Source organism: Nocardiopsis prasina DSM 43845, assembly GCF_000341265.1.
Lineage (GTDB): Bacteria > Actinomycetota > Actinomycetes > Streptosporangiales > Streptosporangiaceae > Nocardiopsis > Nocardiopsis prasina.
The window spans coordinates 1-56,054 of record NZ_ANAE01000082.1; the positions used below are offsets into that span (position 1 = coordinate 1).

A 56,054-nucleotide genomic window follows, 5' to 3' on the forward strand; every position below is an offset into this window, starting at 1 on the left:
CTGAGCAGGCTCCCGGCGCGGGCCGCCCCGTCTGAGCCCTGGCCCTCTACCTGTCTCAGCACCCTTGACCTTTCCTGTCTCAGGCCCCTGCCCCCGGGGTCTGCCGCGACCTTTCCCTGATCCCCCTGGAGTGGTGTTCGGTGCCCCCCGAAGAAGTCAGACCGATCGACTGTGAAGGCAAGATCGATCCCAGCTTGTTCCCGGTCCCCGAGACCGAGACACCCATGCTGGAGTGGCACGCCAGCAGGCTGCGCACGGCCGGTCAGCAGATGGAGGAGACCGGGGGCGACATCGTCCAGGCCTGGGAAGGTCTGACCAGCTGCTATTCGGCGCCCGAGGCCCAGACCCTGCACGAGGCCCTGGACCCGGTCGCCCCCCAGGGGGTCGAGGTCAACACCGCCACCGAGCGAGCGGCCGGGGCCTTGGAGGACTTCGCGGAGACCGTTCGGGAGATCTAGGGCAAGTGGCGGACCCTGACCGTGGACTCCTACTCCTTTCGCGCTGAGATCGCGGAGGAGGGGCAGGACTGGAACAAGGGCGAGGGCCTGTTCGGGACCGGGGACAGCGCCAACGCCGACAGGAACGAAGCGTTGTTGCTGCGGGCGGCCAACCTGGTCGGTGACTTCGAGCGGGCCGAGATCACCTGCGCGAACGCGATCAACGTCGGGCTCGCCGGGCGCACCGACTTCGTGAGTGAGAAGGATCTGGATGGTGCGGCACCCGACCCGGACCAGTTCGTGCACGGGTACGGTGCCGATCTGACCGAGCTCCCGACGTCCTGGGGTGAGGCCGCCGCGGGCACCGACTACGGGTGGGTTCGGGACGTGGGCTCGGCGGTGTGGGACTTCGGTGTGGGCGCGGTCGAGGGGGTGGGTGCGGCCGTGGGCGCCCATTCCTCCCAGGGGTGGTTCGCGCAGTCGTGGGGGGACTCGCTCAAGGAGTACCACTGGGGCAACCTGACCTCGGCTGCTTCGTTGGTGGGGATGTATGACGCGGAGTCGGACTCGTTGGGCTGGGCGGGGCTGTCTTCGGCGGGCCAGGCGTGGAAGGACCTGGCGCACTCGGTGGTGCCGTGGGAGGAGTGGGGCGAGCGTCCCGGGTACGTGATCGGGACCGCTCTGCTCAACATCGGCGCGACCGTGGGCGGCGCCGTGCTGACCGCCACGGGTGTGGGCGCGGTGGTGGGAGTGCCGTTGATGGCCTGGCGCGGCGCGGCGATCCTGGATGGCATGGGCAGCTCCAACCGCGGCGGCGGCGGTGGCGGGGTGGATCTGCCGACCCTTTCCACAAACGCTTCGGTCACCTCCCACGTCAGCCCCGGCCAGATGGAAGTCATCAAGGCCTACATGGACCAACTGGTCAACCCCGTCTATTCGGATACCGGTGATCTGGCGGGAGGTCCCTCCAGTGGTGGCGTCGAGGGCGCGGGGTCCGGCCGTGTCGGCACCACGAACTCGGCGCAGGGAGATGGCTCCGCCACGCCCGCTTCGCATAGGGGCAGCGGTGAAAAGCGTGCGGCGACCGCTGAGGAACTGCGGGTCTTCGACGAGATCATCGAGAACGACCCGCAGTTGAAGGCGCAACTCGAAGAGTACGGACCCGCTTTCAGAGAGCACGACGCGGCTCCAGGAGATCTCGGTGACGGTTCTTGGACCGGAGGAGCTGGCAACGCCCGTCAACCAAGTGACGGCCCAGTCGGTGAGCAGTCCAGGTCAGCGGACCCCGATGTCGATCCGTCGCACGCACAGCGGATTGATCTGACCGAATCCGGCGAAGCGGGGACGGGCTTGCGTTCCGAAGGTCAGGCACCGGCCAACGAGAGCAGCCGCGCGCCGGTGGCGGTTCTGGACCGAGACGGTGGGGCGACCGGTGACGGTGCGGGCGGCCCCAACGATGACAACGGTGCCCAAAGGACATCGGAGGATGGGCACCGGCGTACCAGCTCCGCTGGCGGTACGCTCCTGGGCGGCGGCTCTTCCTCAGGTGGTCCCGGAGAGCCTGGCCACGGTTCCGGTCCGGGCCATGATCGCAGCGATTCTCAGGAGCAGGGCGGTCCTCACGGCGACGGCTCGAACTCGGACAGATCTCAGGGGAGTGGTCACCAGGGCAACCCCTGGGACAAGGAATGGAACAACGACAAACTCAACGAGCGCTACCGGGTACCGGTGGTACCGGAAGAGCGAAGGCACAAGCTCGAGGTTGGTGACAGTGGCCCGCCCTCTTTCCCGGAGGAGGGTGCGCGGTTCGCTGACAATCAGAGATTGGAGCCAAACTCAGTATGGGATGTCAAGGGTAGAGGAAGATTCTACAGTGATGGCGATGGGAGGATCTCCCACATTGACACCCATCCCGGAAACAAGGTTGATGCAAATCCGGAGCTCAGGGAAGAAATATCATTACGAGACCGATTCAAGAACCAGAACATCACACGCCCATGGTGAGCTACAAAGACTCAAGGCGAGTACTGATGAAGGCGGCATGAGCCTGAAGTAAAAGAATGAATTCTACCGGACGAGCGACCAGGGCGCCGCCGGAAGAAGGGGCGGGGAGCAGTACACAGAGGGCGATCCGATCTACCACACGGCCCAGTGGGATGGCGGACACTTCTTTGGCACCGGCTTTGGCGGAAGCGGTCATCACTTGAATCTCTATGCACAGCTCCGGGAGGTGAACCAAAATAGAGTCAAGTCCAACGAGGCGAACAGCTTCTTCAAAATCGAGAGCAAGTGGCGGGAGCTGCTTGACAATAACCATAAGGTGGAAGTGACATTCGATGCAGAATATTCGGGTGACAGCAAGGTTCCATCCAGGGTTTCTGTTGTGTTTAGCATCGACGGAAACCCCCCCAAGAAAGTAGACTTCGAAAACACCCCAGACACCAGGGTGGAAGGTCAGCCTAAGCGCAAGTACTATGATCGATACCCGACAGGCGCGGGATCTGGCGCCGGCTCTGTAGTCGCCGGATCGGTCCTTGTTCAGGCGGGCGGCCCTGGAGAGGTTCCGCCACCAGAAGACGAGATTCGACCTCCGGAAACTGTGAGGTAGCAATTAACGAAAGCGCGGTAATGGTTCATGACCATGAGTCCTGAAGAGCAGGGGAATAAACTTCAAGAAGTCGGGTCTATCATTTTGGATAACATCCCTTCCGCATGGGGAGATATCTCTGTTGACTTCTGCTCCTGTCACCGGGTCAGTGGATCTACCGTCATTGTGACGGGCGTTGATGGCGAGCTCTCCTATCCGAGCCTCCCTGGGGATGCGGTCACTGCCCTGAGGGACCTTCGGGAGGGCATGTTCCGTGAAGGGACGGGGACTTGGTTCAGCCTCCGCTATGTCATCACAAGTGATCTTCGGTATCACGTGGACTACGATTACGATGCGGAACCCGACTTCGGATTCGAGATCGCTTTTAGCGACTTTCAGAGGGACTTGGACAGATTCCCTCGCGACGAGGAGCATATTCCTGACTGGCTTCGGGAGAAACTGAGTCGGGCCGCGGCAGGGGAGGACTGAGCGGGTTGCGGGCCTGTTGTCCGCTCCACGCCGGCACCTGGGCATGCCGAGAATCGAGGGGTAGTCTCGCTTGGTTTGTAGGTGCCACCCCGGACGATCCTGGCATCCGCATCGGAGTAGCTCCGTTTCGAGGGAGTGCCCCCGGCCCGAACAGCGGCTGGGCACCGAGGTCGTAGCCATCGGTGAGGGCGCGCTCCCCGGGGGCGCTTCTCCAGGAGGCCGTTGACGGCATGTTGCCCTCGGCCGGAACGATCCGCTGCTCGCCGCCCCCGGGCTGCTCGAAGCGCGGGGCGATCGAGCCGACCCACGCGGTGGTCGTACTCGCGAGTGCTGCGCCCATATGACCGGCCGGGATGACCCGCGCGTGCCAGGAGAAGGTGGTGCAGCATCCAGCCCGAGGCCAGCCCTTGGAACTGCTTCATCGACGGCCAAGGAACCCCACGGGGGACAGTCAGCCGAACCGGTCACACGCCTCGGACAGGGTTCCCACGAGGCCGTCCTGAGGCAGCTCGAACGGGTCCAGACTGGTGTCGCCGCACAGGTAGCGCTCGTAGTTCTTCGCACTGGGCGGCGGGGACAGCACCGGAAAGTCCGAGGAGTCGGCTGGGTGGAGGCGGTGGCTGGCCCGGCGGTGATCAGCCACCGCGCTGGTTGATCAACGTGCTTGGACGGACGATCACCTGGTCCAGCCCCCTGGCGACCAGGTGGGCGTCGGCCTCCTCCTCCACCGCGGCGATGCAGGATCGTCCGCCTCATGAGAATTTAACCGAAAAACTACTGAGGTCGAATCAGTGAGTAGTCCGAATATCACCCCTGACGACTCTCTGGATCCGATACAACAGCAGGAGCTGACCAATGGAGTGGCGAGGGCTCTCGTCAACTCAGCGCCTCCCGGGTGGTCCGAGATAACGCTAGATGTCATTTCTTTGGCAAGATTGACGACCATCGGAAATTGGGTCAGCAGGAATAACAATCCCCCCGAAAGGGAATTCTTTCCACATAGCGTAAACAATGATGTGATCAGACTTCGCCTTGGGATGTACAGAGAGGGAACTGGAACCTGGTTTTCCATGCGCATGCATATTATTCCCCCCGGCAGATTCAAAGTCGAATTCAACTATGATGAGAAGCCCACGTATTTCATGCCCCCAGACCCACAGGAGTTCGCGACTGACTTCGAGAAGTTCCCGAGAAGCCCGGAAAATATTCCATCGTGGCTTCAAGAGGAACTCGATCACGCCTCCCGCGAAGAGTGAAAGCACGCAATAGTTCAGGCACGACATTGCCTCTGCGCGGACAGTCATCCCTCTCCCGAAGAGGACACTCCTTTCATTGACCCCAAAAGGGACACTTGGAGCTTCAGGAGGAAGTTGCGACGATCTCGCGCATCGCTTTTGAAGTCAGGACACTGCTCCTACGACAAAAAGTGCGCCTGAGTGGTTCCAGTTGGGGATCGACAGGCCCACAGGGGACTCTGAGGAGCGTCACCGCAGTTCACTGGCGGAACATCGAACCTTCTGGTCCGAGGGACAGCGATCAGTGATTCCTAGTCGTCCGCCCAAGTGGTCAGGCCGTGGCGGTACGCGTAGACGGCCGCCTGCACCCGGCTCTCCACCCCCAGTTTGGTGAGGATCCGGGCCACGTGGACCTTGGCCGTGCCGAGGGTGATCCCCAGCTCCCCGGCGATTGCGGCGTTGCTGTGCCCCCTGGCCACCAGCACCAACACCTCCCGTTCACGGGAGGTCAGGTCATCGACCAACCGTGGCGGCGTGCGCGGCGAGGTCCTCGCGAACCGGTCCACCAGCCGCGGCGTGACCTTCGGGTCGATCACCCCCTGGCCGGAGGCCGCCGCCCGCACCGCTTCCACGTACAGCTCCGGATCACTCTCCTTGAGCAGGAACCCCACCGCCCCCGCCTGGAGTGCCCCGAACAGGTACTCGTCGGTGTCGAAGGTGGTCAGCATGACCGTCGGCGGCGCGGGCGAGAGCCCGGACAGCTCCCGGGCCGCCGAGACACCGTCCGTTCCGGGCATCCGGATGTCGGTGAGCACCACGTCCGGTCCCAGGCGTCGCGCCATGGACACCAGCTCCCGACCGTTCGCCGCCGCTCCCACCACCTCCACGTCCCCCACCGGACGGAACAGCAGCCGCAGCCCCTCGCGTGCGGCTGGCTGGTCGTCGGCGATCAACAGCCGGATCATCCCGTCCCCTCCCCGACCTGGGTCTCCTCCACCGCTCCGGCACCGCCCGACGCGCCCCCCACAGGAAGCACGGCCCGCACCCGCCAGCCCCGGCCCGGCAGCCTCCCCGCCTCCAGGACGCCGCCCAGCTCCTCGGCGCGCTGCCGCATCCCCGCCAGGCCGATCCCGCCGTCACCTTCCGCTCCCACCGGCACGCGCCGACCGTCGTCCTCCACCGTGACCGTCAGCGCGTCCGCTGAGCGCGTCAGCCGCACCCGTACCCGCCGCGCCGAAGCGTGCCGCAGCACGTTGCCCAAGGACTCCTGGACGATCCGGTACACGTCCGCCCCCACCCGATCGGGCACCCCCTCCCCCACTCCCTCGGGCATCACCAACTCCACCAGCACCCCCGTGCCCTCCAACGCAGCCGTCAGGGACGGAAGGTCCGCGAGCCCGGTACCCGGCACCGCCTCAGACAGCCGGTCCTCCCGCAACGCGTCCAACAGTTCGCGCACCTCCCGCACCGCGCGTCCGGACAGCTCCGCGACCAACCCGAGCACGGCCTCGGCCTCCGGGTCCCGCCCCTCCAGGGCCTGCCGACCACCGACCGCCAGCAACCGGATGGCGCTCAGGTGGTGCCCGGCGATGTCGTGCACCTCGCGGGCCAACCTGTCCCGCTCACGCAGTCGTTCGCGCTCGAAGGAGTCGCGCACCGCGCGCCGCAACCCCTCGGCGCGGTCGGCCCGTAGCCGCCACACGTACCCGCCCAGCAGGGGCACGAAGGCGGGCAGCGCCCACAGGACGAAGTCCAGCCCGTCACCGATCACGGACGCGGCCGGTGCGGACGGATCCCCCGACCACTCGACCAACGTGTTGGTTTCGGGGAAGAGGACCACCTGATAGGCGAACCACCACACCACCGACGCCACGGCAAGCAGCGGCGCCGCCCCGGGACGCCGATGGGCGGCCGACGCGACGGCGACCATGGCGGCGAGCAGGGAGCCGTCGTGGCCCACGGCCGCGTACGAGACGAACACGAGGGCCCCCGCGACCAGCGCGACGGCCACCGGGAACCGTCGTCGCAGGACCAGCGGGGCGCAGGCGAGCAGCACGACCACCTGGGGAAGCCACCCCGTGTCGGCGTCGAGATCGACCGGAGGTATCTGGAGCGCCAGCAGCCCCACCAGGACCGCCACCACGGTGTCGGGCACCGGGACGGAAAGCCATCGCCACCGCTGCTGGCGCCCGACTGCTTCGCCCATCCTCGCCGCACTCATCCGTCCATGGTGCGGCACGGCGCGTGGGCCCCGCGTCCGCCGAAAGGCGTACGGGGAAGGGGGACCGGGCCTATGCCCTTCGGCAGATGCCGTGGCGGTCCCCTCCTCGGCACCATGCGTTCATGGACACCACCAGAACCCCCGGAACCGAGCGAATACCGCTCCTGGACGTGCTGCGCGGGATCGCCATCCTCGGCACACTCAGCATGAACATCTGGCTCTTCGGCCACCCCGGATCGGTTGGCTACGGACCCGTCGCCGAGGGGCTGCGGACCCTGTTCCTCAGCGGCAAGTTCTTCGCCATGCTCACCCTGCTGTTCGGCGTGGGCCTGGCCATCCAGCACCGGGCGGCGATGGCCCGTGGCCGCACCTGGCCCGGCAAGCAGCCCTGGCGGGCACTCCTCCTGCTGGTGGAGGGCGCCCTGCACGTCGTCCTCCTCTTCGCCTGGGACGTGCTCATGGGCTACGCGGTGACGGCGCTGCTGGTCGTCTACCTCCTGGGCCTGTCCGAGCGAACGCGCACGGTGGTCATGTGGACCGCCCTGGGCATCCACCTCACCTTCATCGGAGGCGTGACGGTGATCATGAGCCTGGTCTTCTCCATCGAAAGCCATACTCGACTGACCCCGGCACAGGTCGAGTGGGACCAGCTGTACCGGGAGGGCAGCTACTCCGACCAGGTCCTGGATCGCGCGACGAGCTTCCTGTCCACCCGGTTGGAGATGGTCATCGCCTTCCCCATGATGGTGTTCCTCTTTCTGTTGGGGGTGCGCCTGTACCGTGCCGGAGCGTTCGGGGACGACCCGGTCGGCCGGGCCCTGCGGACCCGAATGGCGGTCTGGGGCCTGGGACTGGGCCTGCCGCTCAACGCACTGGCCGCCGCCTTCCCCGACGACCTGGGCATGGCCGGGCGCAACGCCTTCGCCTTGGTTCTGATGCTGGGGTACGTGGGCCTGGTGGGAATTCTGATGGACCGGGTGCGGCGCCCCGGGCAGGTGACGGCCTCCCTGACCGCAGTGGGGAGGACGGCGCTCAGCAACTACATCCTCCAGAACCTGCTGGCCTCGCTGATCTTCTACTCATGGGGGCTCGGCCTGGGCCAGCTCGCGGACCACGCGGGCCTGATGGCGGCGGCCTGGGCCGTGATCAGCCTGGTGCTGCTGGCGGGTTCGCGTCTGTGGCTGTCCCGATTTCCACGGGGCCCCATGGAGATGTTCCAGGCCCGGGTCCTGGCCCTGGTCCCCGAGCGGGATCGCGCTCCCGACCCGCCCCAGGTCGAGGAGAGGAACGCGGACCCACGCGGCTGACATCCGACGAAGCCGCGTCGGAGGCCCGCTCCCCCCGAGGACGGCGCGCCCCAGCCACCGCGCTCTCGCCAGCGGGTCCGTCCGGGCTTCCCGGCCACGTTGGGGGTGGAAGGAGCCGACCCCGCACACCAAGGTCGGCCCACGAACCGCCCGCGCATGGGAGGACGGTCGGAGCAGTCCGGACCGCCGCCACTCACACTCGCCGGTGCTGCCCTTCGGCCCGGGGCGACGCGGCCAGGGGCGGGGCTCGCGAGGCGTCGACCGCGCGGAAGCGCCGTCGCGACCCACCACGGGCGCGGCCGGGTACCACCACAGGACGGCGCGGACAGCCCCGAATCCGAGCCAGGGCCGCGACCGCACCGCACCGAGGCCGTAGGTCGCAACTAGCCGAGGTACTCGGCGCGCACCGCGTAGATGGCGGCCTCCGTGCGGGAGTGCACCTGGAGCTTCTCCAGGATGTTGCGCACGTGGTTCTTCACGGTGTTCTCGGTGATGAAGAGGCGCTCACCGATCTCCCGGTTGTTCAGGGAGCGCGCCAGCAGCTTGAGCACCTCGGTCTCACGCGGGGTGAGCTCGGGGAGCGTGGGCGCGGCCTTGGGCGTGCGCTCCTGCTTGGCCAGCCCCGCGAACTCCCCGATGAGCTTGACGGCCATCGACGGATTGATGAAGGACCGCCCCTCCGCGATGGCCCGGACGGCGCGCGCGATGTCGGTGACGGCGATCTCCTTGAGCAGGTAGCCGGTGGCCCCCGCCTTGAGCGCCTCGAACAGGTCCGCCTCGTCCTCGCTCATGGTGAGCATGACGAACTTGACCTCGGGCACCGCCGCGCGAATCCTCGGGCAGGCCTCGATGCCCGTGGAGTTGGGCATCATCACGTCCATCAGCACCACGTCGGGCCGGAGTTCGGTGGCGAGCACGACCGCCTCGTCGCCGTCGGCGGCCTCACTGACCACATCGATATCGGCCTCGTCGTTGAGGACCGAAACCAGGCCCCTCCGGAAGAGCGCGTGGTCGTCCACCACGAGCACCCGGATGGGGGCCGCAGGTGCCGTCACCTCCTCCGAGGCATAGTTGAGCCGAGCGGGTGACAGGGAGTGGGGACTCACCAGAACTCCTATTACGCATAACCGAAATACCGGGCTTCCGGATCGGCTCGCTGACGGCGGTTCCGAGAATCCGGACAAAGGGGGAGTTCACTAGCGAATCCTCCCTCAGCGAGGCTCTCTCCACTGTCCCATAAGTGCTCAGAGAACGGTATGTGCTTGGAATTCTCCGCCGCCTTCCGGCATCAGTGAAGATCGGCGCCCATCGGCGACGTGCGCCCCCTCCACCCCGTCCCTCTACCCGGCTCCCGCCGCCTCCGCTCCCTCCCCCGCGTGCTCCAGGGCGGCCAGCGCGGTGACCGCCCCCAACTCCCAGCACGCCTCCCGGGCCTCGGAGCCCGGACGCCCCGTGACGGCCACCGGAGGCCGGTGTCGGTGCCATCCCATACCCTTGGCCACCGACTCCACCGAGCGGACCGCTCCGGAGGTGTCGTTGTCGCCGTGGACGTACAGTGCGTACGGAAGCCCCTGTGTGTCGACCTGCACGGGGTAGTAGACGGTGTCGAAGAAGTGCTTGAGGGCACCGGACATGTAGCCGATGTTGGCGGGGGTGCCGAGTACCACCGCGTCGGCTTCGAGCAGGTCCGCGGCGTTCGCGGAGAGTGCCGCCTTGACCTGCACTCGTACGCCTTCGATATCGTCTGTTCGGGCGCCGTCGAGCACCGCGTCCAGCAGTTCCCTCGTGGCGGGTGAGACCGTGTGGTGAACGATGAGCAGTCGTGCCATGCCCCCCACAGTAGGCAGATCCCCCTCGCGTGGCCCGGTCACACGCTCCCGCTCACCGTGAGCTCCGCGCAAGGAAAGCCAAGGACCCCATGAATCAGCCTCCTCCCCACGGACAGGACCCGAACCAGGGTCCGCCCTACGGAACACCCAGCGGCGGACAGCCGCCCATGGATCCGCACAGTGGCGGCCAGCCCCCGATGGGCCCGCCTCCCGGCGGAATGCCTCCGGGCGGAATGCCCCCGGGCGGGATGCCCCCCGGCGGCCAGCCGCCCATGGGACCGCCTCCCGGGGGAATGCCCCCCGGTGGCCCGGGCGGCCCCTACGGCGGCGGCCCGTACGGCGGCGACCCCTACGGCGGGGCACCCGGCCCCGGCTACGGCGGCGACCCGTACGGGGGCCAGTACGCGGGAGGCCAGTACGGCCCGCCCACTCCTCCCCCGTCCAAGGGCGGCGGCCCATGGCTGTGGATCAGCCTCGGCTGCGGCGGCCTCTTCGTCATCGGCGTGGCCCTGGTCGTGCTCCTCGTCTTCTTCCTCTCCGACGACGGCGACAACGGCTCGGACGACACCTCGGGCGACACCGGCGGCAGCTCGGAGTCCGAGGGCTCCAGCGAGACCGCCGGCAGCACCAGCACCGGCCTCGGCACCGAGGAACGCTCCAACCCGGACATGCCGGGGGTCGGTGAGGAGGTCAGCCACAACGGCATGGTCTTCAGCATCGTGGAGATCGAGGTCGGCGCCGAGGTCCCGGGGTACACCCCCTACGGCGAGTACGTGGTGGTGTACGTCCAGGTCAGCCCGGACGGCAACGACGACATCGAGTTCTGGCGCGACGAGCAGCACCTGTACGACTCCAGCGGCACGGCCATCCCGGAGGACTACGTCGCCACGGAGGACTTCGACGACGACTTCCGGATGGACGTCCCCGTCTCTCCGGGTGACTCCGAGACCGTGCCGATCGTCTTCGACGTCGAGGACCCCTCGGACATCTCGCACATGGGCCTGAGCGCCGAATTCCTGGGCGGCGACGAGGTCGAGGTGGACGTCACCGGCTGACCCGCTCCCGCCGACTGAGGGCGGCCGGGCACCGCGCCCGGTCGCCCTCAGTCATGTGTGCGAAGGCATGAAATCAGCAGCCACAGCACGGTGAAACCTGTCACTTCCTCTGAATTGATTTCGCCACACAAAGGACATAGGTGAACTGTGGCCACGGGGGTGAATAAGGTTCACCCGTTTCTTTCCAAGTACCTCGGATGTCGGACGTTGACCGGCCATTCTCCTCTTACCTAAGGTGCGACCTCTACAACGCGCCGTCCCACTCGCAGGCGGTCTCCCCCGAAAAGCGGGAACCGGTGCGAAAGGGCCGTACGCGGTTGTACCAGGCGTTCTGAGCCGCCCGTGTTCCGGGCGGCGCTCGAAGAGGAGCGAGGGACCATGCCGAACACCGTCCGGGCCGCACTCGTACAGACCGAGTGGACCGGTGACGCCGAATCGATGATGGCCGCCCACGAGAAGTACGCGCGGGACGCCGCCGCCCAGGGAGCCGGGGTGATCGGCTTCCAGGAGGTCTTCAACGCCCCCTACTTCTGCCAGGTGCAGGAACCCGAACACCACCGCTGGGCCGAGCCCGTCCCCGACGGTCCCACCGTCACCCGGTTCAGCGCCCTGGCCAGGGAACTGAACATGGTCATGGTGCTGCCGGTCTTCGAGGTCGAGAAGCCCGGCTTCTACTACAACACCGCCGCCGTCATCGACGCGGACGGCACGTACCTCGGCAAGTACCGCAAGCACCACATCCCGCAGGTCAAGGGCTTCTGGGAGAAGTACTACTTCCGCCCCGGCAACCTCGGCTGGCCCGTGTTCGACACGGCGGTCGGCAGGATCGGCGTGTACATCTGCTACGACCGGCACTTCCCCGAGGGGTGGCGCGCGCTCGGCCTGGCCGGGGCCCAGCTGGTCTACAACCCCTCCGCCACCAGCCGGGGCCTGTCCGCCTACCTGTGGAAACTGGAGCAGCCCGCCGCAGCCGTGGCCAACGAGTACTTCGTGGCGGCCATCAACCGGGTCGGGGTCGAGGAGTACGGCGACAACGACTTCTACGGAAGCAGCTACTTCGTGGACCCCCGCGGACAGTTCGTCGGCGACGTCGCCTCCGACACCGCGGCCGAGCTGGTCGTGCGCGACCTCGACCTCGACCTGGTCGACGAGGTCCGCCAGCAGTGGGCGTTCTACCGCGACCGCAGGCCCGACGCCTACGGGCCGCTGGTGGAGGGGTAAGGCCATGACCCGAACCCTCATCAGCGGCGGCCTCGTGGTCACCGCCTCCGAGGAAGTGGAGGCGGACGTCCTCGTCGAGGACGGCAAGGTGGCCGCGCTCGCCCTGCGCGGCAGCGACCCGGCCCGCGCCTGGGCGGAGAGCGGCGCCCGGACCATCGACGCCACAGGCCACTACGTCGTCCCGGGCGGCGTGGACGGCCACACCCACATGGAGATGCCCTTCGGCGGCACCCAATCCGCCGACACCTTCGAGACCGGCACCCGCGCCGCCGCCTGGGGCGGCACCACCACCATCGTCGACTTCGCCATCCAGCGGCCCGGCGAGTCCGTGCGCTCCGGGGTGGACGCGTGGATGGCCAAGGCCGACGGCAACTGCGCGATCGACTACGCCTTCCACGCGATCCTGTCCGACGTCAACGAGTCCTCCCTCAAGGAGATGGACGTCCTCGTCGACGAGGGCATCACCTCGTTCAAGCTGTTCATGGCCTACCCGGGCGTGTTCTACAGCGACGACGGGCAGATCCTGCGGGCCATGCAGCGCGGCGCCGCCAACGGCGCGCTCACCATGATGCACGCGGAGAACGGCATCGCCATCGACGTGCTGGTGGAGCAGGCCCTGGCCGAGGGCCGGACCGACCCCCGGTACCACGGCGAGGTGCGCAGGGCGCTGCTGGAGTCGGAGGCCACTCACCGCGCCATCCAGCTGGCCCGGGTGGCGGGGGCGCCGCTGTACGTCGTGCACGTGTCCGCCACCGAGGCCGTGGCCGAGCTGGCCCGCGCTCGCGACCTCGGCCTCAACGTGTTCGGCGAGACCTGCCCGCAGTACCTGTTCCTGTCCACGGACAACCTCGCCGAGCCCGGGTTCGAGGGCGCCAAGTACGTGTGCTCCACACCGCTGCGCCCCAGTGAGCACCAGGAGCACCTGTGGCGGGCGCTGCGCACCAACGACCTGTCCGTGGTCTCCACCGACCACTGCCCGTTCTGCTTCGTCGGGCAGAAGGACCTGGGTGTGGGCGACTTCTCGAAGATCCCCAACGGCATGCCGGGGGTGGAGCACCGGATGGACCTGCTGCACCAGGCCGTGGTGGAGGGGCACATCAGCCGCCGCCGGTGGATCGAGCTGGCCTGCGCGACCCCGGCGCGCATGTTCGGGATGTACCCGCGGAAGGGCACGGTGGCGCCGGGCGCCGACGCCGACCTGGTGGTCTACGACCCGCATGCGGAGCAGACCCTCTCGGCCGCCACCCACCACATGAACGTGGACTACTCCGCCTACGAGGGCAGGCGGGTTACCGGCCGGGCCCGCACCGTGCTCTCACGCGGCCGCGTGATCGTGGACGAGGGTTCCTACCTGGGCGCGGCCGGTGACGGCTCCTACGTGCCCCGGTCCACCTGCCAGTACCTGGTCTGAGGAGGCACACACATGGACTTCGGAATCGTCCTCCAAACGGACCCGCCCGCCGACCTCCTGGTCGAGCGGATGGTCCGCGCGGAACAACACGGCTTCTCCCACGGGTGGACGTTCGACTCGGTGGTGCTCTGGCAGGAGCCCTTCGTCATCCACAGCCGCGTGCTGGAGCGGACCGAGAGGATGGTGCTCGGCCCGATGGTCACCAACCCGAGCACCCGCTCGTGGGAGGTGACGGCCTCGCTGTTCGCCACCCTGAACGACATGTACGGCAACCGGACCGTCTGCGGGATCGGCCGCGGGGACTCCGCGATGCGCGTGGCGGGACGCAAACCCGCCACTCTGGCCCGGCTGTCCGAGGCGATGACGGCTACCAAGAACCTCGCCGAGGGCCGTGACGCGCTGGTGGACGGTGCCAGCATGCGTATCCCGTGGGTGCGCGAGGGCTCCCTGCCCATGTGGATGGGCGCGTACGGACCCAAGGCACTGGAGCTGGTGGGCCGCGAGGCGGACGGATTCATCCTCCAGCTCGCCGACCCCTACCTCACCGAGTGGATGGTGCGGGCCGTGCGCACCGCCGCTGTGGAGGCGGGGCGCGACCCCGGCGACGTGAAGGTGTGCGTGGCCGCGCCCGCCTACGTCACCGACGGATCGGACGAGGGGCTGGCGCACGGCCGCGAACAGTGCCGCTGGTTCGGGGGGATGGTCGGCAACCACGTCGCCGACCTCGTGGCCCGGTACGGCGAGCGCTCGGACATGGTGCCCCAGGAACTCACCGACTACGTGAAGGCCCGACAGGGCTACGACTACAGCCACCACGGCCGGGTGGACAACCCGGACACGGACTTCGTGCCCGACGGAATCGTGGACCGGTTCTGCCTGGTCGGTCCGGTGTCCGAGCACGTGGAGAAGCTGGAGCGGCTGCGCGCCGTGGGCGTGGACCAGTTCGCGGTCTACGCCATGCACGGCGACGTGGACGGAGTGATCGACACCTACGGCCGGGAGGTCATCCCGGCGCTGTCCGGGGAAGTCGTGTCCTGACACAGTTCCCCGCCCGCGCGGGCCGTTCCCCCACGGCCCGCGCGGCGTCAGCAAGACACGGATGACGTGCGAAGATATTCGGTGGCCTGGAACAGATCCGGATATTTCGGGTGTGCCCCGGGGTCCCGCCACAGGCCGCACACGCTCGGGCCCAGCGCCGCGCCCGCGCACCCCGCTCCCCGTCAGCACCACGAAACACAGGTGTCCCGTGTCCCACCCACCATCCACGCCAGAGTCAACGTCCCAGGTCGTCCACCCCGACGGCCGCGTGTCGATGCCCGAGGGCACCACGCTCCCCGACAGCCCGTTCGTCAACGACGACCTCCAGCCCGTCCCGATGTCCAAGCGGACCTGGGGCACCGGGAGCTTCACCGCCCTGTGGGTGAGCATGTCCGTGAGCATCCCGGCGTGGACGCTGGCCAGCGGGCTGATCGCCGCCGGGATGGACTGGCGCCAGGCCATGGTCACGATCATCCTGGGCAACCTCGTGGTGCTGCTGCCGATGGTGCTGACCGGACACGCGGGCGCGAAGTACGGCATCCCCTTCCCGGTGTTCGCGCGGTCCTCCTTCGGGCTGCGCGGCGCGAACCTGCCCGCGCTCCTGCGCGGCGCGGTGGCCTGCGGGTGGTTCGGCATCCAGACGTGGGTCGGCGGTCAGGGCGTGTACGTCCTGGCCGGTCGCCTGTTCGGTGACTCCTGGACCGACGCCGCCGGGTTCGGCGGTTACCCGTGGACGCTGTGGCTGTCCTTCGGGCTGTTCTGGCTGGTGCAGGTCGCCATCATCCTGTGGGGCATGGAGGGCGTGCGCAAACTCCAGGTGTGGGCGGCGCCGCTGATGGCCGTCGGCGGCGTGGCGCTGCTCGTGTGGATGGCCGTGGAGGCGGGCGGCTTCGGCCCGATGCTCAGCACGGAGAACAGCCTCGGCTGGGGACCGTCGTTCTGGGTGCTGTTCTTCCCCTCGCTCATGGGCGTGATCGGTTACTGGGCGACCCTGACCCTGAACATCAGCGACTTCACCCGGTTCGCCTCCTCGCAGCGCTCGCAGGTCGTGGGCCAGTCCCTGGGCCTGCCCACCACGATGACGCTGTTCTCGCTCATCGCCGTGATGGTGACCGCGGGGACCTCCGTCGTGTACGGCGCGGCGCTGTGGAACCCGATCGACGTCGTGAACCAGATGGGCAGCGGGATCGGCCTGCTGTTCGCGATCTTCGTCGTGCTGCTGGCGACCGTGTCCACCAACATCGCCGCGAACCTGGTCGGCCCGGCCTACGACCTGGCCAACCTGAAGCCCAACTGGTTCAGCTTCCGGGTGGGCGCGATCACCACGTCCTTCCTGGGGGTCATGATCTTCCCGTGGAAGCTCATGGAGGACGAGAACGTCTACATCTTCGCGTGGCTGGGCACCGTCGGCAGCCTGCTCGGGGCCGTCGCGGGCATCCTCCTCGCCGACTACTGGCTGCTGCGCCGGACCCGGGTGAACCTGCCCGCGCTCTACACGCGCGGCTCCGAGTACTGGTACTCGCGCGGCTGGAACTGGCGCGCGCTGGTCGCCTTCGGTGTGGGCGCCCTGCTGGCCGTGGGCGGCGCCGACCTCCCGGTGGGCTCCGGAGGTCCGTTCATCGGCTTCCTCGCGCCGCTCGCCGACTACGGCTGGGTGGTGGCCCTGGTCAGCGCACTGCTGCTGCACTGGGGGCTGGGCCGGTTCCTCCCGGACCGCCGCCAGCGGGAGGCCGACCTCACCGCCACGGGCCGGGCCACCGAACCCGCCGCCTGACCCCGCGCCTCCCGGCGATCACCGAGCTGAGCGTGTCCTCGATGAGGGCACGCTCAGTCGTTTCCACCGGAACCCGGAGACCTCGCCGCCCCGCAGGCCCTCTTCCCTCCCCGTACTAGCTCGCCGTCGCAAGCCGTCCTCCGACTGCCCGCAGTAGCTCGCCGCCACAGGCCGTCCTCCTGCTCCCCGCACGACCTCGCCGCCGCAGGTCCTCTTCCCTCCCCGCACGACCTCGAAGGGACGAACCGGAGTCCTGCGACAGCCTCCTCATGTTCGGCTGAGGCCGCTCCGCGACCGCCCGGCACCGGAACCATGTGTCTCGCGACACACCGGGAACGGGCCCGTGTCAGGGGCCGACCCACGGGACAGAGCGTGCCGAACAGCACGGCATGTTTCGTTGTTTTCCGTGGTCAGAGGGGGGTAACGTCGAAATCTGCGCACATCCTCCGGACATCACGGGATGTGGGGACGACGGCCAGCAGACCTCTCCAGGCACTCACGTCACCGTGTCATCGCGGGCAACACGTCGTATTGGCGCGTAAACCCCGCTCTGCCCCCTGCCGTCATCAATGTGAAGTTCCCGCACGAACCGTGCATGAACACCTGAAGAACGTCAGCACACCATCCGCGAAACCCTTCACCCCATCGGGGCGTCACGGTCATCCGCGTCTCGGCCTGACGTGCCACCACCGCACGTTGTTCCCCCAAGGTCGGGCACAGAGTTTCCACGAGTTCCACGGGAGACGAACTTGCCTGATATCACCACCCCGCGTCCCATCCCCGCCCCGGCCACCCGCACCGTGGCGGTCGTCCTGGCGGGCGGAAGCGGCCAACGCATCGGCCTCGCCACACCCAAACAGCTCCTCAAGATCGCCGGGAAGACGATCCTGGAGCACACGCTCACCATCTTCGAGAGAGCCGAGCGGGTGGACGAGGTCATCGTCATGATGAACCCCGGATTCGTCACCGACGCCCAGAACATCGTCGACCGGGCCGGACTGACCAAGGTCTCCCAGGTGATCCCCGGCGGGACCTCGCGCAACGCCACCACGCAGCTGGCCCTGGACGCGCTGGCCCACCTGCCCGCGCCCACCACCAACGTCCTCTTCCACGACGCGGTGCGGCCGATGCTCTCCCAGCGCATCATCGAGGACTGCGTCACCGCGTTGGAGACCCACGAGGCCGTGGACGTGGCCATCCCGTCCTCGGACACCATCATCGAGGTCGACGACGAGCTGATCACCGACGTCCCCACCCGGTCGCGGCTGCGCCGTGGACAGACCCCGCAGGCCTTCCGCCTCTCCACCATCCGCGACGCCTACACGCGCGCGTGGGAGGACCCCGGCTTCGAGGCCACCGACGACTGCTCCGTCGTGCTGCGCTACTCCCCCGACGTGCCCATCCACGTGGTCGCCGGTGAAGAGCAGAACATGAAGGTCACCCAGCCGGTCGACATCTTCATCGCGGACAAGCTCTTCCAGCTCGCCACCTCGGCCACCCCGGAGCTGTCCGAGGAGGACTACGAGCGCGAGCTGTCCGGCAGGACCGTCGTGGTCTTCGGCGGCAGCTACGGCATCGGCGCCGGAGTCGCGGACCTGGCCGAGAAGCACGGCGCGCGCGTCTTCCGCTACTCCCGCAGCGCCACCCGCACCAACGTCGCCAACCCCGACGACGTGGCCGGGGCCCTGGAGCAGGCGTACACCGCCACCGGTCGGGTGGACTTCGTGGTCAACACCGCCGGAGTCCTGCGCATCGGCCGCCTGGACCAGACCGACCCGGCCGAGATCGAGGACACCCTCCGGGTCAACTACCTGGCTCCGGTGAACATCGCCCGCTCGTCCTTCCCGTACCTGGCCCGGACCGGCGGGCAGCTGCTGCTGTACACGTCCAGCTCCTACACCCGGGGCCGCGCCGAGTACAGCCTGTACTCCTCCACCAAGGCCGCCACGGTCAACCTCACCCAGGCGCTGGCCGACGAGTGGTCCGCCGACGGGGTGCGGATCAACTGCATCAACCCCGAGCGCACCCAGACACCCATGCGCACCAGGGCCTTCGGTGACGAGCCCGCGGGCAGCCTGCTCAGCTCCGACCAGGTCGCCCGCACCTCCGTCGACGTCCTCCTCTCCGACCTCACCGGCCACGTCGTCGACGTGCGCCGCGAGAGCCCCGCCCCGGCCGGCGCCCGTGAGAAGGAACGGGAAGGGGTCAAGTGAAGAACTACCTCGCCAGACTCGGCCTGGACCGCACCGCTCTCGCGGTGCTCGGGATCATGGGTCTGACCTTCCTCCTCCAGGCGGTCGAGGTCGTCATGGCCCAGGTGTGGCTGTTCGGCGCATTGGCGCTGGTCCTGTACGTCACCGAGTGGCTCGTCTCACAGCGCGTCACCGTGCTCAGCAAGGTCCTGAGCCGCATCCGGGTCGGCCTCACCGTGCGCACGCTGGCCCGCCAGGCGCTGGTTCTGGCGCTCTACGTCTCGTTGGACGCGGTCGGCACCGCCGCCTACTGGTGGACCGCCGGGACCGTGGCCGCGTTCTTCGTCCTCACCCTCGCCTATGACCTGCTCCGCCACCAGGTGTTCCGCCGGGCGAAGCTGCCGGTGAAGACCCGCAACCTGGACCTGTCCGGACTCAGCCTTCCGGAGGTCCCCGGCCTGCTGCGCGCGGTGCCCATGAGCAGGCTGCTGCTGGCCGACCTCCCCCTGGTCCTGGGCTCCGTCGGCTACCTGGCGGGCGGCCCCGCCGTCCTGGCCCAGGCAGGCGCGGCCCTCACGGTCCTGCTGGCGCTGGGCGCGGTCCTGTTCGCCGCCCCCGCCTTCCTGGCCCACATGCGGATGCCCTCCAACGAGGAGGTCATCGAGGGGCTCAACCAGGCCCTGCGCGAGGTGCGGCCCGAGGTGGTCCTGTACTTCACCTTCGGTGTGGGCGAGCAGAACGCCGTCTACCAGGCCAACATGTGGCTGGACGCCCTGGAGAAGGGCGACCGGCGCGCGCTGGTGATCTTCCGCGAGCGCGGCAACCTTCCGCACCTGGAGCCCACTTCGCTGCCGGTGGTGTGCGTGCCACGCGCCGACGACCTGGCCGCGCTGGACCTCTCGGCGGTGCGGGTGGCCCTGTACCCGGGCAACACCGGCAAGAACATCCACCTGATCCAGCGCGCCGAGATCAAACACGTGTTCGTCGGCCACGGCGACAGCGACAAGCTGCCCAGCAGCAACCGCGTGAGCCGGATCTTCGACGAGATCTGGGTGGCGGGGCGCGGCGGCCGCGACCGCTACGAGCGGGTCCGGCACGCCATCGACGACCGTGACGTGGTCGAGGTGGGCCGTCCGCAGCTGGTGGAGGTGAAGGGTCACCGTCCGCCCGAGCAGCGCGCGGTGCCGACCGTCATCTACGCGCCCACCTGGGAGGGTGTGGACGACAACAACTACCTCACCTCGGCGGACACCGCCGGACTGGAGCTGGTGGAGCGGCTGGTCCGGGGGCCGGAACCGGTCCGGGTGATCTACAAACCGCACCCGCTGCTGGGGCGGCGCTCCCCCGCCGCCGGGGCGGCGCACCGGCGGATCATCGAGCTGATCGGCGAGGCCAACGGCCGCCTGGAACCGGTGACGCCCGAGGCCGTCCGCGAACTCGCCGAACTGCGGGAGCGGATCGACGCCTTCCGGGAGAACGCCTCGGAACGGCCCCTGACCCACGAGGACCTGGTCGGTTACCGGGAGCTGCTGGACCGGTGGCACGCCCTGTACTGGACCTCGTCCGGTCCGCTGCGCCACCACGTGGTCACCGACACCCTGCCGTCGCTGTTCTCGTGCTTCAACGAGTCCGACGTGATGGTCAGCGACATCTCCAGCGTGGTCGCGGACTTCGTGGCCAGTGGGAAGCCGTACGCGATCGTGGACATGCAGGGGACCGACGACGACGAGTTCCGCCGCCAGTTCCCGTCCGCGGGCGCGGGCTACGTGCTGCGCCCCGGGCTGGCCGGATTGGAGACCGTCCTGGCCGCCGCCCGCGAGCCGGAGGGCGACGCGCTGGCTGATCGCCGGGCGGTGCTCAAGCACTATCTGCTGGGCCCGGACGAGCCCGACTCACTGACCCGGTTCAACACGGCGGTGAACAACCTGTACGAGCGGGCGCTGTCGGACTTCCCGCTCGGCGTGACCGCCGAGCCGATCCCGGCCGACCCGTTTCGGGGCCCGACCGGTACCCCGGTGCCCGTCGGCGACTGACCGCCACCGGACCGGAGACGGCCGAGGACACGAGTGGGCCCGCGCGATGCACGCGCGGGCCCTTCGCTCTTCCCACGTGCGGAAGTGGGGGCGTTTCCAGGTTCGGTGGAGGGGCCGGCGTGCCGGGGGGCGGGTCAGCCGCCCAACTGGATCCGGGCCATCCGCATGATCTTGCCCAGCTCACGCTCGACCTGCTCACGGGGGCGCCCGTCCCGGACCACCAGCCGGGCGGTGAAGGGGTTGCCGTCGATCATGCGGGTGAGTTCGTAACACACGGCCTCGCCCTCAAGGCTCCAGGAGAGCCCGTCGTCCGCGCCCGTCTCCACGAAGTCGGGCCCCTCGGAGTCCGCGACAGTGGGTTCGTCGCCGGAGAGGGCCGCGCGGACCGAACCGTGCGTCCAGCCCAGCGCGGACTCCAACCGGTGCACGGTGAGTTCGCGCGGGGCACTCCGGCCGCTCCGGATATCGCGGAGCGCCTGCTCGGAAAGACCGGCGCGCGCGGCCAGCTCACCCCATCCCAGTCCCAGCGCGAGGCGGCGTTCGGACATGGCCCGGTCGAGGGCGTCGGGTGAACCACCGGGAGATCTGTCCTTGGGCATGGCCCCAACCTTAGGTCAGCGTCGTAGCGATCCGGGAGGGTCCGGTGTCACCTCCCGGGGCGGCACCGGCCGGGACCCGCCGCGAACAGGCTCCCGTCATGTTCGCAGGGAACCGGTTCATCCTTGCAACTTGGCAATACTTTGCATAAATTGGGTCTACTTTCCCCCATGACGGAGAACCCATGCATCGCTTCTGCACCACCGTCACCTGCACCCTCCCCCTCGACGGCGACGACTCCGTCTGCCCCCAGTGCGTGCGGCGACTGTCCCGGGCCCTGGACAAGGTCGTCGGGGGCCTGCCCCGGGACCTGGATCAGGCACTGGCCCGACAGCGGCGCACCGGACCGGGAAACCTCGGCCGTAGGAGCACCGAGACGCCCCTGGCCTTCGACCCCGCGATCACCGAGGCCTCCTCCGTCCTGCACGGCACCCTGTCGGCCTGGTGCAGGACCATCCGGGAACCGGGGACACCGGGACCCACTGGAAACGATTCATCAGCCCTGGCGTCCTGGCTCGCCCGCAACACTGGCGCACTGCGCCGGAACGCACGCGGAACGGAGTGCGTCGACGAGGTCTGCGCGGCGGTGGAACAGGCCGAGCGCGCCGTCGACCTGCCCTCGGACAGGGTCATAGCCGGACTGTGCCCCGACTGCGCGACACCCTGCTACGCCGGGACCGGGGCGACCAGCACCCGCTGCCCCGACTGCGGGGCACCGGTGTCGGTCGGCGAGGGGCGGCGGCGCATGCTCCTCGCCGCCGGGGATCACCTGGTGACCGCCGCCGACGCCGCACGGGCCCTCCAGGTCCTGGGGCACCGGGTCACCCCGGCCTCCGTACGCGGCCACGCCCGGCGCGGCCGACTGAGGTCCCAGGGCACCGGCAGTGCCGGGCGCCCCCTCTACTGCCTGGGCGACGTCGTGGACGTCTACCTGTCGAGGAAGTGTCCCGGCGACCGGCCCGTCAGGCGCCATCCCTGAGCCAGGACTCCAACAGACGGAGCTCGCCGGGCTCCAGGAGCAGGGCCGCGTCCCGGAGCACCTCCTTCACGGGAAGGTCCGCCCGCACCAGGGCCACACTGTGCACACCTGAGCGCACCACCGCGATCGGACTGGCCGTCATGTGCGCGTAGCAGGCTCGCAGGCCCACCGAAGCGCCGATTTCCACTCCCGCCATCAGACGTTCCCCTGCCTCCACGAAGACCGTGCACCTCAGCCGAACACCCTGTGTCGGAAAGCGCAAGAGAGGTGCCCGGGTTCCTCCCGCGTGCCACCACCAGGGAGTCCCTGGGAAGGCGACGGCCTGTACGTTTCCCGTCCGCACCCACTTGGCCACTTTCGGTCGCGAGAACCCGGACGGAGCTCCCTGTCGCGACGGTCCCCGGAACGAGCGGGCGGGGCGGGGCCCCCGAAGGCGCCCCGCCCCGATCCACACAGCGTCCACCGAGCTCGGCACCCTGCCCGTCACCGGTGGCGTCGGCGCTCAAGCTCCGCTCTCCGCTTCTCGGCCCGCTGCTGTGCTTCGGCCAGCCGGGCGAGCTTCTCCTCCTGCACCCTGCGCACCCGGGGGTCGGCCGGGTGCGGCTGGCCGGTGGTGGCGTGCACCAGGTCGGCCTGGAGGTAGTGGGAGAGCGTCCACCCGTCACCGCCCACGGCAGTGACGGTGGCCGAGTCCGCGGGCAGGTGCCGCATCAGGACGGCCAGCCGGCGCGGGGTGAGTCCCCCGCGCCAGAGGTCGCCGAGGTCGATCCCGTAGTACCGGGCCAGATCCGCCTCCACCGCGTCAGGGGCCTCCCTGAGCAGGCGGAGGAGGCGGGCTATTCCCCCGGGCTCTGGAACCCGTAGGCGGCGGCGATCTGTTCGGCGAGCACGTTGAGATCGGCCAGGGTCGCCCCCGTGTCCTTGAGCCTCTGCCACTGTTCCGCTCCCAGCAGGCTCCGGACGGCGGCGACGATCTTCCCCTCCTCGAACCCCTCCAGTGCGGCCAGCGGCCACTGGTCCGAGGTGGCGGGCAGCAGGTACTCGACCCCGCCCAGCGTCAGCCGCTTGGGCTCGGGGGCGGCCGTGGCCTCGTCCCTCACGGCGCGGGCCGCCGGGGAGGTGGCCGGTGTCCGGGGCAGGGTCGGGGAGGCCTGGGCGGCCGGGGCCCGTACGACGGTGTTCTCGGTCATGGCGCGGTTCCCTCTCGACTGATGGTGTTCGGACTACCCGCGCGGTTGTCGGTGGAGCCGGGCCGGTGAACCGCGCGAACCCCGACCCGGCCGGTCTGGTGTCAGAGGGAGCCCAGGCCCTCCCCTCCGCCTCCCCCGTTGTCGTCTCCACCGTCGTCGCCACCGCCACCGTTGTCGTCCTCGGGGCGAGCCGGTCCCTTGTAGGTGTAGAAGAGGGTGGCCTTGTCGTTCACGGGGTCGGTGGGGTAGATCGCCACGGTGATCTCGCGCTTGGCGATCTCGGTGGCGTTCTCGGTGGACTCCCCTCGCTCGGCCACCTGCGCGTAGTTGGCCGAGACCGTGCGCTTGAGGACGTCGCCGGTGCGGGTCTCGAAGGCGATCATGAACTTCGCCTGGAGGTCGGGGACGTTGATGTCGCCCTCGAAGGCTCCCCGCTCGCCGAACTCCACGTCGTGGCCGGGGAACATGACGTCGTAGACGGCCTTGTTGTCCTCGAAGGGCAGGAACTTACGGGTCACCTTGAAGTTGTTGTGGGTGGAAGCGACCAGGATCCCGCCCCAGGCGTAGAGGTCCTCGCTCTCGACCTCGAACGTCTCGGTGAAGCCCTCCTCCCCGTCGAGCAGGCCGACCTGCTCCCAGGAGGCGTTGAACGGGCGGCCCTCACGCGGGATCTCGCTGCCCAGCGGGGCGATGTAGACATCCGCGTAAGCCCAGACGCTGGCGTTGTCGGTACTTGCCATCGGGAATGGCTCCCTTCTCCGGTGATCGTGTGTGTCGGATCCCGCCGGGGCGGGTCGTCAGGGCCGTGCGGCCCGGCGCTGGGTGACCAGCACCGTGAAGGAGGCTCGGTGGTCGGCCAGGTCGCCCTCGTCGTCCACGACGACGCCGTCGACCGGGCGCACGGAGACCACTTCGGCGTCCCCGGGGTGTTCCAGCAGAGCCGCGTGGGCCAGGCGGGCCAGTTCCTTGACGTCGTCGCGGGCGTCGGCCCAGGACGTCACGCGGACGGCCGCCCGCTGGGTGAAGGACGGTTCGGACTCCGCCGACTCGCAGTGCACTGTCAGTGCGGGGTCCTCACCCGGCTCCCAGTCAGGTGCGGAGACCGCCGTGACCGGTGTCCCGGACCACCGGTCCGGGAAGTCGGGCAACCGTGCGCGCAGGTGGTCCACGACCAGGTCCTCTGCGTCCGCGAAGAGCGGGACGATCATGTTCGTCGTCTCCTGTCCAGTGGGGTTGCGGTGGCCGGGATCAGACGAGGTCGCCCGGGTCGGTGACCGGTTCGAGGGAGGCGTCGTCGAGGCCTCCCGACCCGCGCAGGTCGTTGCCGTGACGGACCAGGTTCCGGCAGGTACCGGTGACGGACAGGCCGGAGTCGCGGCTGTCCACCCCGTTCCCGGTGACGGAAAGGCCGTTGGTTCGGGCGCTGGCCCGAATCCCGTACGCGCAGGCCCCTGAGATCCGGTTGCCGGAGACGCGGAGGCCTCCGCCGCCCCGGACGTGCACGCCGTTGCCCCCGACCCCGCGCAGAACGTTGGCGTCCACCACCGAGTCCTCCGTGGACTCCAGGAGGATCCCGGTGCCTCCGGTGCCACTCACGGTGTTGCCGGTGACGGAGACGTTGCGGACCGGGCCGCCGGGGTGCCCGGTGCAGCGGACCGCCGGAAGACCTCCGGTCCCGGTGAGGACGTTGCCGGTGACCACCACGTCCGCGAGCGCCTGCGAGGCCCCTGCCGGACCGCCCCCGCCCTGTGGCCCGGTGTCCACCCGTTCGGTGTCGGCCACCGAGACCACGCTCACCCCGCCAGCGCAGTCGTGGAAAGTGTTTCCCTGCACCGTGAGCCGGTCCCACGCACAGGCGTGTACGGCCTCGGCGGAGCAGGACTCGAAGTGGCAGCCCAGGATGCGGATGTCCCCGTGCGTGCGGCCCGGGGTGGCGCCGCGAGAACCGATCGCCCGGGGCCAGGGCCGACTGCCCGGGGTCGGCGAAGCCCCGAAGGAGCAGCCCGACAGCACCACGTCGGAGCAGGGGGTGGTGTCGTGGGAGCCGGACCCCGGACCGGCCATGTCCAACCGAACCGCCTCGGACAGGGAGCGGTCACCCCCGCTGTCGGTGAACCCCTCGAAGCGGACGTCGAGGATCCGGGCGCACCTCACCGCGTTGAGCTCCACCGCGTGGTGACCGGGGACGTCGCGGATGACCGTGTCCCGCACGGTGATCCCGAGCGCGTGACCGAACGCCAGGACACTGTCATGGGCGGGGATCCGGAGACCGTTGCCGTCCCAGACACCGCCCTCCAGCAGGATCCGGCCGTGGCCCGTGTGGCCGGGCAGCTCCTGGCCGGGGTCCCGGTTGGTGAGCAGGGTCCCCTCCCCGTCCCGCCGCACCACGGCGTTCGGAGCCAGGACGATCCGCGTGTTGGCGTGGACGCGAAGCGGCGGGGCCTGCACGGAGTAGGTGCCGCCGGGGACCCACACCACCCCGCCGCCGTCCTCCCGGACACGGTCCAGGGCCGCCTGGAGCGCCCCGGTGTCGTCGGCCCTGCCGTCACCGGCCGCTCCGAGTGCCCGTACGTCCCGCACCCCGGCGGGGGCGCCCTCCTCAGTGAGGGCCATGGCTTGACGCGCTCCCCCTGCGTCGGAGCCCCCGGCGGCGACCGGCCCCGGGGCCGGTCCCCGGCGTTGGGAGGAGGTGAAGGTGGAACGGACCCTGCGATGCAGGAGGGACCATTCCCCAGCCAGGTCGGGCGGATAGCTGGGCAGGGGCATCAGGGTTCCTCCGCTCCGGGTTCGGTGTCCGGTGGTTCCTCGAAGATGAGCGTGGCGGTGTCCTCACCCTGGCCCCGGGTGGCCGGGGTGACCTCGATTCCGATCACCCGCCACGACCGGGAGAAGGAGGGGCTCCCCCTGACGAGGGGGAACCAGTCGTTGACCAGGGTCAGTCGCGCCTTGTCCCCCAGCCGGTCGGGGGTGAGGGTGGTGCGATCGGCCAGACGCACGGTGACCTGGGGGAACCGCACCGAACCCGAGGAGCGGGCGGCCCACCAGCGGGCGTGCTCGTCCAGGGCGGCGGGGCTGGTGACCCCGGGGACGTCCACGGTGCGGTCCATCAGGGGCCAGCCCGCGCCCTCGAACCGGGGGTCGGACCAGGTCCGGGAGAGAACGGGCTCGGCCTCCTCCTCGGGGGCGGCGTCCGGTGCGTCGCCCCGCGCCCGCCACGAGGTGGCGGCTCCCGAGGCGTCCGCCGGATAGCTCCAGGCCACGACGTTGCCCGGTTGGGTGAAGACGTGCTCGGTCCGGTCCTGGCCCATCTGGTCCTGGACCACGAACTCCCGGACGCGCTCGCCCGCGCGCACCACGGTGCGCACCATCCACTCGGGACCGTCGACGCGAGAGGAGAGATCCTCCAGCGCCTCCCCGAAGGACACGGCGTCCGAGGCCCGGTAGGTGATGGACCGGGGTTCGGCGGCGGCCACGTCCACGTGGCCGGACTCCTCCGGAATCTCCGGGTCCGGTGGCTCGCCCGGAGTGACCGGCACGAGTCCGATCGGCCGGGGCTCCTCCATGCGCCGCACGAGCTCGCGGGCCAGCCACCGCTGGTCGGCGCCCGCCAGGGTGAGGTCGGTGCGGATCTGACGGTGGTAGAGGTAGCTCTCCAGGGACGCCCCGGACAGGTCGACGGTGACCCGGCCCCGGTTGTCGCTCTTGGGCTCGGCCGACCAGATCAGATAGGTGCCCCAGATCTGGTCGCCGCGCCACACGTGCACGACGGTGCGGCCTGGGCCCCGCCCGAGGTCGCCGTCACTGCGACCCACCACCCGGGCGACGCGCTCGGCGGTCTCGGGACCGGTGACCGCGACCGAGCCGCTGAACGTCCCCGGCTGGCAGATCCGCCGGTCGAAGCTCACGCCGGTCAGGTCGAGGTCGGCGATGGGCCTGTCGGTGACCAGGTCGCAGAACTGGTAGCGGTAGAAGGCCATGTCACTCCGCCGAGTCCCGCGCCTGGTCCTGCGGGGGCGGCTTCACCGCCCTGATCGTCTCCTCGGTCCTCTCGATCGCCATCCAGCTCACGGTGAACTCCGTGTGGTTGGTGCGGGCCACACGGATCGTGAAGCCGTCCTTGCTCCGGCGGATGCAGGTGACCTCCTTCAGGTTGCCGGGGACGTCGCTGACACCCGTGATGAAGATCGCCGGGGTCTCGCTGAAGGTTCCCGGTTCGAAGGTCACCAGGGCGCCGCCCCGGAAGTAGTCCCCGGCGGGCTCGTCGGCGACGATGTGCGTCACCAGCCCGGCCACGACCTTGGGCCTGCGTTTCTCGTGTTCGGGGCCCGCGACCGTGACCCAGGCGTCGCCCTCCCGGACGTAGAGGTTCCGGCTGGAGGCAACGTAGACCAACGTCCCCTCAACCACCTCCGCCATCTGGTTCCGCGAGGCGGTGTCGGGCACCCGCACCACACCGCCCGCCACCGAGGTGTAGTCGCGCCGGTCCGTGATGCTCTGGGCCAGTGCGGCCCCCGGTTCCCGCGGCCAGTCGATCCCGCCCTCACCCGCCGTGGCACCCTGGGGCACGGTGATCTCGAACAGCGGCAGGTAGGTCTCGTCCGAGTCCGGGTCGATCACCCGGACCTCGGCCTTGGTCTCCCCGGAGTCGTCGTAGGTGTCGTCGCGGATCACCACGCCCACGATGTCCACGCGGTCGCCCTCGGCCGGGCCGTCCTCCAGCTCGACCTCGACCGCCTCGGTACTGGCGACGAGATAGGTGCCCTGGTGGGTCGCGGACGCTCCCCGGACCGCGACCACGAACGGAGCGATGGTCGCGGTCATGTCGGAGCCGCTCAGGTCGGCGGTGCCCCTGTCGTGGAAGAGCCCGCTGCGCCGGTCCAGGGCCTCCCCCTCCGCGCTGCCCAGGAGCGCCCCCAGGATGACCCTGTGGTCCTCGGCGGAGGTCGCCCCGGAGCGCAGGGCCAGGGATCGGATGGTCATGTGTTCCTCCAGTCGGTGGAGATGGCGATGGTCCCGGTGTCACAGGTAGGCGTCGCGCCAGCGGAAACGGGCCCAGGCCTCGGGTTCCGAGGTCTGGGGGCGGAAGTGGACCGGGTTCGTCCCGGGGGCCAGCGTCCAGTGCTCAGGGGGGACGGACGCGGGCGCGATGTGGTGGAAGCCGTCGACACCGTTGAGGAGCACCGTCCCCTGGTCGCAGTCGACGACGAGCCGGTCGGAACCCGCCAGGGTGAGTCCGAACTCCAGGTTGGTCCCGGTCGTGCGGTTGATCAGACGCGGCCGGGAACACGGCCCCGCGACCTCCACCACCGGGTGGGTGGGGCTGTCCCCGTCGTTGAGCAGGTTCGCCCCGCCGCCGTGGGCCGGCTGGCCGTGGTCGAGGGGGTACTCCAACGGGTACTCCAGACCGTCCTCGCTGGGCCGGGGAGGGTTCACCGTGTTCTGGCGGTCGTTCCCGTACCGGCGCGGATCGGCGCAGGTCCACTGCACCGTGACGATCGGCCGTGCGCTCCGGAAGGCCGGTCCGCCCGGGATGACCCGGGCGGTGACCTGCGCGTGGGCGGTCAGGCTCTCCCCTCCCACACAGATCTCCAGCGGGTGTTGCCGGGCTCCGTCCGTGAGGGTCAGCGCCCGGCGCAGCGGTCGCAGCACCGTGCGCACGTCCGTCAGGGACCCGGCACCGGTCAGTACTCCGACGGCCGTGACCAGACGCTGTCCCGCCAGGGCCGCCCCCGGCCAGGCTCCGTGCCGGGCGGCGCGCTCGACGTTGCCGGTCTCGATCTCGGGCAGGTCGTCCCAGCCCTCCAACTCGGTCAGGGCCAGATCGCGTCCGTCGAACAGCAGCTGTCCACGCCAGCGGATCTGTCCCTCCCTGAGTCCGCTCATCACATGCCTCTCGATCGCATCAGGAACATCAGGCGGTCCCCGACCTCGTGCGGCGACATCTCCTCCGTGGCCTCGAACCGCTCGATGTTGACGACCGGTCCGCTTTGGGCCAGCGGGGAGCCGGACAGGCCCGCGGCGTGGTCCCGCACCTCCAGGGACGCGGGGACCACCCGTTTGGTGATCTCACCGCTGACGTCCCCGAGCTGGCCCCGAAGGTCCGGGAAGCGGTCGTCGATTCCGTCCATGAGGCCGTCCATGATCATCCGACCGGCCGGGGTGAGCAGTTTCTTGTCGACCCTCGCCGGACCCTTCCAGTCCGGGATCAGGTCAGTGAGCCCGGAGAGCTTGTCCTTGACCTTCTGCCAGAGCGCGTCGATACCGTCGATGAGCCCCCGGACGATGTCCTTACCAGCGTCGAGCAGGAAGTTCTTCGCGTCGGAGAAGAAGCCCTTGATCTCCTCCGGTAGGTCACCGACGAACTCCAGGACCGCCTTGACCTTGTCCTCGACCCCGGTGCGCAGGGCCTCGAACTTCTCGACCGCCCACTTCCGGGCGTTCTCGAACGCGTCGCTGATGGCGGTGGCGATGCCGCTGACGATCCCGCCCAGCCGTTCCCGGATCGCGGAGAAGACCGCCCCGATCCGTTCGCGCAGCCCCTCGACCAGCTCCACGACCCAGGTGACGGCGCCCCTGATCGTGTCCAGGACCGTCTGCCAGGCCGAGTCGATCAGCTCCACCACCCAGTCCCAGGCCGCTTGGACGGCGCCGGTGACCCGGTCCCAGACACTGGTGAGGAACTCGACGATGCTCTCGGCCACCCCCGTGATCTTCTCGACCAGCCAGTCCCAGACCTCGCCGGTCTTCTCCACCAGCCAGTCCCAGGCCTCACCGATGAACGCCGTGATCTCGTCCCAGTAGGTGAACAGGAGGGCGAACGGGTGGTGGGCGAGGATCGCCTTGATCCATTCCCAGGCGGTCTCGATGAGACCGACCAACGTGTCCCAGAAGTCCTGTGCGGCCTCCACCAGCGCTGTCCACATGCCCGGTAACGTCTCCGTGAAGAAGGCCATGACCCCTTCGGCGATCTCCTTCACGAAGGCGAACACCCCGTCGACGATCTCCCGGAAGGTCTCGGAGTTCTCGTAGGCGTACACGAGCCCGGCGACCAGCGCGCCCAGGGCCGTGACGATCAGACCGATCGGGTTGGCCTTCATGACCACGTTGAGCGCCTTCTGCGCCCCGGCCATCAGGTTGCTGCCGATCGCCCCCGCCTTGGCCGCCACCCCTCCCTTGGCCGCGTTCTTGCCGAAGTTGTCGGCCCCGGCGCCCGCCGTCCGGTACCCGGTGGCCAGTTCGCGCAGCGCCTGGGTTCCGGTGGAGAACCCCTGGGCGACCACCGGGGCCGCAGCGTCGACGAGCTTGCTCGCCAGCGCCCGGCCGATCCGTTCTCCGGCGGCGGGCAGCGTGGCGCTGAGTGTCTCACCGACCTGGCCACCGAACTCCTGGACCGCCGGGGGCATGTTCGCCAGACCGCTCTCGATCATCTCGTTGGCCTTGTCCGCGAGCAGGGTCCCGCCCTTGTTCCCGGCCTCCCCCGCTCCGTCCGTGACCTTGTCGGTCAGGAGACGCCCGGCCTCGGCCCCGAGGTTCTCGACCGTCCCAGGCAGGGCGTCCAGCCCCTGTCCGATGAGGTCGGCCGCCTGGGAGGCGGCCCCCGAGGCGCTGGCCGGGAGCCCGGAGAACATCTCGCTCACCCTCGGGGACACCCCGGAGGTCATGGCCGCGCCGAGCTGGGCCCCGATACTCTGCCCGGCGCTCACCAGGGTGCTGGTCAGGGTGTCGGAGATCTGCTGCCCGTACGCCTGGACGGCCGGGGGTGCGCCGGACAACCCGGAGGAGATCCGTTCGTTGATGGCACCCGCGAGCTGCTCACTGACCTGGCCCCCCGCGTCCCTGCCGACCTGCGGCAGCGTCGCGAAGTCCTGTTCCAGCTGCTTCCTGACCTGGTCGCCGATACTGCTCAACTCGGGGATCATCTGGACACGCACGGACACGGCGCCGGACATGGCTCACCTCTGCTCGGCCGTCGAGGGGAAACGGCCCTGTGGGCCGGGGACGCATGGGGCGGACGGAAACGACACGGCCCGGGAGTCGGGGAGCGCGGCCGGAGCGGATGAAGGGCTCTGGGCGGCGGTACTCGCGTCGGACCGTGAAAGGGCCCTGGAAACACGAAAACCCGGCTCCTGGCCGGGTCGGGCACACCTGTGGTGCTCCCCAAAAGCGTGCCACAGCGCACGGGTCCCCCACAAGGGTCCGGACGGATCGGCTCGGAGCGGGCGGGGCGCGAGAGGGCGTGAGCCGAGGCTGGCCCCGGTCCTGCCAGGTTCCCGAGCGCCCCTGGGCGACTGACCGTCTCACCTGGTCGGGCCGGTCATCTGGCGTGGCGGCGACCGTCCCGACCCGTTCGCACTTCATCGGTGTGAGCACGTCCTCCATGGGGTGGACGTGCCCCGGCCATGGCCCCTTCGAGCCGGAGAAGGTTCTCGTCACCTTCCCGGATTCGGTATTCCACGCTGCTCTCGATCATGAACTCGTTCTCGCACCTGGTCTCGTAGGAACCCGACACGTCCTCCCACTGTCCGTCGGCGAAGGACCCTCCCTTTGTTCCACCACTTCTGCCCTAAGAGCGCTTTCGTCGCATCCACCGCACCCCGCAACCAACAAGACACCGAGAGACAGAACAATGCGTTTTCTCGCGCCAGACACTGAAATCCTCACAACCGACCACAATCTTTCAGGAGGACGCCGGAAGAAGAGTCGTCGCCATCGCCCGTAAAGAGAATCCGGGGTACTCCACCGGAAACAGAAAGGACTGACCCAGCCGCCCCGAGGCGCTGACGGAAGGTGGTCAGAATGCCGCCTGCCGGGGCGGTCCCGCGAACAGGATCCGTGAAGGAGGACACCGCCCTCCCGCTTCACCGGCGTGCGAACACCCGAACGTTGACAACGGGACCGCCCGGCCCCCGACATACGCCACGAATGTGACGCGGCGCACACGTTCTTCCTGTTCAGGGATACGCATTCACACAGATTTCATCTCGACTCGACAACAGGGCCCGTCCCTCACACGGGACACACCCCGGTGCTGCTGATACTGGACCGGCAGGGCTTCTCCCTCAGCCCCCACCGCACACCTGGTGCCCGTCGCACGAACCGAACGGCCCGGCTGACCCCTGCCCTCACCTCTTCGAGCCCGAGGCAGGCCCGTGTCCGTTTCCGCCCTGAACCGCGCCCCCGACCCCGTCACGCCCCACGTGACGCCCCGGAACCGCCGCCGACCCGACATCGAGGGGCTGCGCGCCGTCGCCGCCCTGCTGATTGCCGTCTACCACATCTGGTTCGGCACGGTCTCCGGCGGCGTCGACGTCTTCCTGCTGCTCACCGGCTTCCTCATCACGGGGTCGCTGGTCCGGGCGATGGAGCGCGACGGACGCGTCGACCTCGCCGCCTTCTGGACCAAGCTGGTCAAGCGGCTCTTCCCCGCGGGGGCGGTGGTGCTCGGCGCGGTCCTGCTGATGGCCCACGCGTACTTCCCGCGCTCCCAGTGGACCGCCGTCATCGACGACGTGTGGGCGGCGGCGCTCTACTACGGGAACTGGCACCTGGCCCTGGGGTCGGTCGACTACATGGCGGAGAACTCCGCTGCCAGCCCCGTCCAGCACTTCTGGTCCCTGGCCGTGCAGGGGCAGTTCTACCTGCTGTGGCCGGTGCTGATCGGTGTCGCCGGGCTGCTCGCCGTCCGGCTGGGCCGGACGGTCCGCCGGGGCGCCGCCGGGGCGGTGGGCGCGGTGTTCGCGCTCTCCTTCGCCTACTCTCTGTGGATCACCTCGACCGAACCGGTGTGGGCCTACTTCGACACCGGCGCGCGCCTGTGGGAGCTGGCCCTGGGCGGTCTGCTCGCGCTGTTCGTCCACCGGGTGGACCTGCCGGGCTGGGCCCGCGCCGCCGCCGGGTGGGCCGGGCTGGTCGCGCTGGTCCTGTGCGGGTTCGTGATCGGCGACTCCCTGCCCTATCCGGGCTACGCCTCCCTGTGGCCGACTCTCGCGGCGCTGCTCATCATCCTCGCGGGCGCGGGCCGGGCGGAGAACGGACGCCTGTCCGCGAACCGCCTCCTGTGCGCGCGCCCGCTGACCTGGCTGGGCGGACACGCCTACACCCTCTTCCTGTGGCACTGGCCGGTGCTCGTCCTGCACCTGGAGCTGACCGGGCAGGACCGCCCCACCCTCGGCGGCGGCTTCCTCGTACTGGGCGTCTCCTTCGCGGCGGCGCTGGCCACCAGCTGGCTGGTGGACGGCGGCGTGGTGCGGGCCACCCGGCGCCTGCGAACCCCGGTGTGGTCGCTCGCGGCGGGCATCCTGTTCGTCGTGCCCGTCCTGGTGGCGGGCTCCCTGTGGGGGCAGTCGATCGAACGCGACCGGCAGCTGCGCACGGAACTGAGCTCCAACCCGCTCGCCTACCCGGGCGCCGCCGTCCACCTCGACCAGGACCTGGCGCGGAACCTGCCCGCCCTGCCGATCTACCCGGACACGACCACGGTCGCCCGCGACACCATCAACCAGACCCGCGAGTGCAACGCGCTGATCAACCAGCCCGAGGTGGTGTCCTGCGAGTTCGGCGACGTGCGCTCCGACTACACGATCGCCCTGGTGGGCAGCTCCCACGTGCGGCACTGGTTCCAGGCCCTGGAGACCCTCGCCGACCAGCACGGATGGCGGTTGGTGACGATGACCAAGAACGCCTGCCAGTTCAGCGCGCACGAGCAGCGGTACCGCGGGGCGGAGTTCCCCGAGTGCACGCAGTGGAACGACAACGTCATGGCCGCCCTGGAGGACCTGGAGCCGGACACGGTCTTCACCCTGGGCTCACTGACCAGTGTGCGCACCGGGCCCGACGAACACGTCCCCGAGGGCTTCGTCGAGCGCTGGCGCCAGCTCGACGACCGGGGCGTGGACGTCGTCGCGGTCCGCGACACCCCCCGGTTCTCCTTCCGGGTCCCCGACTGCACCGACCGCAACCACCGTTCGGAGTGCTCGGAGCCCAGATCCAACTCCATGGCGGCGCAGGCCCCCTACGAGGAGCTCACCGACGTCCCGCCCAACACCCGGTTCCTGGACATGACCAACTACCTGTGCCAGGACGAGGTCTGCCACGGGGTGATCGGGAACCAGCTGGTGTACTACGACACCAACCACTTCTCCTACTCCTTCTCCCAATCGCTGGCCATGGTCATGGAGCCCTACTTCCTGGCCGCGGCGGGCCGGGCGCCCGAGGCGGAGCTCACCCTCGCCGAGGCCGCCCTGCCGCTCCAGGAGGCGGCGCAGGAGCAGGGCAACCAGTCCTGAGGCTCAGCCGAGCTCACCCCGGAGCGAGCGCCCGTGCAGGACGCGCAGCCGGTCCACCCAGTCGTCGTCCTCGGACGGGTGGAAGTGGTTCTGCTCGCCCCACCCACGGCTGGGCCGCCGGAAGCGGGTGGCCCGCACGTCGGCCAGGGTGCCGAACAGTCCGCTGTCCTCGAACACCGCGTTGCCCTGCCCCGGACCCACCCCGAAGTCGGTGAGGACCAGGGTCGGCACCCGGTGCGCGAGGGCCTCGACCACCGGGCTCGAACCCACCGCCACCAGGCCGCGCGCCCGGTCCAGTTGGTCGGACAGCCGCCCCGAGCGGAAGACCAGCACGTGGTCCTCGGCCAGGTCGGCCCGGACCAACGAGCGCCAGGACTCCACGAACGGGTGGCGGTTCCCCGGCTCGTGGCCGAGGTGGACCACCACCTCCAGGTCGGGGCGGCTCTCGGCCAGCTCCGTCAGGGCGAGCAGGACGCTCCTGCGCCCCCGCTCGGTGTCCGGAGCCCCGGGGTGGGCCGCGTAGACGACCCGGTCGCGCCGGGTCCCCCGGTCCGCGTTGCCTCTGCCCAGAGGAAGGCTGCCCAGCCCCACCTCGCCGCGGACGCCGAGACGCTCGCCCAAGGTGGAGTACTCGGCGACCTCGCGACGGCTGTGCGCCACGAGCAGGTCGACCCTGGAGCGGTGCAGCCACTCGCCCTCGACCGCGGGCAGTGACAGCGCGGGCAGCGCGGACACCACCACCGGCCGGTACCGGCGCAGCACGGACCTCAGGGAGCAGGACAGCGTCTCCACGAGCGGACCGGAACAGTTGAGCAGCACCACGCCCGGGCGGTGGCGCCGGACCAGCGAGCGGACCTGGCGCGCCGTGAGCACCGGCACGCGCAGACCGGCCTGGCGGCTGCCCTCGGTCGCGTCGCGGATACGGGCCGGGGAGGGGGTGCGGTCGGTGCGGGCCACCGCGAGCCCGACGGTGGTCCCGGCCCCGGAGAGCCGGTCGAGCATGGCCACGGTGAGTCCGACCCGCTCCGAGGTGTCGGCCACCGCCAGGATCGTGGGCGCCCCGACCCGGGTAGCGGGGCGGCTCCCAGTGGGAATGAGGGTCACGAAGCCTTCTCCTTGGCGTTCGGGATGGAGACCCCAGGCTACACACGGAGAGTGACCACTCCGGAACTCATGGTTCGGGGGACGCGGACGGCGGCCGCCCCTCAGGGAACGGCCGCCGTCGCGGTTCCGGTGGGCGCTACTCGCCCTTCCAGACGGGGTCGCGCTTCTCCGCGAAGGCGATCGCCCCCTCCATGGCGTCCTGACTGACGAACACGGGGCCCGCCAGCTCGTTCTGCCGCTCCCACATCTGGTCCGTGGACCAGTCGTCCGAGGCCTGGATGATCTCCTTGGAGACCCGCAGGGCCAGCGGACCGTTGGGGGTGATCCGGGCGGCCAGGGCCCGGGCGCCCTCCAGGGCGCCGCCGCTCTCGGTGACCTGGTTGACCAGGCCCAGCTCCGCCAGGCGCCCCGCGCCGACGAAGTCACCGGTCAGGGCGAACTCCATCGCGATGTTGCGCGGGATGCGGTGCTGGAGGCGCAGCAGGCCACCGGCTCCCGCGACCAGACCGCGCTTCACCTCGGGGATGCCGAACCTGGCGTCGTCCGCCGCCACGACCAGGTCGCAGGCGAGCACCGCCTCGAACCCGCCCGCCAGGGCGTACCCCTCGACCGCCGCGATCAGCGGCTTTCTCCNCGACCGCCGCGATCAGCGGCTTCCTCGGGCCGCGCTCGGCGAAACCGCCGAACCCGCGCCCCTCGACCACGGGGACCTCGCCCTGCATGAAGGCCTTGAGGTCCATTCCGGCGCAGAAGGTGCCGCCGGCGCCGGTGATGATCGCGACGTTGACGTCCTTGCGGGCGTCCACGTCGTCGAGGGCCTCGGCGATGCGCGCCGCGACCGCCGCGTTCACGGCGTTCTTCGCCTTGGGACGGTTGATGGTGATGACGGCGACGCCGTCCTCAGCCGTGTAGAGAACCTCGTCGGACACGGTGTCCTCCTACTTCGGGGGCATGCGCAGGGCGCCGTCGATCCGGACGACCTCGCCGTTGACGTAGCTGACCTCCAGCAGGGTCCGGGCGAGCTTGCCGAACTCCTTGGCGGTGCCCAGGCGCTTGGGGAAGGGCACCGGGGCGGCCAGACGCTGCTTGAACTCCTCCGAGCCCGGGCCGTCGCCGTAGATGGGCGTCTCCAGGATGCCGGGGGCGATGGTGTTGACGGTGACGCCGATCGCGGCGAGGTCGCGCGCGGCCGGGAGGGTCATGCCGATCACGCCGCCCTTGGAGGAGGAGTAGGCGATCTGGCCGATCTGGCCCTCGATGCCCGCGAGGGAGGCGGTGTTGAGGATGGAGCCGCGCTCGCCGTCCTCGTTGACCGGCTCGGTCTTGGCGATCTCGGCGGCCGACAGCCGGAGCACGTTGAACGTGCCGATGAGGTTGACCTGGATGACCTTCTGGTAGCTGTCCAGGTCGTGGGGGTTGCCGCTGCGGTCCACCGTGCGGGTGGCCCAGCCGATCCCGGCGCAGGAGACCGCGACCCGGAAGGGCTTGCCGGTGTCGACCGCGGCCTGGACGGCGGCCTTGACCTGGTCCTCCTGGGAGACGTCGGTGGAGACGAAGACGCCACCGATCTCCTTGGCGACCGCCTCGCCGCGCTCGGCGTTGAGGTCGGCGACGACGACGGTGGCACCGGCGGAGGCGAGTTCCCTGGCGGTGGCCTCACCGAGGCCACTGGCGCCGCCCGAGACGAGGGCGGAGATTCCGTTGAGATCCATGGCCGCACTCTACAGAGAATGTGACCCGCACACTAGAACCGGGTTCGGTTAATCGCGGGTAGCACCGTGACCAGCGCCGTTGGAACCCGCAAGAGCGGGTATCAGCAAGGCGTGTTCTTCTGTCGTCACTCAGCGCTACCTTCCTGTCATGCGAAGAACAGCGACACTAGAGTGGCCCCAGGAATCGACCCAGGAGGATTCGATGGCCGAGCCGCTCCCCGACTGGTTCCTCACCCCGCCCGGGGGCTGGACCGCTGATGCCATGGACCGACTTCCTCCGGGAGTACCCCGGATGGAACTCATCGACGGAGCGCTCGTCTTGCTTTCCCCCCAGACCCGTTTTCACTCGCACGTCATGCGCCACCTGGCCAACGCTCTGGAGGAAGCGGCACCGAAGAACGTCGACATCCTTCTGGAGATGACCATGAAGCTGGGCAAGTACCAGCGCCCCGAGCCCGACATCCTCGTCTACGAGTTCGAGGAGGGGAAGGACGACCACCTCGACTGGTACCAGGCCACCCACGTCCCGCCCGAGGACGTTCTCATCGCGGTCGAGATCGTCTCCCCGGAGTCCCGGGAGCGGGACCGCACCACCAAGCCGATGAAGTACGCGGCAGCCGGGATCCCGCACTTCTGGCGGATCGAACCGGAGGAGACGGGGCCCGCGATCCACGTGTACGAACTCGACGGGGGCCGTGATCCCCGCTACGTCCCGACCACCATCGCCCGGGAGCGGCTCAAGCTGGACGTGCCCTTCCCGATCGACGTCGACGTGCGGGCGCTGGCCCCTCGGCGCTGACCCTCACCAGCGGGCCCTGCCCAGGCGCTGCTGGCGGCGGCGTCCGCGCCCCCTCGGCAGGGCCTCGCGCGCGAGGTCGGCGGCGCCCACCAGCCCCGCCTCGTTGCCCAGGGCGGCGGCGACCACCCGGGCCTCCGGCCGGTAGCCGCGACCGGTCAGCCCCTTCGCGAACGCGTTCCGCGCCGGGTCGAGCAGCAGCTCCCCCGCCTCGGACACGCCCCCGCCGATCACGAACAGCTCCGGGTCGAAGGCGGCCGCCAGGTTGGCCAGCCCCACGCCCAGCCACCCGCCCGCCTCCTCCATCAGTTCGCGGCAGGCGCGGTCCCCCTTCCGGGCCAGCTCGCTCACCAGCGGCCCGGTGATCAGCGCCGGGTCCCCGCCCACCGCCTGCCACAGCACCTCGGCCACCGGGGACTCCGACCTCACCAGCTCACGGGCCTCACGAGTGAGCGCGTTACCGCTCGCGTACTGCTCCCAGCAGCCCCGGTTCCCGCACTCACAGCGGTGCCCGCCCGGCACCACCGTCATGTGACCGAACTCCCCCGCCAACCCGTACCGCCCGCGTCTGAGCTGACCGCCCAGGACGATCGCGCCGCCGATCCCCGTCCCCAGGTTCACCACCACGACGTCGTCCACACCCCGCGCCGCCCCGGCCCGTACCTCGGCCCACGCCGAGGCGTTGGCGTCGTTCTCCACCACCACGGGCAGCCCCAGGCGCACCGACAGCGCGTCCCTGAGCGGCTCCTCACGCCACGACAGGTGGGGAGCGAACAGCACCCGGGAACGGCGCTCGTCGACGAACCCGGCGGCGCCCACGCCGACGGCCCGCACCCGGTACTCCCTGCGCAGCTCGGACACGACGGACACGATCGTGTCCTCCACCACAGTGGGGCTCTTGCTGCGCTCCGGGGTCTCCGTCCGCAGCCGTGCCAGCACCCTCCCGCCCGGAGTGACCACCCCGGCGGCGACCTTCGTACCGCCGATGTCCACACCGACGGTCAGGGAGTGCCCGTACCGCGCGTCCGTCATCATGCCCGCTCCACTCCACCGGCCGGGGACCCCACGGCCCCGGTCATCCGACCCTAGGGACCGGCCCGTCCGGGCCCGCCCCACCACACCGCACACACACGAAAACGCGCACCCGGGCCGTTGTGTGCCCGGATGCGCGCAGGGATCGTGGGAGGAGCCCCTACCCGAGAGCGGTGCGCACCACCCCGGCCAGGCGCTCGGCCACGGCCGCGGCCTGCTCCTGTTCGGGGGCCTCCACCATCACGCGGACCTTCGGCTCGGTCCCGCTCGGCCGGATGAGAACCCGGCCGGTCTCGCCCAGCTCGGCCTCGGCCTTGCGGACGGCGGCGGCCAGTTCCTCGGACTCGGCCGCCTTGGACCTGTCCACGTCCGGGACGTTGATGAGGATCTGCGGCAGACGCGTCATGACCTTGGCCAGCTCCGCCAGGCCCTGCCCGCGGTGTGCCATGGCGGCCAGCAGGTGCAGACCGGTCAGCAGACCGTCGCCGGTGGTGGCGTGGTCCAGCAGGATCACGTGGCCGGACTGCTCGCCGCCCAGCCCGAACCCGCCGCGCTTCATCTCCTCCAGCACGTAGCGGTCACCGACCGCGGTCTCCACCACGGCGACGCCCTCGCGCGCCATCGCCAGTTTCAGACCGAGGTTGGACATGACCGTCACCACGAGGGTGTCCTTCTCCAGGCGCCCGGCCTCCTTGGCCTCCGTGGCCAGGATCGCCAGGATCTGGTCGCCGTCCACCACGTTGCCCTCGGAGTCCACCGCCAGGCAGCGGTCGGCGTCGCCGTCGTTGGCGATACCCGCGTCAGCGCCGTGCAGCCGCACCGCCTCCTGGAGGGACCCCAGGCTGGTGGAACCGCACCCCTGGTTGATGTTGTGCCCGTCCGGCCGGTCACCGATCGCGATGACCTCCGCGCCCGCCCGGCGCAGCGCCTCGGGGGCGACCGTGCTGGCCGCGCCGTGGGCGCAGTCCATGACGACCTTGAGCCCGTCCAGGCGGTGCGGCAGGGAGTCCAGGACGTGCTGGGTGTACCGCTCCGCACCGTCGTGGGACTCGGTGACGCGGCCGACCGCGTCACCCACGGCGGGGGTCGAGGGCACGCCGAGCATGCCCTCGATCTCCTCCTCCAGAGAGTCCTCGAGCTTCTGCCCGCCCCGGGCGAAGAACTTGATCCCGTTGTCCGGGGCCGGGTTGTGGCTCGCCGAGAGCATCACGCCGAAGTCGGCGCCCAGGGCACCGGTGAGGTACGCCACGGCCGGGGTGGGCAGCACACCGACCTTGACCACGTCCACGCCAGTGCTCGCCAGACCCGCGACGACCGCGGCCTCCAGGAACTCCCCGGACGCGCGTGGGTCGCGTCCGACCACGGCCAGCGGTCGACGGTCACCGTCGGTCGCGGCCAGGACCCTCGCCGCCGCGATGGACAGTTCCAAGGTGAGCGAAGCGGTCAGGTCTCGTCCCGCGAGACCGCGTACGCCGTCGGTTCCGAACAGCCGAGCCACAGGCGACAGCCCCTTTCGAAAGCGGCACCGGAGAGAGCCGGCGCCGGTGAAGTTCAGCGTGGCGGAGAAAGCCACCGGAAAAACCAAAAGCCCGTACGCCGTCCCCGACAGAGGGAACGACGTACGGGCCAAAGCTCAGCCGCGCAGGAGTCGGCGCATGAGCATTAGCGCTTGGAGAACTGCGGAGCCTTGCGCGCCTTCTTGAGACCGGCCTTCTTCCGCTCGACCTCGCGGTCGTCACGGGTGAGGAAGCCGGCCTTCTTCAGGGTCGGACGGTTGTTCTCGGCGTCCAGCGTCGCCAGCGCACGGGCGATGCCGTGACGCAGGGCGCCAGCCTGGCCGCTGGTGCCGCCGCCGTCAAGACGGGCGAAGACGTCGTAGGCGCCGTCGAACCCGAGCGAGACGAACGGGTCCTTGACCGTCTGCTGGTGGACCTTGTCCGGGAAGTAGACATCAAGCGGCTTGCCGTTGATCTTCCACTCGCCCGAACCGGGGGCGATGCGAACGCGGGCGACGGCCTGCTTACGCCGACCGGTACCGGCGCTGGGGCCGGACGCGGTGGGAACGTAGGCGGCGGTCGTCTCGTCCGACTCGCTCGTGTACTCGGAGGGGAACTCCTCCGGGTTCTCGGCGATTTCCTGCTCGACGTCTTCGATGCCGGTGGGCTCGACCACGGTTATCCTCGTGCTTCCTGTAAAAGTCTGCGAACGCCTACGCGGGCTGCTCGATCTTCTTGATTTCGAACGGGACCGGCTGCTGGGCCTGGTGCGGGTGCTCCGCACCGGCGTACACCTTGAGCTTCTTGCCCATCTGACGACCGAGGGAGCCCTTGGGGAGCATGCCCTTGACGGCCTTCTCGATGGCGCGCTCGGGGTTCTTCTCCAGCAGGTCGGCGTACGCGATCGAACGCAGACCGCCAGGGTAACCGGAGTGCCGGTAGGCCCGCTTCTGCTCCAGCTTCTTGCCGGTCAGGGCGACCTTCTCGGCGTTCACGACGATGACGAAGTCGCCGGTGTCGATGTGGGGCGCGTAGTAGGGCTTGTGCTTGCCCCGAAGCAGCGTGGCGACCTGGCTCGCCATACGCCCGAGCACGAGATCGGTAGCGTCGACAACGTGCCACTGACGCTGGACATCGTTTGGTTTGGGGCTGTATGTGCGCACGATCGTTCGCCTTCGCTCTTCCAGTCGGCTGCCCCATCCCGAACGGGATGGTGGACTCGTATTAAGGAACACCCCTACGGGTGCGGGGCCGAACAGCCCCCGCGGGTGCGGGGCTGTTACTTGGCCGGATGTCCCATGTCCAATCAGGACGACCCGGTCGTGAGTGCGCAGACGATGGTGCGTGGATCGGCACCCAGCTTCGGGAGTTTGGGGCCCACGGCAACTCAACGCACAACGACGAAATACCCTACCTGTCCACCCTAACGCAGGTCAAAGCGCGCGCAGGGCCGACCGATGGGATACGTCTGGCGGGAAAGCGCCGGGACGGGTTCACATCCGTGACCTCTCCGCCTTTTATTATGCCTGTCGCCGGGAGTGCTTCGTCCTGCCCTCGCCCGCGCGTTGGTTACGCTTGCACCGAAAGGCCGGTATCCGCCCGGTACCACGGGCGGTGCCCCGCACCTTGGAGACGCCCGTCACGATCGCCGAGCGTCCGCCCAACCGGTACGAAAGCCACGAGGCGGACACAGGCCACGGGCCACGGCGAGCCGCGACCCAGTCCCACTCCCAGAGCCTTCGGAGACTCCCATCAGCACCCATCCGAACCCGCCTCAGTACGGCCCAGACGGACGACCTCTCCAGCCGGAGGCAGGCGACGGTCGGGACCTGCTCGGGGCGCCCTCCCAGTCTGACGGCCAGCATTCCACATCCGGACCGCAGTGGCCGCACGGTTCGCCCGCCGCGGGCCCCTCCGGCCCGCAGTTCCCGCCGTACGCCGGTCCGAGCGGCCCACAGGCGCCGCCGCCCGCCGCGGGCCCTCCCCCGCACGGTCAGTTCCCCCAACCCCCGCAAGGCGGCACCGGTCAGCAGGGCGTTCCCGGAGCACACAGCGGCCCCCAACCCCCGCAGCACACCGGACCCAACGGTCCGCAGGCGCCGCCGCACCACGGCGGCCCGCAGCAGGGACGACCCCCGTTCGGAGGCCCGGCCGGACCCACCGGCGGCCACCCCGGAATGGGACATCTCACTCAGAGCGGCCCCAACGTGCCCCCGGGTGCGCCCCAGGGCGGCCCGCAGGGCCCCGGGCGCCCGGTCGCGGGACCGCAGGCGCCGGGCCAGCCCTACCCCGGCCAGCCCCTGCCTCCCGGCGCGCCACACCCCGGGCAGGGTGCCCCGGTGCCCCCGCACGCGCAGGGCCGCCCGCCGCAGCCCCCGCCCGGACAGCATCCGGGCCACCACCCGGATCAGCCCGGCCCTCACCCGGGACACCCCGGCACGGGTCCCCAGGTTCCGCCTGGCGCGCCCCAGGCGATGCCCACGGGCGGCCAGCCGTCCATGCGCGGGCCCATCCCGCCCCCGCCGAACTCCCTTCCCCCCGGCGCCCACGGTGCTCCCGGGGGCCCCGGAGGCCCGGGTGCGCCCGGCATGCCACCGCACGGCGCGCCCTCGGGCGGCAACCGTCCGCCCGCCTACCCAGCACAGCAGCCCGAGCCGCCCAGGCCCGCCGAGGATCCGGTCTTCCCGGACGACGCCATGGGCGCCACCCAGAACCTGCGCGCGGTTCCCGCCGCCAGCCCCTCCGGCGCCAACCGCCCGCTCTACCGGGACGAGGTGCCCGAGGACGCCGGGGCCGACACCGCCCAGTTCGACGTCCAGAGCGTGCGGGACGACTACGAAGAGTACGACGACTACGACGACTACGACGACCGGCCCGCACGGAAGCGGCCCCGGAGCCAGCTCGTCCTCATGGGCGCGGGTTTCGTGGCCCTCCTCGCGATCGCTGGCGGCGGCGCCTTCTACTTCGGCTCCGGCGGCTCCGGCGCCACCCCGGTCTCCGACGAGGGAGCCGACTCCGGGGCCCTCGCCGCGGACGGCCTCTTCCCCGAGGAGATCGAGGTCGAGGGTCAGGGCACGTTCAGCCGGGTCGCCGTCGACGACAGCGACGACTGCGCCGCGGGTACCCACGGCGACTACGGCCAGGTGCTCGCCGACAACGACTGCCGCCAACTGGTGCGCGCCTCGTACCTGAGCGAGGACCAGAACCACGCGGTCACGGTCGGGATCGCCGCCATGCCGAGCGACTCCGAGGCCGAGACCGCTCTGGGAGCCCAGGACCTGGTCGGCGCGGAGTGGTTCGCCGGGCTGCCCGGCGATGAGGGCACCCCTGCCGAACGCCTCGGCTACTCGGGCGGCCACGGCAGCAGCGGACAGTGGGGCCGCTACCTCCTCTTCTCCCTGTCCGCCAACAGCGACGGCAGCGACGAGGGCTCCGAGGACGGCGGCGACGCCACCGAGCTGCGCGACATCGGCGAGGGGTTCATCGAGACCGTGCACGGGGCACTCGCCGACGACCGCGCCTGACGGGGCCCGGACCCGCACACGAGGACGGCGCCACCCTGGTTGTCCACAGACAGTGGACCAGGGTGGCGCCGTCCGGCGTTTCCAGCTCTACTTGACGTATCGGGGGGTTGGGCTCTGCGCCCGCACCCGCATGCCCGGAGACGAGCGTCTACTCCGCGTGCCCCTTGCAGGGCAGCTCGCGCACGCGACGGGTGAGGCTCGCCCTGCCCGCCAGTTCCTCGTCGGCCGGGTAGCGCACCTCCTCCAGGCTCAGCCCCTGCGGACCCACCACGTGCACCGAGGAGTCGCGTACGGCGGCGCCCAGGACCCGGCCCGGCCACTCCACCCCCCGGCGTCCGTCCCCCACCGCCAGGAGCGCCCCCACGAGGGCACGCACCATGTTGTGGCAGAAGGCGTCGGCCTGGATCGTCCCCGCGATCAGGTGCGGTTCCTCCCGCACCCACTCCAGGCGCAACAGCTCACGGATGGTCGTGGCCCCCTCGCGCTTCTTGCAGAAGGCCGCGAAGTCGTGCTCGCCGACCAACAGGGCTGCGGCCTCGTTCATCCGGTCCACGTCCACCGGGTGCCGGTGCCACAGCACATCCCGCCGCCGCAGCGGCTCCACACCGTAGGGGGCGTCGCTGATCCGGTACACGTAGCGGCGGAACAGGGGCGAGAAGCGCGCGTCGAACCCCGGCGGCGCCACCCGGACGGCGTTGACCCGCACGTCCCGGGGCAGCACACCGGCGAGCCTGCGCAGCACCCGCTCCCCCTCGCTCTCCCAGGTCGCGAGCGGCACATCCACCTGCGCCACCTGGCCACGCGCGTGCACACCGGCGTCCGTGCGTCCGGCGCACGTCACCGAGGCAGACGGGAGCCTCAGCACCTTCGCCAGCGCGGACTCCAGCTCACCCTGCACGGTGCGCCGGGTCGGCTGGGTCGCCCACCCGGAGAAGTCGGTTCCGTCATAGGCGATGTCCAGTCGCAGCCGGACGGTCGTCTCGTTCTCGTCCATCCCCACCCCGCATCCCTGGCGCGCCCCTCCGGACGCGCCAGGGCCACCGGCACCGCCGAGACGGTCCTGCCGGTGACCCGTGAAAAGAAGAAGTGCCCGACCCCCGCGAGGGTCGGGCACTCGACGAGCCTGGCGCGCGGGCCCCGGGGCCCGGCGCACGTCGGCCCTACTTGCTCTCGGAGCTCTCCTCGGTGGCCTCGGGGGCCTCCGTGGCGGTGTCCTCGGCCGTGGCGGTCTCCTCGGCGGGAGCGGCGGCCGGAGCGGCGGGCGCGTTCAGCGCCTCGACCAGCTCGATGATGGCCATCGGGGCGTTGTCGCCCTTACGCGGACCGATCTTGGTGATACGGGTGTAACCACCGGGGCGGTTCTCGAAGCGCGGGCCGATCTCGGTGAAGAGCTCGTGCACCACGGACTTGTCCGTGATCTTGGTCAGCACCTGACGACGGGCGTGCAGGTCGCCGCGCTTGCCGAGCGTGATGAGCTTCTCGGCGTACGGACGCAGGCGCTTGGCCTTGGCCTCCGTGGTGCGGATACGGCCGTGCTGGAACAGCGAGGTGGCGAGGTTCGCCAGGATGTGCCGCTCGTGAGCGGGCCCGGATCCCAGACGGGCGCCCTTAGTAGGCGTGGGCATGGTGTCGTTCTCCTAGTGATGCGGTCCACGGCCGCACTCGGCCGGGGACCTTTGGGCGACGAAGGTTAGTACTGCTCCGTCTCGACGAAGGACTCACCCTCGTCGTCCTCGGAGCCGTAGGAGTCGGCCGCGGTGCTGGGGTCGAATCCGGGCGGGGAGTCCTTCAGGGACAGGCCCATGTCGATGAGCTTCTGCTTGACCTCATCGATGGACTTGGCACCGAAGTTACGGATGTCCAACAGGTCCTGCTCGGAGCGGGCAACCAGCTCACCAACGCTGTGGATGCCCTCACGCTTGAGGCAGTTGTAGGACCGGACCGTGAGGTTGAGGTCCTCGATCGGCAGCGCCAGGTCCGCCGCGAGCGCGGCGTCCGTGGGCGACGGGCCCATGTCGATGCCCTCGGCGTCGACGTTGAGCTCACGCGCCAGACCGAACAGCTCGACCAGGGTCTTGCCCGCGCTGGCCACGGCGTCACGGGGACGGATGGCCGGCTTGGTCTCGATGTCGACGATCAGGCGGTCGAAGTCGGTGCGCTGCTCGACACGGGTGGCCTCGACCTTGTAGGTCACACGCAGCACCGGCGAGTAGATGGAGTCGATCGGGATCCGACCGATCTCCTGGCCCTGCTGCTTGTTCTGCGTCGCCGAGACGTAACCGCGGCCGCGCTCGACCGTCAGCTCCATCTCCAGCTTGCCCTTGCCGTTCAGCGTGGCGATGTGCAGGTCGGGGTTGTGCACCTCGACACCGGCCGGCGGAGCGATGTCCGCGGCGGTCACCACACCGGGGCCCTGCTTGCGCAGGTACATCAGCACCGGCTCGTCGTGCTCGGAGCTGACGACCAGACCCTTGAGGTTGAGGATCATCTCGGTGACGTCCTCCTTGACCCCGGGCACGGTGGTGAACTCGTGCTCGACGCCCTCGATGCGGATGCTGGTGACAGCCGCACCGGGGATGGAGGACAGCAGCGTACGACGGAGAGAGTTACCGATCGTGTAGCCGAAACCCGGCTCCAGCGGCTCGATGACAAACCTCGAACGCAGGTCCGAGACGACTTCCTCGGTGAGCGTGGGACGCTGTGCGATCAACATGGTCCGTGACTTCCCTTCCACATGGCCGCCCGCTATTTGACGGCCACCGGACGGACACCACCGGAGCGGTGATGTCCCCTGTTCGGATTCCTACCCGGTCCGCCCCGCTTACCCACAGGGGGCGGTGGCGGACCGCACCACGAGGTGCCCGCGCGGTAGGAGGCGCGGGCACCGGTGCCAATCAGACGCGGCGGCGCTTCGGCGGGCGGCAGCCGTTGTGCGGAACCGGGGTGACGTCCTGGATGGAGCCCACCTCGAGACCGGTCGCCTGAAGCGAACGGATGGCGGTCTCCCGGCCGGAACCCGGGCCCTTCACGAAGACGTCGACCTTGCGGACACCGTGCTCCTGGGCGCGGCGGGCAGCGGCCTCGGCGGCCATCTGCGCGGCGTAGGGGGTGGACTTACGCGACCCCTTGAAGCCGACCTGACCCGAGCTGGCCCAGGCGATCACCGCACCGGTGGGGTCGGTGATGCTCACGATCGTGTTGTTGAACGTGCTCTTGATGTGAGCGTGCCCGTGGGCAATGTTCTTCTTTTCCTTGCGGCGCACCTTGCGCGCGGCACCCTGACGGCCCTTAGGCGGCATGAGCGAAACTCCCAGAGATCATCGGTCCGTGTGTATCTTCTCGGACGCGGTTGACAGGTCCGAGGCGGACTACTTCTTGCCGGCCTTCTTCTTGCCGGCCACGGTCTTCTTCTTGCCCTTGCGGGTACGGGCGTTGGTCTGCGTGCGCTGACCGCGGACCGGAAGGCCACGACGGTGGCGAATGCCCTGGTAGCTACCGATCTCCATCTTGCGACGGATGTCGGCCTGGACCTCGCGACGCAGGTCACCCTCGACCTGGTAGTTGGCGTCGATCCACTCGCGCAGCTTGACCAGGTCCTCTTCGGACAGCTGGTAGACGCGGGTGTTCCCGTCGACACCGGTGTTCTTCAGGGTTTCGAGGGCGCGGGTACGGCCAACCCCGAAAACGTAAGTGAGAGCGATCTCCACCCGCTTGTCGCGGGGGAGGTCAACGCCGGCAATACGTGCCATGTGGGCGAGACTCCATCCATGCATATGCGGAGGTCTGACCCGTTCCATCCTCTCGTCGCCCAATCGACGAGGCCCCGGCCTCCGACCGGGGGTTCTCCCCCGCGCGTCCTCGACGGCGGGAGATCGGAACAGGTTTTCGTTGTTTCACGTGCCCGGCTGGGGTGGTACCCCACCGGGTCCTCGCTGTGCGGAAGCCGCGACGAGCGAACCGGGGTGCTAGCCCTGGCGCTGCTTGTGGCGCGGGTCCGAGCAAATGACCATGATCCGACGGTTACGGCGGATCACGCGGCACTTCGCGCAGATCTTCTTCACGCTCGGCTTGACCTTCATGGTGACTCCGAACTCATCACATCACCAGTCTTGGGCCGTGCGGCCCCTGACGGGCTACTTGTAGCGGTAAACGATGCGCCCGCGCGTGAGGTCGTACGGGCTCAGCTCCACGACGACGCGGTCGTCGGGGAGAATACGGATGTAGTTCATCCGCATCTTGCCGCTGATGTGGGCAAGGACCGTGTGCTTGTTGTCGAGCTCTACCTTGAACATAGCGTTGGGTAGCGACTCGACAACGGAACCCTCGATCTCGATGGCGCCGTCTTTCTTCGCCATGTCCTCCACGCCTCGCTCATCAATTGGTTGATCATGACAACCCGACGCGACCCCAGTGGCCTCGCATGACACGAGAGCCCGGACGACCGGAGAAGTCCTGGTCGTCAGAGCCTGAACACACTGGAAGCTCGGGCCAACTGCGAGAGAGCGTACGTCGAGTGGAATGACGTGGCACAAAGAAGGCAGACTGACCCAACAGCCCGCGTATGGGCAGTGACAGTCTATCCCCTTCGGGCAAGTACTCCTAACCGGAGGGCACAGAACCCTACACGGTCGGCGGGCGTCCTAGTCGTCGCCCTGGCCGCGCTGGGCGGCGAGCACCCCGAAGGTCACGACGGACATCATGATCCCCCACGGGCCGAGGACCCACAGGAACCAAGGGTAGCTGGCCCCGGTCGTGAAGTAGAGGATCATCCAGATGAAGAAGCACAGGAGGTTGACGCCGCCGTAGAGGACCCACGGCACCATCAGCGCGGGGTCGCGCAACCGCAGGGGCGGGGCCGCGGCGTCGGCCAGCGGGGCCCGGCCGACGTCGGCGAGGTCACGCTCGGGCAGGTCCCGGGTCACCACGGCCAGTTCCTCCACGGTCCTGGACCGGTAGGCCTGGCTGAGGCGTTCGGTGAACTCCTCGTGGTCCAACCGGCCCTGCGCGAAGTGCTCCTGGAGGAGCCCCGCCACGCGGTCCCGCTCGGCGTCGGACGTTCGTATCGACGGCACCGGTTCCGACACTGCGTACCTCGCCTCTTCACCCGTGGGTGGTCGCCACCCCCGCCGCCTCCGGCCGTGGGCCGGAGGTAACCGGGGGGTGGGTCCGCCGTCACCAGGTCGGCTGGACGAACCCCATCTGGGTGATTTTATCGCGGTTCGACTCGCGTGCGGTCAGCACCATCGGGCCGTCCGCCGTGATCGCCACGGTGTGCTCGAAGTGGGCGGCGCGACCGCCGTCCCGCGTGACGACCGTCCAGCCGTCGTCCAGCTCGACCACGTCGTGCTTGCCGAGCGTGGTCATCGGCTCGATCGCCAGGCACATGCCCTCGACCAGCTTCTGGCCGCGGCCCTTCTTGCCGTAGTTGAGCACGTGCGGGTCCATGTGCATCTCGGTGCCGATGCCGTGGCCGCCGTACTCACGCACGTTGCCGTAGCCCCCGTTGGCCGAGATGTGGCCGCCGATCGCGAACCCGATGTCACCCAGGCGCCTGCCCGGGTGCATCTGCGCGATCCCCTGCCACATGGACTCCTCGCACACCTCCATCATCGCGAGGTCCTCGGGCCGGGCCTCCCCGACCGCGATGGTCACCGCGGAGTCGCCGTGCCAGCCGTCGAGGATGGCACCGCAGTCGATGGAGATGATGTCGCCGTCCGCCAGGACGCGCTCGGTGCTCGGGATACCGTGCACGACCACCTCGTTCACCGAGGCGCAGATCGAACCGGGGAAACCGTGGTAGCCCTTGAAGGAAGGGATGGCGCCGGCGTCCCGGATGACCTTCTCGGCCACCGCGTCGAGGTCGAGGGTGGACACCCCGGGCCGCACCGCGGCCCGGAGGGTGTCCAGGGCGCGGGCCACGACCTGGCCCGCCGCCCTCATCTTGGCGATCTGTTCCGGCGTCTTGATCTGCACGCCCGAGTCGGCTCTACGGGACATCAGCGGGCCGACCGCTTCTCCTCGATGGCGGCCTTGGCGCGGGCCGTCACCTCCGCCACGGGACCCGTGGCGGCGATGGTGGCCAGCAGGCCCTCACCGGAGTAGAACTCGACCAGCGGGGCGGTCTGCTCGCGGTAGACCTTCAGGCGGTGCCGGATGGTCTCCTCGCGGTCGTCCTCACGCTGGTAGAGCGCGGCGCCCTCGTTGTCGCACTTGCCCTCGGCCTTCGGGGCGTCGTACTCGACGTGGTACACGCGTCCGCACTCGGGGCAGGAACGACGACCGGAGAGGCGCTTGACGACCTCCTCCTCGTCGACCCGCAGCTCCAGGACGACGTCGAGGTCGGTGCCGAGGTCGCCGAGCATCCCCTTGAGGGTCTCGGCCTGGGGGACGTTGCGGGGGAACCCGTCCAGCAGGAAACCACCCGCCGCGTCGTCCTGGGCCAGCCGGTCCTTGACCATGGCGTTCGTGACCTCGTCGGGGACGAGGTCACCACGGTCCATGAACTCCTTGGCCTTCTTGCCGAGTTCGGTACCACCGCTGACGTTGGCCCGGAAGATGTCACCGGTGGACACCTTCGGGATCGACAGCTCTTCCGCGAGGATCTGGGCCTGGGTGCCCTTACCGGCCCCAGGCGGCCCCACCAATACTGCACGCATTTATCGCAGAAAACCTTCGTAGTTCCTCTGCTGGAGGTGACTCTCGATCTGCTTCACCGTGTCCAGCCCGACACCCACCATGATCAGGATGCTCGTCCCGCCGAAGGGGAAGTTCATGTCGGCACCGGTGGCGCCGAGAGCGACCATGGGCAGGAGAGCGATCACACCCAGGTACAGCGAACCGGGGGTCGTCAGACGAGTCAGGACGTAGTCCAGGTACTCGGCGGTCGGACGCCCCGGACGGATACCCGGGATGAACCCACCGTACTTCTTCATGTTGTCGGCGACTTCAGTGGGGTTGAACGTAATCGCCACGTAGAAGAACGCGAAGCCGACGATCATGACGAAGAAGGTCGCCATGTAGACGGGGTGAGTGCCCGTGAGGAAGTAGGTCTGGAAGAACTGGGCCACCGGATGGGTGGAGTCCTGTCCGATCAGACCGACGACCAGCTGGGGAAGGTACAGAAGGGAGGAGGCGAAGATCACGGGGATGATGCCCGCCTGGTTGACCTTCAGGGGGATGTAGGTCGAGCTGCCGCCGTACATGCGACGACCCACCATGCGCTTCGCGTACTGCACCGGGATACGGCGCTGAGCCTGCTCCATGAACACCACGGCGGTGATCAGGGCCAGACCGGCGAGGCAGATGATGATGAAGATCCAGACCGACCGCTCCTCGTACAGACCCATGATCGAGGAGGGGAACATCGCGATGACCTGGGTGAAGATCAGCAGCGACATACCGTTGCCGACACCGCGCTCAGTGATCAGCTCGCCCATCCACATGATGATCGCGGTACCCGCCGTCATCACGAAGACGATCGTCACCATGGTGAGGATGTCCTGGTTGGGCATGTAGACCGACGGGTCGATCGAGTTCTGGAAGAGCGCGCCGGTGCGGGCCATGGCCACGATGGAGGTGGCCTGGAGCACGGCGAGCATGAGGGTCAGATAGCGGGTGTACTGCGTGATCTTGCTCTGTCCGGCCTGACCCTCCTTCTTGAGGGCCTCCAGACGGGGGATCACCACAGTGAGCAGGTTGATGATGATGCTCGCGGTGATGTACGGCATGACCCCGAGCGCGAACACCGCCAGTTGCAGCAGGGCGCCGCCGCTGAACAGGTTCACCAACGCGTAGACGCCGGACTGGTCCTGCGCGGTGATGAAGTCCATCTGGTCCCTGATCGCCGCCGAGTCGATGCCCGGTGCGGGAATCACCGAACCCAGCCGGAAGATCGTCAGGATGAACAGTGTGAACAGCAGTTTATTGCGCAGGTCGGGCGTGCGGAATGCACGAACGAACGCACCTAGCACGTCTCCTCCTGCGCGGCTTCGGCGGCGGAACGGGTTCCAGACATCGCGGCCGATCCTGAATCGTCGTAGAACGTCAGCGCCGGGCCTGTCGCCCGGTGCTCGGAAGTACTCACATTACGTCAAGCGGGGAACTCAAACAGATGGCACTGTAACAGTCATCACCTGACGCGAGGGGTCGGAGCGGGATAACGAACCCACTCCAACACGTGAGGGCGCCCGCCAACAGGACCTTTCTCGGTCCTGCTGGGCGGGCGCCCCCAGTACGCATCGTAGGGAAACCCCTACAGCTCGGTGACAGTGCCACCGGCGGCGGTGATCTTCTCCTTCGCGGAGCCGGAGAACGCGTTGGCGCTCACCTGCACGGCGACGGTGATCTCACCCGTACCCAGCACCTTGACGAGCTGGTTCTTGCGAACCGCACCCTTGGCGACCAGGCCCTCGACGGTGACCTCGCCACCCTCGGGGTAGAGCTCGCTCAGCTTGTCCAGGTTGACGACCTGGTAGGTCGTCTTGAACCGGGCGTTGCTGAAGCCCTTGAGCTTCGGGATCCGGCGGATGAGGGGCATCTGCCCACCCTCGAAGCCGGGACGAACGGTGTTACGAGCCTTGGTGCCCTTGGTACCGCGACCAGCGGTCTTACCCTTGGAAGCCTCGCCGCGACCCTTGCGGATCTTGGCCTTGTTGCTACCCGGGGCGGGACGCAGGTGGTGCAGCTTGAGCAGCTCGTCGGGGTTGTAGTCGCTCATTCTGCGACCTCCTCGACAGTGACGAGGTGCGAGACGATCGTGATCTGCCCGCGAACCTCAGGGCGGTCCTCACGGACGGTGGACTTACCGATCCGACCCAGGCCCAGCGACTGGAGAGCAGCGTGCTGCTTCACCTTGCCGCCGATCTTGGAGCGGGTCTGCGTGATCTTGATCTTGGCCATGATCAGGCTCCTGCCTTCGCCTCAGAGCGAGCGCGCAGCATGGCAGCCGGGGCCACATCCTCGATCGGCAGACCGCGGCGGGCCGCGATCTCCTCGGGCTGGTTGAGACCCTTGAGCGCCGCCACCGTGGCGTGCACGATGTTCAGCGGGTTGGACGAACCGAGCGACTTGCTCAGGACGTCGTGGATGCCAGCGCACTCCAGGACGGCGCGCACGGGACCACCGGCGATAACACCGGTACCCGGGGCGGCCGGACGGAGCAGGACGACGCCAGCGGCTTCCTCGCCCTGGACCCGGTGCACGATGGTGCCCTGGATGCGGGGGACGCGGAAGAAGTTCCTCTTCGCGGCCTCCACGCCCTTGGCGATCGCGGCCGGAACTTCCTTGGCCTTGCCGTAACCAACGCCCACCATGCCGTTGCCGTCACCGACGACGACGAGTGCGGTGAAGGAGAAGCGACGGCCGCCCTTGACGACCTTCGCGACCCGGTTGATGGTCACGACCTTCTCGATGTAGGAGACACCCTTGTCTGCGGCGCCGCCGCGGCGATCGTCACGGCGATCACGCCGCTCGCCACCGGCGCCGCGCCGCGGTGCTGCAGCCATCAGTGATTCCTCTTCTCGTGCTTGTTCTTGGCCAGTACAGAGGTCATGGAACTAGAACTCCAGCCCGCCCTCGCGCGCCGCGTCGGCGAGCTTGGCGATACGACCGGCGTACCGGTTACCACCGCGGTCGAAGACGACCTGGGTGATACCGGCGTCCTTCGCGCGCTGCGCGACGAGCTCACCGACCTTGACGGACTTGTCGGACTTCGTGCCCTCGGCACCCCGCACATCGGTCTCGACGCTGGAGGCGGCGACCAGGGTGTGACCCTTGGAGTCGTCGATCACCTGCGCGACGATGTGCTTGGAGGAACGGAACACGGCCAGACGCGGACGCTCACTGGTGCCCACGACCTTCTTGCGGACCCGGAACTGCCGGCGCTTGCGCGAGGTGGTGGCCTTCGCGGTGCGCTTACGGCTCACGGTGATGCCCATGCCTACTTACCAGCCTTTCCGGCCTTGCGGCGGATGTGCTCACCCTTGTACCGCACGCCCTTGGCCTTGTACGGGTCAGGCTTGCGCAGACCGCGGATGTTCGCGGCGACCTGGCCCACCAGCTGCTTGTCGATGCCCTCGACGTGGAGGATGGTCGGCTTCTCCACGCGGAAGGTGATGCCCTCGGGGGGCTCGATGACCACCGGGTGGCTGAAGCCCAGCGAGAACTCCAGGTTGGAGCCGCGGGCCTGGACGCGGTAACCCACACCGTGGATCTCCAGCGTCTTGGCGTAGCCCTTGGAGACACCCTCGACGAGGTTGGCGACCAGCGCACGGGTCAGACCGTGCAGCGACCGGTTCTCCGGCTTGTCGTCAGGACGAGCGACCGTGACGATACCGTCCTCGAACGAGACGGTGATCGGCTCGGCGATCGTGTGCTTGAGTTCGCCCTTCGGCCCCTTGACAGTGACGTCTTGCCCGTTAATCGTGACTTCGACGCCCTTGGGGACCGAGAGCGGCAGTCGACCGATTCGCGACATGCTTCAGTCTCTCCCTATTACCAGACGTAAGCGAGGACTTCGCCGCCCACGCCACGCTTCTTGGCCTGCTTGTCAGTCATCAGGCCACCGGACGTCGAAATGATCGCCACACCGAGGCCACCCAGCACGCGCGGAAGGTTCTCCTTCTTCGCGTACACCCGGAGACCGGGCTTGGACACCCGGCGGATTCCCGCGATGGAACGCTCACGGGTGGGGCCGTACTTCAGGTCGAGGACGAGGCTCTGGCCCACGGGGGCCTCCTCGGTCCGCCAGCTCTGAATGAAGCCCTCCTGCTGGAGGATCTCGGCGATGTGCGCCTTGATCTTGGAATACGGCATCGTCACGGTGTCGTGGTACGCCGAGTTCGCGTTACGCAGACGCGTCAGCATGTCTGCGATCGGGTCGGTCATCGTCATGGCCGACTGGCCCTTCCTCACCGCGGTTTCCGAGTGCGGGCTTTCCCAGAGCCTGCCTCCCGTCGGGGTTACCCCCGGAGAGTGCACAAACGGACCTTCGGCGTGGTCGTGGGCACCGCGGTCCCTCCCGGGACTGCCGTGCCCTGTTGAATGGATGTTGCTGCACCGACGACCGCCAGGAGGCGGTCACGGTCACTGCTTCGAGCCACCAGTGAGGCGGCGTTTCGGGGGGCCGACCGCGCTAGCGCGCAGGGTCGGCCCCACCGGAAACTACCAGCTCGACTTGGTGATACCGGGCAGCTCGCCCCGGTGGGCCATCTCGCGGAAGCAGATACGGCACAGGCCGAACTTCCGGAAGACGGCGCGGGGGCGGCCGCACCGAGAGCATCGAGTATACGCACGAACGCCGAACTTCGGCTTCCGCTGCGACTTCGCGATCAGGGACTTCTTAGCCATCTGTGGTAACCCCTCAGGCTTCCTTGAACGGGAAACCGAGCCGCTTGAGCAGGCTGCGGCCTTGTTCGTCGGTGGTCGCCGTCGTGACAACCGTGATGTCCATCCCACGCTGGCGGTCGACCTTGTCCGGGTCGACCTCGTGGAACATGACCTGCTCGGTCAGA

At 69.2% G+C, this 56,054-nt stretch carries 58 protein-coding genes and 1 pseudogene (1 of these 59 running past the window's edge); 17 read left to right on the top strand and 42 right to left on the bottom strand.

From position 1 onward, the window contains the following. The first annotated feature begins 224 nt into the window (after positions 1–224). The 4 genes from D452_RS0104405 to D452_RS31245 all read left to right on the top strand — a co-directional run bounded on the left by D452_RS0104405 (position 225) and on the right by D452_RS31245 (position 3,513). Positions 225–458, top strand: a complete 234-nt coding sequence (locus D452_RS0104405) for a hypothetical protein (RefSeq protein ID WP_152498523.1) — start codon at positions 225–227, stop codon at positions 456–458. 21 nt (positions 459–479) lie between these two features. Continuing rightward, positions 480–2,441: a hypothetical protein gene (locus tag D452_RS0104410; protein ID WP_020379982.1), complete on the top strand. Its 1,962-nt coding sequence runs from the start codon at positions 480–482 to the stop codon at positions 2,439–2,441. A gap of 130 nt (positions 2,442–2,571) precedes the next feature. Next, positions 2,572–3,045, top strand: a complete 474-nt coding sequence (locus tag D452_RS31940) for a DNA/RNA non-specific endonuclease (RefSeq protein WP_083927452.1) — start codon at positions 2,572–2,574, stop codon at positions 3,043–3,045. 33 nt (positions 3,046–3,078) lie between these two features. Beyond that, positions 3,079–3,513 (top strand): hypothetical protein, encoded by a 435-nt coding sequence (locus D452_RS31245; RefSeq protein ID WP_160167868.1) that lies wholly within the window; start codon positions 3,079–3,081, stop codon positions 3,511–3,513. Between the two features lie 451 nt (positions 3,514–3,964). Here D452_RS31245 and D452_RS30195 read toward each other — a convergent pair whose 3' ends face one another. Then, complete coding sequence (locus D452_RS30195) at positions 3,965–4,156, bottom strand: hypothetical protein (RefSeq protein WP_152498525.1); 192 nt, start codon at positions 4,154–4,156, stop codon at positions 3,965–3,967. Positions 4,157–4,304: 148 nt separating this feature from the next. On the opposite strand from D452_RS30195, the gene D452_RS31250 reads away from it, so the two are divergent. Then, positions 4,305–4,769: a hypothetical protein gene (locus D452_RS31250; RefSeq protein WP_152498526.1), complete on the top strand. Its 465-nt coding sequence runs from the start codon at positions 4,305–4,307 to the stop codon at positions 4,767–4,769. Positions 4,770–5,059: 290 nt separating this feature from the next. On the opposite strand, the gene D452_RS0104430 is transcribed toward D452_RS31250, so the two are convergent. Together D452_RS0104430 and D452_RS0104435 are read right to left on the bottom strand one after the other, a co-directional pair. Next, the gene (locus D452_RS0104430; protein ID WP_017542944.1) at positions 5,060–5,713 is read right to left on the bottom strand and encodes a response regulator; all 654 of its coding nucleotides are present in this window, start codon (positions 5,711–5,713) and stop codon (positions 5,060–5,062) included. Beyond that, entirely contained in the window at positions 5,710–6,969 is a 1,260-nt protein-coding gene (locus D452_RS0104435; protein WP_239646322.1) for a sensor histidine kinase, read from the bottom strand. Before D452_RS0104435 ends, D452_RS0104430 begins: the two co-directional genes overlap by 4 nt. Before the next feature lie 122 nt (positions 6,970–7,091). Between D452_RS0104435 and D452_RS27685 the strand changes: the two genes are divergently transcribed. Next, positions 7,092–8,276, top strand: coding sequence for a DUF418 domain-containing protein (locus tag D452_RS27685; protein WP_051061246.1), 1,185 nt, complete (start codon positions 7,092–7,094; stop codon positions 8,274–8,276). 383 nt (positions 8,277–8,659) lie between these two features. On the opposite strand, the gene D452_RS0104445 is transcribed toward D452_RS27685, so the two are convergent. Next, positions 8,660–9,382 carry a response regulator gene (locus D452_RS0104445; RefSeq protein ID WP_026128973.1) on the bottom strand — a complete coding sequence of 241 codons (723 nt, stop codon included), beginning with the start codon at positions 9,380–9,382 and terminating at the stop codon, positions 8,660–8,662. A 234-nt stretch (positions 9,383–9,616) separates the two neighbouring features. After that, a complete protein-coding gene (locus D452_RS0104450) occupies positions 9,617–10,105 on the bottom strand; it encodes a flavodoxin family protein (RefSeq protein ID WP_017542948.1) in 489 nt (162 codons plus the stop codon). A gap of 293 nt (positions 10,106–10,398) precedes the next feature. Here D452_RS0104450 and D452_RS0104455 point away from each other — a divergent pair, with 293 nt between their 5' ends. The 7 genes from D452_RS0104455 to D452_RS0104485 all read left to right on the top strand — a co-directional run bounded on the left by D452_RS0104455 (position 10,399) and on the right by D452_RS0104485 (position 20,829). Beyond that, the gene (locus D452_RS0104455) at positions 10,399–11,160 is read left to right on the top strand and encodes a hypothetical protein (RefSeq protein WP_017542949.1); all 762 of its coding nucleotides are present in this window, start codon (positions 10,399–10,401) and stop codon (positions 11,158–11,160) included. Between the two features lie 378 nt (positions 11,161–11,538). Next, on the top strand, positions 11,539–12,381 hold the full coding sequence (locus tag D452_RS0104460) for a nitrilase-related carbon-nitrogen hydrolase (protein ID WP_017542950.1): 843 nt from the start codon (positions 11,539–11,541) through the stop codon (positions 12,379–12,381). A 4-nt stretch (positions 12,382–12,385) separates the two neighbouring features. Next, positions 12,386–13,792, top strand: a complete 1,407-nt coding sequence (hydA, locus tag D452_RS0104465; protein WP_017542951.1) for a dihydropyrimidinase — start codon at positions 12,386–12,388, stop codon at positions 13,790–13,792. A gap of 12 nt (positions 13,793–13,804) precedes the next feature. Next, entirely contained in the window at positions 13,805–14,830 is a 1,026-nt protein-coding gene (locus D452_RS0104470; RefSeq protein ID WP_017542952.1) for a TIGR03842 family LLM class F420-dependent oxidoreductase, read from the top strand. Positions 14,831–15,104: 274 nt separating this feature from the next. Beyond that, positions 15,105–16,604 (top strand): NCS1 family nucleobase:cation symporter-1, encoded by a 1,500-nt coding sequence (locus D452_RS27690; protein WP_394297083.1) that lies wholly within the window; start codon positions 15,105–15,107, stop codon positions 16,602–16,604. 749 nt (positions 16,605–17,353) lie between these two features. Then, positions 17,354–18,817, top strand: a complete 1,464-nt coding sequence (locus D452_RS0104480; RefSeq protein ID WP_017542954.1) for a bifunctional cytidylyltransferase/SDR family oxidoreductase — start codon at positions 17,354–17,356, stop codon at positions 18,815–18,817. Then, positions 18,814–20,829: a hypothetical protein gene (locus D452_RS0104485; RefSeq protein ID WP_017542955.1), complete on the top strand. Its 2,016-nt coding sequence runs from the start codon at positions 18,814–18,816 to the stop codon at positions 20,827–20,829. Before D452_RS0104480 ends, D452_RS0104485 begins: the two co-directional genes overlap by 4 nt. Positions 20,830–20,963: 134 nt before the next feature. Here the strand turns inward: D452_RS0104485 and D452_RS0104490 are convergent, their stop codons facing one another. After that, entirely contained in the window at positions 20,964–21,428 is a 465-nt protein-coding gene (locus D452_RS0104490) for a helix-turn-helix domain-containing protein (RefSeq protein ID WP_017542956.1), read from the bottom strand. 182 nt (positions 21,429–21,610) lie between these two features. On the opposite strand from D452_RS0104490, the gene D452_RS0104495 reads away from it, so the two are divergent. Then, positions 21,611–22,405 carry a hypothetical protein gene (locus D452_RS0104495; RefSeq protein ID WP_017542957.1) on the top strand — a complete coding sequence of 265 codons (795 nt, stop codon included), beginning with the start codon at positions 21,611–21,613 and terminating at the stop codon, positions 22,403–22,405. Here D452_RS0104495 and D452_RS0104500 read toward each other — a convergent pair. From D452_RS0104500 to D452_RS0104545, 10 genes are all read right to left on the bottom strand, one after another. Continuing rightward, the gene (locus tag D452_RS0104500) at positions 22,389–22,601 is read right to left on the bottom strand and encodes a hypothetical protein (RefSeq protein WP_017542958.1); all 213 of its coding nucleotides are present in this window, start codon (positions 22,599–22,601) and stop codon (positions 22,389–22,391) included. The genes D452_RS0104495 and D452_RS0104500 overlap by 17 nt on opposite strands. A gap of 287 nt (positions 22,602–22,888) precedes the next feature. Beyond that, complete coding sequence (locus D452_RS0104505; protein ID WP_017542959.1) at positions 22,889–23,203, bottom strand: hypothetical protein; 315 nt, start codon at positions 23,201–23,203, stop codon at positions 22,889–22,891. A gap of 38 nt (positions 23,204–23,241) precedes the next feature. Beyond that, entirely contained in the window at positions 23,242–23,595 is a 354-nt protein-coding gene (locus tag D452_RS0104510; protein WP_017542960.1) for a hypothetical protein, read from the bottom strand. A gap of 101 nt (positions 23,596–23,696) precedes the next feature. Continuing rightward, on the bottom strand, positions 23,697–24,335 hold the full coding sequence (locus D452_RS0104515; RefSeq protein ID WP_017542961.1) for a hypothetical protein: 639 nt from the start codon (positions 24,333–24,335) through the stop codon (positions 23,697–23,699). A 57-nt stretch (positions 24,336–24,392) separates the two neighbouring features. Continuing rightward, positions 24,393–24,803, bottom strand: a complete 411-nt coding sequence (locus D452_RS0104520) for a hypothetical protein (RefSeq protein ID WP_017542962.1) — start codon at positions 24,801–24,803, stop codon at positions 24,393–24,395. A gap of 40 nt (positions 24,804–24,843) precedes the next feature. Further along, complete coding sequence (locus D452_RS0104525; RefSeq protein ID WP_017542963.1) at positions 24,844–26,208, bottom strand: right-handed parallel beta-helix repeat-containing protein; 1,365 nt, start codon at positions 26,206–26,208, stop codon at positions 24,844–24,846. Between the two features lie 152 nt (positions 26,209–26,360). Beyond that, on the bottom strand, positions 26,361–27,572 hold the full coding sequence (locus tag D452_RS0104530) for a hypothetical protein (protein WP_017542964.1): 1,212 nt from the start codon (positions 27,570–27,572) through the stop codon (positions 26,361–26,363). 1 nt (position 27,573) lies between these two features. Next, the gene (locus D452_RS0104535) at positions 27,574–28,575 is read right to left on the bottom strand and encodes a hypothetical protein (protein WP_017542965.1); all 1,002 of its coding nucleotides are present in this window, start codon (positions 28,573–28,575) and stop codon (positions 27,574–27,576) included. Between the two features lie 39 nt (positions 28,576–28,614). After that, complete coding sequence (locus tag D452_RS0104540; protein ID WP_017542966.1) at positions 28,615–29,478, bottom strand: phage distal tail protein; 864 nt, start codon at positions 29,476–29,478, stop codon at positions 28,615–28,617. Further along, positions 29,478–31,544 carry a phage tail protein gene (locus D452_RS0104545; RefSeq protein WP_017542967.1) on the bottom strand — a complete coding sequence of 689 codons (2,067 nt, stop codon included), beginning with the start codon at positions 31,542–31,544 and terminating at the stop codon, positions 29,478–29,480. The genes D452_RS0104540 and D452_RS0104545 overlap by 1 nt, the downstream gene beginning before the upstream one ends. A 1,200-nt stretch (positions 31,545–32,744) precedes the next feature. Between D452_RS0104545 and D452_RS0104550 the strand changes: the two genes are divergently transcribed. Further along, positions 32,745–34,880 carry an acyltransferase family protein gene (locus D452_RS0104550; protein WP_017542968.1) on the top strand — a complete coding sequence of 712 codons (2,136 nt, stop codon included), beginning with the start codon at positions 32,745–32,747 and terminating at the stop codon, positions 34,878–34,880. Positions 34,881–34,883: 3 nt separating this feature from the next. Here D452_RS0104550 and D452_RS0104555 read toward each other — a convergent pair whose 3' ends face one another. The 3 genes and pseudogenes from D452_RS0104555 to D452_RS0104565 all read right to left on the bottom strand — a co-directional run bounded on the left by D452_RS0104555 (position 34,884) and on the right by D452_RS0104565 (position 37,696). Beyond that, positions 34,884–35,984, bottom strand: coding sequence for a DUF6716 putative glycosyltransferase (locus D452_RS0104555; RefSeq protein WP_017542969.1), 1,101 nt, complete (start codon positions 35,982–35,984; stop codon positions 34,884–34,886). A gap of 136 nt (positions 35,985–36,120) precedes the next feature. Continuing rightward, positions 36,121–36,913 (bottom strand): annotated as a pseudogene (locus D452_RS27695) (crotonase/enoyl-CoA hydratase family protein). Positions 36,914–36,922: 9 nt separating this feature from the next. Then, positions 36,923–37,696, bottom strand: a complete 774-nt coding sequence (locus tag D452_RS0104565; RefSeq protein ID WP_017542972.1) for an SDR family NAD(P)-dependent oxidoreductase — start codon at positions 37,694–37,696, stop codon at positions 36,923–36,925. Positions 37,697–37,898: 202 nt separating this feature from the next. On the opposite strand from D452_RS0104565, the gene D452_RS0104570 reads away from it, so the two are divergent. Beyond that, entirely contained in the window at positions 37,899–38,495 is a 597-nt protein-coding gene (locus D452_RS0104570) for a Uma2 family endonuclease (RefSeq protein WP_017542973.1), read from the top strand. A 3-nt stretch (positions 38,496–38,498) separates the two neighbouring features. Here the strand turns inward: D452_RS0104570 and D452_RS0104575 are convergent, their stop codons facing one another. The 4 genes from D452_RS0104575 to rplM form a co-directional block, all read right to left on the bottom strand. After that, positions 38,499–39,527, bottom strand: coding sequence for an ROK family glucokinase (locus D452_RS0104575; RefSeq protein WP_017542974.1), 1,029 nt, complete (start codon positions 39,525–39,527; stop codon positions 38,499–38,501). A 157-nt stretch (positions 39,528–39,684) separates the two neighbouring features. After that, positions 39,685–41,022 (bottom strand): phosphoglucosamine mutase, encoded by a 1,338-nt coding sequence (gene glmM, locus D452_RS0104580; protein ID WP_017542975.1) that lies wholly within the window; start codon positions 41,020–41,022, stop codon positions 39,685–39,687. A gap of 164 nt (positions 41,023–41,186) precedes the next feature. After that, positions 41,187–41,696, bottom strand: coding sequence for a 30S ribosomal protein S9 (rpsI, locus tag D452_RS0104585; protein ID WP_017542976.1), 510 nt, complete (start codon positions 41,694–41,696; stop codon positions 41,187–41,189). Between the two features lie 37 nt (positions 41,697–41,733). Next, positions 41,734–42,183, bottom strand: coding sequence for a 50S ribosomal protein L13 (gene rplM, locus D452_RS0104590; protein WP_017542977.1), 450 nt, complete (start codon positions 42,181–42,183; stop codon positions 41,734–41,736). Between the two features lie 1,425 nt (positions 42,184–43,608). Here rplM and D452_RS0104600 point away from each other — a divergent pair. Further along, the gene (locus D452_RS0104600; protein ID WP_040693110.1) at positions 43,609–44,544 is read left to right on the top strand and encodes a hypothetical protein; all 936 of its coding nucleotides are present in this window, start codon (positions 43,609–43,611) and stop codon (positions 44,542–44,544) included. A 148-nt stretch (positions 44,545–44,692) separates the two neighbouring features. Here the strand turns inward: D452_RS0104600 and truA are convergent, their stop codons facing one another. The 19 genes from truA to rplE all read right to left on the bottom strand — a co-directional run. After that, positions 44,693–45,538, bottom strand: a complete 846-nt coding sequence (gene truA / locus D452_RS0104605) for a tRNA pseudouridine(38-40) synthase TruA (protein WP_017542979.1) — start codon at positions 45,536–45,538, stop codon at positions 44,693–44,695. 166 nt (positions 45,539–45,704) lie between these two features. Beyond that, complete coding sequence (gene rplQ / locus D452_RS0104610; protein WP_017542980.1) at positions 45,705–46,169, bottom strand: 50S ribosomal protein L17; 465 nt, start codon at positions 46,167–46,169, stop codon at positions 45,705–45,707. A gap of 65 nt (positions 46,170–46,234) precedes the next feature. Next, positions 46,235–47,257, bottom strand: coding sequence for a DNA-directed RNA polymerase subunit alpha (locus tag D452_RS0104615; protein ID WP_017542981.1), 1,023 nt, complete (start codon positions 47,255–47,257; stop codon positions 46,235–46,237). Between the two features lie 181 nt (positions 47,258–47,438). Then, on the bottom strand, positions 47,439–47,843 hold the full coding sequence (rpsK, locus tag D452_RS0104620) for a 30S ribosomal protein S11 (RefSeq protein ID WP_017542982.1): 405 nt from the start codon (positions 47,841–47,843) through the stop codon (positions 47,439–47,441). A 69-nt stretch (positions 47,844–47,912) separates the two neighbouring features. Beyond that, positions 47,913–48,293 carry a 30S ribosomal protein S13 gene (gene rpsM / locus D452_RS0104625; protein WP_017542983.1) on the bottom strand — a complete coding sequence of 127 codons (381 nt, stop codon included), beginning with the start codon at positions 48,291–48,293 and terminating at the stop codon, positions 47,913–47,915. A 216-nt stretch (positions 48,294–48,509) separates the two neighbouring features. Beyond that, positions 48,510–48,623: a 50S ribosomal protein L36 gene (gene rpmJ / locus D452_RS29420; RefSeq protein WP_082206327.1), complete on the bottom strand. Its 114-nt coding sequence runs from the start codon at positions 48,621–48,623 to the stop codon at positions 48,510–48,512. A 54-nt stretch (positions 48,624–48,677) separates the two neighbouring features. Further along, a complete protein-coding gene (gene infA / locus D452_RS0104635; RefSeq protein WP_017578623.1) occupies positions 48,678–48,899 on the bottom strand; it encodes a translation initiation factor IF-1 in 222 nt (73 codons plus the stop codon). A 285-nt stretch (positions 48,900–49,184) separates the two neighbouring features. Then, positions 49,185–49,628, bottom strand: coding sequence for a DUF1707 SHOCT-like domain-containing protein (locus D452_RS0104640; protein ID WP_017542986.1), 444 nt, complete (start codon positions 49,626–49,628; stop codon positions 49,185–49,187). Between the two features lie 88 nt (positions 49,629–49,716). Beyond that, positions 49,717–50,541, bottom strand: coding sequence for a type I methionyl aminopeptidase (gene map / locus D452_RS0104645; protein WP_017542987.1), 825 nt, complete (start codon positions 50,539–50,541; stop codon positions 49,717–49,719). Further along, positions 50,541–51,200: an adenylate kinase gene (locus tag D452_RS0104650; RefSeq protein WP_193374209.1), complete on the bottom strand. Its 660-nt coding sequence runs from the start codon at positions 51,198–51,200 to the stop codon at positions 50,541–50,543. Before D452_RS0104650 ends, map begins: the two co-directional genes overlap by 1 nt. Continuing rightward, the gene (gene secY / locus D452_RS0104655) at positions 51,201–52,514 is read right to left on the bottom strand and encodes a preprotein translocase subunit SecY (protein ID WP_017542989.1); all 1,314 of its coding nucleotides are present in this window, start codon (positions 52,512–52,514) and stop codon (positions 51,201–51,203) included. A 281-nt stretch (positions 52,515–52,795) separates the two neighbouring features. Continuing rightward, positions 52,796–53,260 (bottom strand): 50S ribosomal protein L15, encoded by a 465-nt coding sequence (gene rplO, locus D452_RS0104660; RefSeq protein WP_017542990.1) that lies wholly within the window; start codon positions 53,258–53,260, stop codon positions 52,796–52,798. Next, the gene (rpmD, locus tag D452_RS0104665; RefSeq protein ID WP_017542991.1) at positions 53,257–53,442 is read right to left on the bottom strand and encodes a 50S ribosomal protein L30; all 186 of its coding nucleotides are present in this window, start codon (positions 53,440–53,442) and stop codon (positions 53,257–53,259) included. Before rpmD ends, rplO begins: the two co-directional genes overlap by 4 nt. A gap of 2 nt (positions 53,443–53,444) precedes the next feature. Further along, a complete protein-coding gene (rpsE, locus tag D452_RS0104670) occupies positions 53,445–54,047 on the bottom strand; it encodes a 30S ribosomal protein S5 (protein ID WP_017542992.1) in 603 nt (200 codons plus the stop codon). A gap of 51 nt (positions 54,048–54,098) precedes the next feature. Beyond that, entirely contained in the window at positions 54,099–54,479 is a 381-nt protein-coding gene (gene rplR / locus D452_RS0104675; protein ID WP_017542993.1) for a 50S ribosomal protein L18, read from the bottom strand. 2 nt (positions 54,480–54,481) lie between these two features. Next, a complete protein-coding gene (gene rplF / locus D452_RS0104680; protein WP_017542994.1) occupies positions 54,482–55,018 on the bottom strand; it encodes a 50S ribosomal protein L6 in 537 nt (178 codons plus the stop codon). A gap of 17 nt (positions 55,019–55,035) precedes the next feature. Further along, a complete protein-coding gene (gene rpsH, locus D452_RS0104685; protein ID WP_017542995.1) occupies positions 55,036–55,434 on the bottom strand; it encodes a 30S ribosomal protein S8 in 399 nt (132 codons plus the stop codon). A gap of 270 nt (positions 55,435–55,704) precedes the next feature. Beyond that, complete coding sequence (locus D452_RS0104690; RefSeq protein WP_013156124.1) at positions 55,705–55,890, bottom strand: type Z 30S ribosomal protein S14; 186 nt, start codon at positions 55,888–55,890, stop codon at positions 55,705–55,707. Between the two features lie 13 nt (positions 55,891–55,903). Then, positions 55,904–56,054: the end of a 50S ribosomal protein L5 gene (gene rplE / locus D452_RS0104695; RefSeq protein WP_017542996.1), read on the bottom strand. It continues 425 nt past the right edge of the window; only the last 151 of its 576 coding nucleotides appear in the window; its start codon lies off the right edge, out of view; the stop codon is at positions 55,904–55,906.

Bases quoted from the DNA above. Each gene is read 5' to 3' on its own strand.
- D452_RS0104460 (WP_017542950.1), top strand. From the start codon at position 11,539: ATGCCGAACACCGTCCGGGCCGCACTCGTACAGACCGAGTGGACCGGT.
- D452_RS0104650 (WP_193374209.1), bottom strand. From the start codon at position 51,200: ATGCGTGCAGTATTGGTGGGGCCGCCTGGGGCCGGTAAGGGCACCCAG.
- rpsK (WP_017542982.1), bottom strand. From the start codon at position 47,843: ATGCCGCCTAAGGGCCGTCAGGGTGCCGCGCGCAAGGTGCGCCGCAAG.
- map (WP_017542987.1), bottom strand. From the start codon at position 50,541: ATGTCCCGTAGAGCCGACTCGGGCGTGCAGATCAAGACGCCGGAACAG.
- rpsM (WP_017542983.1), bottom strand. From the start codon at position 48,293: ATGGCACGTATTGCCGGCGTTGACCTCCCCCGCGACAAGCGGGTGGAG.
- D452_RS0104500 (WP_017542958.1), bottom strand. From the start codon at position 22,601: ATGGCGGGAGTGGAAATCGGCGCTTCGGTGGGCCTGCGAGCCTGCTAC.
- rplR (WP_017542993.1), bottom strand. From the start codon at position 54,479: ATGGGCATCACCGTGAGCCGTAAGCGCACCGCGAAGGCCACCACCTCG.
- D452_RS0104615 (WP_017542981.1), bottom strand. From the start codon at position 47,257: ATGTTGATCGCACAGCGTCCCACGCTCACCGAGGAAGTCGTCTCGGAC.
- D452_RS0104430 (WP_017542944.1), bottom strand. From the start codon at position 5,713: ATGATCCGGCTGTTGATCGCCGACGACCAGCCAGCCGCACGCGAGGGG.
- rpsH (WP_017542995.1), bottom strand. From the start codon at position 55,434: ATGACGATGACCGACCCGATCGCAGACATGCTGACGCGTCTGCGTAAC.
- D452_RS0104535 (WP_017542965.1), bottom strand. From the start codon at position 28,575: ATGACCATCCGATCCCTGGCCCTGCGCTCCGGGGCGACCTCCGCCGAG.
- rpmJ (WP_082206327.1), bottom strand. From the start codon at position 48,623: ATGAAGGTCAAGCCGAGCGTGAAGAAGATCTGCGCGAAGTGCCGCGTG.
- D452_RS0104540 (WP_017542966.1), bottom strand. From the start codon at position 29,478: ATGAGCGGACTCAGGGAGGGACAGATCCGCTGGCGTGGACAGCTGCTG.
- D452_RS0104520 (WP_017542962.1), bottom strand. From the start codon at position 24,803: ATGATCGTCCCGCTCTTCGCGGACGCAGAGGACCTGGTCGTGGACCAC.
- D452_RS0104530 (WP_017542964.1), bottom strand. From the start codon at position 27,572: ATGGCCTTCTACCGCTACCAGTTCTGCGACCTGGTCACCGACAGGCCC.
- D452_RS0104575 (WP_017542974.1), bottom strand. From the start codon at position 39,527: ATGATGACGGACGCGCGGTACGGGCACTCCCTGACCGTCGGTGTGGAC.
- rplF (WP_017542994.1), bottom strand. From the start codon at position 55,018: ATGTCGCGAATCGGTCGACTGCCGCTCTCGGTCCCCAAGGGCGTCGAA.
- D452_RS0104435 (WP_239646322.1), bottom strand. From the start codon at position 6,969: ATGAGTGCGGCGAGGATGGGCGAAGCAGTCGGGCGCCAGCAGCGGTGG.
- D452_RS0104495 (WP_017542957.1), top strand. From the start codon at position 21,611: ATGCATCGCTTCTGCACCACCGTCACCTGCACCCTCCCCCTCGACGGC.
- truA (WP_017542979.1), bottom strand. From the start codon at position 45,538: ATGGACGAGAACGAGACGACCGTCCGGCTGCGACTGGACATCGCCTAT.
- rplQ (WP_017542980.1), bottom strand. From the start codon at position 46,169: ATGCCCACGCCTACTAAGGGCGCCCGTCTGGGATCCGGGCCCGCTCAC.
- D452_RS0104510 (WP_017542960.1), bottom strand. From the start codon at position 23,595: ATGACCGAGAACACCGTCGTACGGGCCCCGGCCGCCCAGGCCTCCCCG.
- D452_RS0104525 (WP_017542963.1), bottom strand. From the start codon at position 26,208: ATGGCCCTCACTGAGGAGGGCGCCCCCGCCGGGGTGCGGGACGTACGG.
- infA (WP_017578623.1), bottom strand. From the start codon at position 48,899: ATGGCGAAGAAAGACGGCGCCATCGAGATCGAGGGTTCCGTTGTCGAG.
- rpsE (WP_017542992.1), bottom strand. From the start codon at position 54,047: ATGGCTGCAGCACCGCGGCGCGGCGCCGGTGGCGAGCGGCGTGATCGC.
- D452_RS0104470 (WP_017542952.1), top strand. From the start codon at position 13,805: ATGGACTTCGGAATCGTCCTCCAAACGGACCCGCCCGCCGACCTCCTG.
- D452_RS0104565 (WP_017542972.1), bottom strand. From the start codon at position 37,696: ATGGATCTCAACGGAATCTCCGCCCTCGTCTCGGGCGGCGCCAGTGGC.
- D452_RS0104455 (WP_017542949.1), top strand. From the start codon at position 10,399: ATGCCCCCCGGTGGCCCGGGCGGCCCCTACGGCGGCGGCCCGTACGGC.
- D452_RS27685 (WP_051061246.1), top strand. From the start codon at position 7,092: ATGGACACCACCAGAACCCCCGGAACCGAGCGAATACCGCTCCTGGAC.
- D452_RS31245 (WP_160167868.1), top strand. From the start codon at position 3,079: ATGAGTCCTGAAGAGCAGGGGAATAAACTTCAAGAAGTCGGGTCTATC.
- D452_RS0104600 (WP_040693110.1), top strand. From the start codon at position 43,609: ATGCCACCGCACGGCGCGCCCTCGGGCGGCAACCGTCCGCCCGCCTAC.
- D452_RS27690 (WP_394297083.1), top strand. From the start codon at position 15,105: ATGCCCGAGGGCACCACGCTCCCCGACAGCCCGTTCGTCAACGACGAC.
- D452_RS0104570 (WP_017542973.1), top strand. From the start codon at position 37,899: ATGGCCGAGCCGCTCCCCGACTGGTTCCTCACCCCGCCCGGGGGCTGG.
- D452_RS0104515 (WP_017542961.1), bottom strand. From the start codon at position 24,335: ATGGCAAGTACCGACAACGCCAGCGTCTGGGCTTACGCGGATGTCTAC.
- D452_RS0104545 (WP_017542967.1), bottom strand. From the start codon at position 31,544: ATGTCCGGCGCCGTGTCCGTGCGTGTCCAGATGATCCCCGAGTTGAGC.
- hydA (WP_017542951.1), top strand. From the start codon at position 12,386: ATGACCCGAACCCTCATCAGCGGCGGCCTCGTGGTCACCGCCTCCGAG.
- D452_RS0104490 (WP_017542956.1), bottom strand. From the start codon at position 21,428: ATGCCCAAGGACAGATCTCCCGGTGGTTCACCCGACGCCCTCGACCGG.
- D452_RS0104405 (WP_152498523.1), top strand. From the start codon at position 225: ATGCTGGAGTGGCACGCCAGCAGGCTGCGCACGGCCGGTCAGCAGATG.
- rpmD (WP_017542991.1), bottom strand. From the start codon at position 53,442: ATGGCCAAGATCAAGATCACGCAGACCCGCTCCAAGATCGGCGGCAAG.
- rplO (WP_017542990.1), bottom strand. From the start codon at position 53,260: ATGAGCGACTACAACCCCGACGAGCTGCTCAAGCTGCACCACCTGCGT.
- D452_RS0104690 (WP_013156124.1), bottom strand. From the start codon at position 55,890: ATGGCTAAGAAGTCCCTGATCGCGAAGTCGCAGCGGAAGCCGAAGTTC.
- D452_RS0104450 (WP_017542948.1), bottom strand. From the start codon at position 10,105: ATGGCACGACTGCTCATCGTTCACCACACGGTCTCACCCGCCACGAGG.